This window comes from Sorangium sp. So ce362 (assembly GCF_051519845.1).
GTDB lineage: Bacteria > Myxococcota_A > Polyangia > Polyangiales > Polyangiaceae > Sorangium.
In genome coordinates, this window is the sequence record NZ_CP150332.1 from 4,498,399 (window position 1) to 4,555,369 (window position 56,971).

49 protein-coding genes and 1 pseudogene (2 of these 50 running past the window's edge) are annotated in these 56,971 nt (G+C 70.1%); 30 read left to right on the plus strand and 20 right to left on the minus strand.

The window, feature by feature from the left end; genetic code table 11:
- Together WMF17_RS17415 and WMF17_RS17420 are read left to right on the plus strand one after the other, a co-directional pair.
- On the plus strand, positions 1-520 hold the 3' portion of the coding sequence (locus WMF17_RS17415; RefSeq protein ID WP_437603200.1) for a DinB family protein. 44 nt of this gene lie to the left of the window's left edge; only the last 520 of its 564 coding nucleotides appear in the window; the start codon falls outside the window, past its left edge; it ends in the stop codon at positions 518-520.
- A 370-nt stretch (positions 521-890) separates the two neighbouring features.
- Complete coding sequence (locus WMF17_RS17420) at positions 891-2,066, plus strand: endo-1,4-beta-xylanase (RefSeq protein ID WP_437650514.1); 1,176 nt, start codon at positions 891-893, stop codon at positions 2,064-2,066.
- A gap of 372 nt (positions 2,067-2,438) precedes the next feature.
- On the opposite strand, the gene WMF17_RS17425 is transcribed toward WMF17_RS17420, so the two are convergent.
- Positions 2,439-3,983, minus strand: a complete 1,545-nt coding sequence (locus tag WMF17_RS17425; protein WP_437650515.1) for a hypothetical protein — start codon at positions 3,981-3,983, stop codon at positions 2,439-2,441.
- Entirely contained in the window at positions 3,955-4,155 is a 201-nt protein-coding gene (locus WMF17_RS17430) for a hypothetical protein (RefSeq protein ID WP_437650516.1), read from the minus strand. Before WMF17_RS17430 ends, WMF17_RS17425 begins: the two co-directional genes overlap by 29 nt.
- Positions 4,156-4,243: 88 nt before the next feature.
- On the opposite strand from WMF17_RS17430, the gene WMF17_RS17435 reads away from it, so the two are divergent.
- From WMF17_RS17435 to WMF17_RS17465, 7 genes and pseudogenes are all read left to right on the plus strand, one after another.
- Entirely contained in the window at positions 4,244-4,912 is a 669-nt protein-coding gene (locus WMF17_RS17435) for a hypothetical protein (RefSeq protein ID WP_437650517.1), read from the plus strand.
- Positions 4,913-5,248: 336 nt separating this feature from the next.
- The gene (locus WMF17_RS17440; RefSeq protein ID WP_437650518.1) at positions 5,249-6,169 is read left to right on the plus strand and encodes a transposase; all 921 of its coding nucleotides are present in this window, start codon (positions 5,249-5,251) and stop codon (positions 6,167-6,169) included.
- 491 nt (positions 6,170-6,660) lie between these two features.
- A pseudogene (locus tag WMF17_RS17445) lies at positions 6,661-7,057 on the plus strand (OsmC family protein).
- 16 nt (positions 7,058-7,073) lie between these two features.
- Positions 7,074-7,994, plus strand: a complete 921-nt coding sequence (locus tag WMF17_RS17450; protein ID WP_437603206.1) for a pirin family protein — start codon at positions 7,074-7,076, stop codon at positions 7,992-7,994.
- Positions 7,995-8,134: 140 nt separating this feature from the next.
- Positions 8,135-9,001, plus strand: a complete 867-nt coding sequence (locus WMF17_RS17455) for a helix-turn-helix domain-containing protein (RefSeq protein WP_437603207.1) — start codon at positions 8,135-8,137, stop codon at positions 8,999-9,001.
- A gap of 256 nt (positions 9,002-9,257) precedes the next feature.
- Positions 9,258-9,851: a DUF1349 domain-containing protein gene (locus WMF17_RS17460; protein ID WP_437603208.1), complete on the plus strand. Its 594-nt coding sequence runs from the start codon at positions 9,258-9,260 to the stop codon at positions 9,849-9,851.
- 422 nt (positions 9,852-10,273) lie between these two features.
- Positions 10,274-11,752, plus strand: coding sequence for a serine/threonine-protein kinase (locus tag WMF17_RS17465; protein ID WP_437650519.1), 1,479 nt, complete (start codon positions 10,274-10,276; stop codon positions 11,750-11,752).
- A 296-nt stretch (positions 11,753-12,048) separates the two neighbouring features.
- Here the strand turns inward: WMF17_RS17465 and WMF17_RS17470 are convergent, their stop codons facing one another.
- A complete protein-coding gene (locus tag WMF17_RS17470; RefSeq protein WP_437650520.1) occupies positions 12,049-13,323 on the minus strand; it encodes a glutathionylspermidine synthase family protein in 1,275 nt (424 codons plus the stop codon).
- On the minus strand, positions 13,320-14,171 hold the full coding sequence (locus WMF17_RS17475) for a DUF350 domain-containing protein (RefSeq protein WP_437603211.1): 852 nt from the start codon (positions 14,169-14,171) through the stop codon (positions 13,320-13,322). Before WMF17_RS17475 ends, WMF17_RS17470 begins: the two co-directional genes overlap by 4 nt.
- A 163-nt stretch (positions 14,172-14,334) precedes the next feature.
- Between WMF17_RS17475 and WMF17_RS17480 the strand changes: the two genes are divergently transcribed.
- The 3 genes from WMF17_RS17480 to WMF17_RS17490 are packed head-to-tail and all read left to right on the plus strand — an operon-like array spanning position 14,335 to position 17,212.
- Positions 14,335-15,282: a hypothetical protein gene (locus tag WMF17_RS17480; RefSeq protein ID WP_437650521.1), complete on the plus strand. Its 948-nt coding sequence runs from the start codon at positions 14,335-14,337 to the stop codon at positions 15,280-15,282.
- Complete coding sequence (locus tag WMF17_RS17485) at positions 15,279-16,637, plus strand: hypothetical protein (protein ID WP_437603213.1); 1,359 nt, start codon at positions 15,279-15,281, stop codon at positions 16,635-16,637. The genes WMF17_RS17480 and WMF17_RS17485 overlap by 4 nt, the downstream gene beginning before the upstream one ends.
- Before the next feature lie 2 nt (positions 16,638-16,639).
- On the plus strand, positions 16,640-17,212 hold the full coding sequence (locus WMF17_RS17490; protein ID WP_437603214.1) for a hypothetical protein: 573 nt from the start codon (positions 16,640-16,642) through the stop codon (positions 17,210-17,212).
- Between the two features lie 144 nt (positions 17,213-17,356).
- Here WMF17_RS17490 and WMF17_RS17495 read toward each other — a convergent pair whose 3' ends face one another.
- Positions 17,357-18,139, minus strand: coding sequence for a hypothetical protein (locus WMF17_RS17495; protein WP_437650522.1), 783 nt, complete (start codon positions 18,137-18,139; stop codon positions 17,357-17,359).
- Between the two features lie 173 nt (positions 18,140-18,312).
- Here WMF17_RS17495 and minC point away from each other — a divergent pair, with 173 nt between their 5' ends.
- The 3 genes from minC (at position 18,313) to WMF17_RS17510 (ending at position 22,120) form a co-directional block, all read left to right on the plus strand.
- Positions 18,313-19,131, plus strand: a complete 819-nt coding sequence (gene minC, locus WMF17_RS17500; RefSeq protein WP_437650523.1) for a septum site-determining protein MinC — start codon at positions 18,313-18,315, stop codon at positions 19,129-19,131.
- A 619-nt stretch (positions 19,132-19,750) separates the two neighbouring features.
- On the plus strand, positions 19,751-20,305 hold the full coding sequence (locus tag WMF17_RS17505; protein WP_437603217.1) for a hypothetical protein: 555 nt from the start codon (positions 19,751-19,753) through the stop codon (positions 20,303-20,305).
- A 225-nt stretch (positions 20,306-20,530) separates the two neighbouring features.
- Positions 20,531-22,120 carry an MSCRAMM family protein gene (locus WMF17_RS17510; RefSeq protein ID WP_437603218.1) on the plus strand — a complete coding sequence of 530 codons (1,590 nt, stop codon included), beginning with the start codon at positions 20,531-20,533 and terminating at the stop codon, positions 22,118-22,120.
- Positions 22,121-22,148: 28 nt separating this feature from the next.
- On the opposite strand, the gene WMF17_RS17515 is transcribed toward WMF17_RS17510, so the two are convergent.
- Positions 22,149-23,876: an ABC transporter substrate-binding protein gene (locus WMF17_RS17515; RefSeq protein ID WP_437603219.1), complete on the minus strand. Its 1,728-nt coding sequence runs from the start codon at positions 23,874-23,876 to the stop codon at positions 22,149-22,151.
- A 485-nt stretch (positions 23,877-24,361) separates the two neighbouring features.
- Positions 24,362-25,327 carry a DUF4423 domain-containing protein gene (locus WMF17_RS17520; RefSeq protein WP_437650524.1) on the minus strand — a complete coding sequence of 322 codons (966 nt, stop codon included), beginning with the start codon at positions 25,325-25,327 and terminating at the stop codon, positions 24,362-24,364.
- Between the two features lie 109 nt (positions 25,328-25,436).
- On the opposite strand from WMF17_RS17520, the gene WMF17_RS17525 reads away from it, so the two are divergent.
- On the plus strand, positions 25,437-26,126 hold the full coding sequence (locus tag WMF17_RS17525) for a hypothetical protein (RefSeq protein ID WP_437650525.1): 690 nt from the start codon (positions 25,437-25,439) through the stop codon (positions 26,124-26,126).
- Positions 26,127-26,152: 26 nt separating this feature from the next.
- Here WMF17_RS17525 and WMF17_RS17530 read toward each other — a convergent pair whose 3' ends face one another.
- A complete protein-coding gene (locus WMF17_RS17530) occupies positions 26,153-26,596 on the minus strand; it encodes an NADAR family protein (protein ID WP_437603223.1) in 444 nt (147 codons plus the stop codon).
- On the opposite strand from WMF17_RS17530, the gene WMF17_RS17535 reads away from it, so the two are divergent.
- Entirely contained in the window at positions 26,595-26,759 is a 165-nt protein-coding gene (locus WMF17_RS17535) for a hypothetical protein (protein ID WP_437603224.1), read from the plus strand. The two genes, WMF17_RS17530 and WMF17_RS17535, sit on opposite strands and share 2 nt — an antisense overlap.
- A gap of 37 nt (positions 26,760-26,796) precedes the next feature.
- Here the strand turns inward: WMF17_RS17535 and WMF17_RS17540 are convergent, their stop codons facing one another.
- Positions 26,797-27,927: a sugar ABC transporter substrate-binding protein gene (locus WMF17_RS17540; RefSeq protein ID WP_437650526.1), complete on the minus strand. Its 1,131-nt coding sequence runs from the start codon at positions 27,925-27,927 to the stop codon at positions 26,797-26,799.
- A gap of 338 nt (positions 27,928-28,265) precedes the next feature.
- Positions 28,266-29,084, minus strand: a complete 819-nt coding sequence (locus WMF17_RS17545; RefSeq protein WP_437650527.1) for a D-arabinono-1,4-lactone oxidase — start codon at positions 29,082-29,084, stop codon at positions 28,266-28,268.
- A gap of 772 nt (positions 29,085-29,856) precedes the next feature.
- On the opposite strand from WMF17_RS17545, the gene WMF17_RS17550 reads away from it, so the two are divergent.
- From WMF17_RS17550 to minE, 5 genes are all read left to right on the plus strand, one after another.
- The gene (locus WMF17_RS17550; RefSeq protein ID WP_437650528.1) at positions 29,857-30,339 is read left to right on the plus strand and encodes a hypothetical protein; all 483 of its coding nucleotides are present in this window, start codon (positions 29,857-29,859) and stop codon (positions 30,337-30,339) included.
- Positions 30,336-32,486: an ATPase domain-containing protein gene (locus WMF17_RS17555; protein WP_437603229.1), complete on the plus strand. Its 2,151-nt coding sequence runs from the start codon at positions 30,336-30,338 to the stop codon at positions 32,484-32,486. Before WMF17_RS17550 ends, WMF17_RS17555 begins: the two co-directional genes overlap by 4 nt.
- A 10-nt stretch (positions 32,487-32,496) precedes the next feature.
- Positions 32,497-35,262: a sensor histidine kinase gene (locus tag WMF17_RS17560; RefSeq protein ID WP_437650529.1), complete on the plus strand. Its 2,766-nt coding sequence runs from the start codon at positions 32,497-32,499 to the stop codon at positions 35,260-35,262.
- A gap of 238 nt (positions 35,263-35,500) precedes the next feature.
- Positions 35,501-36,328 (plus strand): septum site-determining protein MinD, encoded by an 828-nt coding sequence (gene minD / locus WMF17_RS17565; protein WP_437650530.1) that lies wholly within the window; start codon positions 35,501-35,503, stop codon positions 36,326-36,328.
- Positions 36,329-36,339: 11 nt separating this feature from the next.
- Positions 36,340-36,654, plus strand: coding sequence for a cell division topological specificity factor MinE (minE, locus tag WMF17_RS17570; RefSeq protein ID WP_437603232.1), 315 nt, complete (start codon positions 36,340-36,342; stop codon positions 36,652-36,654).
- Positions 36,655-36,721: 67 nt separating this feature from the next.
- Here the strand turns inward: minE and WMF17_RS17575 are convergent, their stop codons facing one another.
- The 3 genes from WMF17_RS17575 to WMF17_RS17585 all read right to left on the minus strand — a co-directional run bounded on the left by WMF17_RS17575 (position 36,722) and on the right by WMF17_RS17585 (position 41,316).
- Entirely contained in the window at positions 36,722-37,159 is a 438-nt protein-coding gene (locus tag WMF17_RS17575) for a glucuronyl esterase domain-containing protein (RefSeq protein ID WP_437650531.1), read from the minus strand.
- Between the two features lie 63 nt (positions 37,160-37,222).
- On the minus strand, positions 37,223-38,140 hold the full coding sequence (locus WMF17_RS17580; RefSeq protein WP_437650532.1) for an SWIM zinc finger family protein: 918 nt from the start codon (positions 38,138-38,140) through the stop codon (positions 37,223-37,225).
- Positions 38,137-41,316: an SNF2-related protein gene (locus WMF17_RS17585; protein ID WP_437650533.1), complete on the minus strand. Its 3,180-nt coding sequence runs from the start codon at positions 41,314-41,316 to the stop codon at positions 38,137-38,139. Before WMF17_RS17585 ends, WMF17_RS17580 begins: the two co-directional genes overlap by 4 nt.
- Positions 41,317-41,941: 625 nt before the next feature.
- Here WMF17_RS17585 and WMF17_RS17590 point away from each other — a divergent pair.
- From WMF17_RS17590 to WMF17_RS17610, 5 genes are all read left to right on the plus strand, one after another.
- Complete coding sequence (locus WMF17_RS17590) at positions 41,942-43,072, plus strand: hypothetical protein (protein WP_437650534.1); 1,131 nt, start codon at positions 41,942-41,944, stop codon at positions 43,070-43,072.
- Between the two features lie 275 nt (positions 43,073-43,347).
- On the plus strand, positions 43,348-43,977 hold the full coding sequence (locus WMF17_RS17595; RefSeq protein ID WP_437650535.1) for a hypothetical protein: 630 nt from the start codon (positions 43,348-43,350) through the stop codon (positions 43,975-43,977).
- Positions 43,974-44,549, plus strand: coding sequence for a hypothetical protein (locus WMF17_RS17600; protein WP_437603238.1), 576 nt, complete (start codon positions 43,974-43,976; stop codon positions 44,547-44,549). The genes WMF17_RS17595 and WMF17_RS17600 overlap by 4 nt, the downstream gene beginning before the upstream one ends.
- A gap of 633 nt (positions 44,550-45,182) precedes the next feature.
- Entirely contained in the window at positions 45,183-47,330 is a 2,148-nt protein-coding gene (locus tag WMF17_RS17605; protein WP_437650536.1) for a cytochrome c peroxidase, read from the plus strand.
- A gap of 69 nt (positions 47,331-47,399) precedes the next feature.
- Positions 47,400-47,609, plus strand: a complete 210-nt coding sequence (locus WMF17_RS17610) for a hypothetical protein (protein ID WP_437650537.1) — start codon at positions 47,400-47,402, stop codon at positions 47,607-47,609.
- Between the two features lie 75 nt (positions 47,610-47,684).
- Here the strand turns inward: WMF17_RS17610 and WMF17_RS17615 are convergent, their stop codons facing one another.
- Positions 47,685-48,122: an OsmC family protein gene (locus WMF17_RS17615; protein WP_437603240.1), complete on the minus strand. Its 438-nt coding sequence runs from the start codon at positions 48,120-48,122 to the stop codon at positions 47,685-47,687.
- Positions 48,123-48,530: 408 nt separating this feature from the next.
- Here WMF17_RS17615 and WMF17_RS17620 point away from each other — a divergent pair, with 408 nt between their 5' ends.
- Entirely contained in the window at positions 48,531-48,833 is a 303-nt protein-coding gene (locus tag WMF17_RS17620) for a DsrE family protein (RefSeq protein WP_437603241.1), read from the plus strand.
- Between the two features lie 69 nt (positions 48,834-48,902).
- On the opposite strand, the gene WMF17_RS17625 is transcribed toward WMF17_RS17620, so the two are convergent.
- The 5 genes from WMF17_RS17625 to WMF17_RS17645 form a co-directional block, all read right to left on the minus strand.
- The gene (locus tag WMF17_RS17625) at positions 48,903-49,358 is read right to left on the minus strand and encodes a nucleoside deaminase (protein WP_437603242.1); all 456 of its coding nucleotides are present in this window, start codon (positions 49,356-49,358) and stop codon (positions 48,903-48,905) included.
- A complete protein-coding gene (locus tag WMF17_RS17630) occupies positions 49,355-50,365 on the minus strand; it encodes an ABC transporter substrate-binding protein (RefSeq protein WP_437650538.1) in 1,011 nt (336 codons plus the stop codon). The genes WMF17_RS17625 and WMF17_RS17630 overlap by 4 nt, the downstream gene beginning before the upstream one ends.
- A gap of 56 nt (positions 50,366-50,421) precedes the next feature.
- Positions 50,422-51,276 carry an ABC transporter ATP-binding protein gene (locus WMF17_RS17635; protein WP_437650539.1) on the minus strand — a complete coding sequence of 285 codons (855 nt, stop codon included), beginning with the start codon at positions 51,274-51,276 and terminating at the stop codon, positions 50,422-50,424.
- Positions 51,273-52,157, minus strand: a complete 885-nt coding sequence (locus tag WMF17_RS17640; protein ID WP_437603245.1) for an ABC transporter permease — start codon at positions 52,155-52,157, stop codon at positions 51,273-51,275. Before WMF17_RS17640 ends, WMF17_RS17635 begins: the two co-directional genes overlap by 4 nt.
- Positions 52,158-52,509: 352 nt before the next feature.
- Entirely contained in the window at positions 52,510-53,496 is a 987-nt protein-coding gene (locus tag WMF17_RS17645) for a PAS domain-containing protein (protein ID WP_437603246.1), read from the minus strand.
- Between the two features lie 430 nt (positions 53,497-53,926).
- On the opposite strand from WMF17_RS17645, the gene WMF17_RS17650 reads away from it, so the two are divergent.
- Positions 53,927-55,219 (plus strand): serine hydrolase domain-containing protein, encoded by a 1,293-nt coding sequence (locus WMF17_RS17650; RefSeq protein ID WP_437650540.1) that lies wholly within the window; start codon positions 53,927-53,929, stop codon positions 55,217-55,219.
- 122 nt (positions 55,220-55,341) lie between these two features.
- On the opposite strand, the gene WMF17_RS17655 is transcribed toward WMF17_RS17650, so the two are convergent.
- Positions 55,342-56,469: a pirin family protein gene (locus WMF17_RS17655; protein WP_437650541.1), complete on the minus strand. Its 1,128-nt coding sequence runs from the start codon at positions 56,467-56,469 to the stop codon at positions 55,342-55,344.
- A 168-nt stretch (positions 56,470-56,637) separates the two neighbouring features.
- On the opposite strand from WMF17_RS17655, the gene WMF17_RS17660 reads away from it, so the two are divergent.
- Positions 56,638-56,971 carry the 5' portion of an MFS transporter gene (locus tag WMF17_RS17660; RefSeq protein WP_437603249.1) on the plus strand. Its footprint extends 884 nt past the window's final position, so only the first 334 of its 1,218 coding nucleotides appear in the window; the start codon lies at positions 56,638-56,640; its stop codon lies beyond the right edge, outside the window.

Sequence of the window (56,971 nt, forward strand, 5' to 3'; positions counted from 1 at the left end):
CGAGGCCTGTGGCTACTTGATCCGGCAGTTCGAGATAGCGTGGCAGCTCACCAGCTTCCACCTCGACGGGCTCGCCACCGAAGAGTGCCTGTGGCGCCCTGCTGACGAGGGATTGCACGTCCGTCAAACCCCCGATGGCCAGTGGCGCGCCGACTGGCCGGAGCACGAGGGATACGACCTCGGCCCGGCGAGCATCGCGTGGCTGACGTGGCATCTCGGCTTCTGGTGGTCCATGGTGCTCGACCACTCCTTCGGCGGCGGAGCTCTCGCTCGCGAGAGCGTGACGTGGCCTGGCAGCGCCGACGACGTGCGCGCGTGGCTCAGCGCGCTTCAGGAACGGTGGCGAGCGGCGCTCGAGCAGGCCACCGACGACGACCTGCGCTCGACGCGGCGGACGCGATGGCCGTTCCAGGACCGTCCGTTCGGTGACGTCGTCGCGTGGGCCAACGTCGAGCTCACGAAGAACGCCGCCGAGATCGGCTACGCCCGCTTCCTCTACGCGCGAAGGCCGCGCAGGTAGGGGGCAAACCTGCGCGTCTCCGCCAGGGGGCGACCGGGCTGCTTCACGGTGGTGTGGCCTACCTGGGCGTGTCGGTGCAACCTGGGTTGGGTCGCGCCTCGCGGCCACCCGACCCACGATGTTCGGCTTCGGGTGGAAATTTGACTCACGGCTGCAAATAGTGTGGCGCAGCGCGGGATCCTCAACCCGGGTCGGGTCGCCCGACTTCGAGCGCGTATCGTGATCACTTCCAGGCCTGGCGGGAATTGTGGGGGCCGAGCTGCCGGCGTGCGTATCTCTGAGCGTGTGCGCTCCGGCTCGTGCCGCTGCCCATCGGCTCTCCCGCTTCGAGAGTCACAAACTCCAATCGCTCAACTCGCGGAAGTCCTATATGAACAAGAACCGTTCTTCTCGATGGCTGTGCGGCACGACGTGGATGGCGCTCGGGCTCGCGACTCTCTTCGGATGCTCCGATGGGGGTGATGCAGGCGACGGTGGCGCCGGCGGTGCGGGGGGAGCGGGCGGCACCAGCGTCAGCGGCAGCGGCAGCGGCAGCACTGGGACGACGGCTACCAGCGGAACTACCACCAGTGGCACCGGAGGCCCGGGGACGACCAGCTCCTCGACGACCGGCGGTTCGGGCGAAGGCGGCGCCGGGTCGGGTGGTTCGGCCAGCGGAACCGGCGGAGGCGACGACCCCCCCACCGGGAAGTTCGTCGGCAACATCACGACGAACCGCGCTGTGCGCGAAGGCTTCGCGAAGCACTGGAACCAGATCACGCCCGAGAACGAGGGCAAGTGGGGAGAGGTCGAGTCGTCCCGCGGCAACCGGGACTGGAGCAAGCTCGACGCGATCTACAAGTACGCGAAGGACAACAACATCATCTTCAAGCACCACGTCTTCGTGTGGGGCAGCCAGCAACCCGGCTGGATCGCGAACCTCTCGGGGATGGATCAGCAGGCGGCCGTGAAAGACTGGATGCGGGCGTTCTGCGAGCGTTACCCCGACACGAAGTACATCGACGTCGTCAACGAGCCGCCGCCCCACACCACGCCCTCCTACAAGAACGGTATCGGCGGCGACGGCGCCAGCGGCTGGGACTGGATCGTCAACTCCTTCAAGTGGGCTCGCGAGTACTGCCCGAAAGCGGTCTTGATCCTCAACGACTACAACAACATCGAGTACACGAACGATCACAACAACTTCATGAGGATCGCGAAGGCGGTGATCGACGCGGGCGCCCCGGTCGACGCCCTCGGCGCGCAGGCCCACGACGCGTTCAAGATCAACACCAGCACCGTCAAGGGCTACATCGACGCGATGGCCAAGCTGGGCAAGCCCGTGTACATCACCGAGTACGACATCGGCATCGCGGACGACAACCAGCAGAAGAAGGTGATGGAGGAACAGTTCACGATGTTCTGGAATCACCCCTCAGTCCCCGGTATCACCTTGTGGGGTTACATCGTCGGCGCCACCTGGAGGGATAACACCGGCATCCAGCATTCGGACGGCAGGATGCGGCCGGCCATGAGCTGGCTGATGGAGTTCCTGGATCGTAATTGATGTCACGCTGACGCGGTGAACCCGAGCGAGCTCCCTCCGCAGAGGGAGCTCGCTCGCTCGCAGCTCGGCGCTTCGATGAACACGATGGGACGTCGATCTCGTCCTCGCAGGTGAAGTCGACGCCCAGAGACACCTCGACCTCGGACTGCACCACGGCGCACGTGTCATCACAAAGCACGATCGCGGTCGGGTTCGCGGGGTCGTCGTAGCGCCATGTGCCCGCCGCCGCACATGCCTGGTCATAGACGGTCGGGGCACGCGACAGCGAGACAGAGGGGCCGGCGCCGAGGTCGGCGCGCCGTCGTGGGCGTGCGCGCTTGCGTACTGGCAGGCGAGCCCGGATCGGCCGGCCGGCCCGGGCTGCGTTGGGGGCTAATCGCAGGTGTTGGCGCGCGTGTTCACCAGCGTGAGATTGCTGAAGGTGCTGTTCGCGGCGCAGGGATTTTCGTTGACGGCGGTGTTCGTGAGCGTGAGGTTCTGAATCGTGATGTCGGAGGAGTTCGCGAACTCATCGCGTGCGGCGAGCCGGATGTCGCCGCCGCCGGTGACGGTCCCGGATTCCGCGGCGACGTTCACGTTGTGACAGTTCTCGATCAGGATCGAGTTGCTGCCCGTGTCGGCGACGTCGATGCGGTCGATCGTGAAGCCTCCGCTCTCGGACACGCAGAAGATCCCGCGCCCGCCGCCGCGGGCGATGACCTCGCCGACGCGGATGTTGGTGGGGTAGCTGCTGCCGATGCGTCCTGCGCGGTTGGCGAGGCGGAAGGCCGCGTAGCCGGTGCCCGTGCCCGCGTTCACGGCGTCGACCGTCCCGATCTCGGCGTTGACCGTGTCGTTCAGGAGGAGACCACATTCCCCGGTGTCGCGCGCGATGACGGTGCCGATGCGGAGGCCGTCGACGCCGTAGGTCTCCACGCCGTGTGAGCTGGTCCCCTCGGCGTACACATGGTCGATGTCGATGTTCGTCACCTTGTCGGCGCGGTTCGAGCGACCATGATTGTCGATCCGGATCCCGAGGCCGCTCGAGACGCGCAGCTCGACGTGGCCGAGGCGCAGGTTCTCGACGTCGCGGAAGAACATGGCGTAGAGCGGGGTGCCGCTGATCGTGACGTTCGGGATCTCGATGTCGGTCCGGCCGCGCGCATAGAGGGGCGCCATGTCGCCGGACCCGCTGCCGGTGACGTCGATCGTGCCGCAGATGTTGAGCACGGTGTAGCTGGGGACGCTCAGCCGCGAGCTCGCGCTCATGGTTCCCGAGCCCTGAACCAGGACGCTCTCCTTGCTGGCACGGCCGGAGCTGAGGCTATCGAGCGCCGCCTGGATCGCGGATCGCATGTCATCACCGCTGTAGATGTTGCGGCTGCCGTTCTGCGCGACCCAGGTGGATCCCGATCTTGTCACCACGGCGTCGTAGTCGCTCGCGTCCCCGTCGCAGGGATACGCCGCATCGCCACCGCCGCTGCCGCCGGCTCCCGCTCCACCGGTGCCCGTTTCGCCAGCCCCCGCTCCACCGGTGCCCGTTTCGCCAGCTTCCGACCCTTCGGTGCCCGCCCCGCCCGAGCCGTCGAATCCGCCCGAACCAGGCGCGCCAGCTCCCGATGTGCCGCCCGTCGTGACTCCACCGCTCGCGCCCGAGCCCCCGCCCGAGGTCGCGCCCGTCGAGGCCGAGCTGCCATCGTCTCCCTCGGGGTCGCTGCCAGCGCCCGATCCGCAGCTTGCTGCCACGAGCAGCCCGACGAGGGTTGACATCACCGAAATTGCGCGTGTTCGAGTGTTCATCATCGGCTCCGAACGGTGAGAGGGACACGCGGTCCCCTGGTCGACGCTCGCGCTGGGGCTTGACGCCCGGGCCCCTGATGGGCAGCGCTGAGCGACTATAGACCTACGGTCATAACGCGCCGTCGGTGAAGGCGACAATGTCGTCCGTCCACCCCTTCAAGAACACCGACCACTCCAGCCTCTCGGCTGCGGGCACGAGATAGCTGAACGCGCTGCTGCGCACCTCCCAGGCGTGGCAGTACCGACACTGGAAGATGCTCCGGCCCCAGAGCTCACGGTACCCCGGAAGGGAGGGGAGCTCGTCGACCATTGCGTAGCTTCCGACGCCCGCCCTCGTAAGAGGCGGTCTTTCGGCGGGATGGGCGGTTCTTTCCGTGCGCGTCCGGACGTTGTTCGAGATGACGCGCGACGGTGGCCCCTTTCGGTTGCGCTGGAGCATCACGGATCGCGACCCGACCGCCAGGCACATCTGGGCCGCGTGGAGGCAGAAGCCTCCGCTGGCGTCGTCAGATGCACCCTCGGCGACCGCGGAGTGCGACGAGCTCTCTGCGCTCTTCGCGGGGCTCGCGCGCCGGCTCGACGTCCGAGGCGTCGGCCTTTTCTGGCCGACGAGCAATCACACGATCGCCGCGTGGGACGTGACGCCGGCAGTGCGCGTGCTGGTACCGACGTCGCAGATCTTTCTCGGGTGCGACGCGACGTTCGATCAAACCACGTTCTTGCCGTCGAAGCAGCGTGTCGTCTACGAGCTCCGCGCGACCGACGTGCCCGACGCTGTCCCCGTACCGCGAGCGTTGGCGACGTTCCTGCTCGATCAGATCGAGCACTACGCGGGCGCGTCGCTCGACATGCTCGCGATGCTCCGGACGCACCGGGCGCTGCGCTTCGACTCGAGCCTACCCGCAGCGTGCGGCGCCTACGCCGCCGCGGCGGCGAAGTCTCTTCGCGCGCGGCCGCTCTCCCCGCCAGACCGCCGGGCGCTCATGCGCTACGGGTCGACGGAGCTCGGGCTCGCCGGGCTCGCCGCACCATCGGTCGAGGAGACGCTCGAGCGGCTCGCGCGGTAGCACCTCGGACGGGTGCCGCGAACCCAACCTCGGTCGGTGCCGCGCAACCTCGCGCGAACCCAACCTCGGTTGCCCCCGAACGCAACCTCGGTCGGTGCCGCGCAACCTCGGTCGGTGCCCGGTGCCGCGGCGCGGCGAACTCAACCTCGGTCGGCGGAGTATACGTGCCCAGGTTGGCAGCGCAGCGCCGCAGGGCGGGTCGGGGCAGCACCGGGCACATAGGACGAGAGTGGCGGGCACTGGCGGAAATCGGCCGCCGCCACCCGCCGCGCGGGGCAAGTCCTTGAAATGACTTCCACTGATTCGCGGCACGGAGCTTGTTTCTGCGCTCCGGCCATGAGCCAGCCTCGTGAGATCGCTCCCGGCGCGACGTACCTGCTGACCCGTCGGGTCCTTCGGCGGCACTTTCTGTTGCGGCCCGATGTGGCCATCAACCAGCTGTTGATCTACGCCCTCGCAGTCTCGGCCCGCCGCTACGGCGTCGAAGTTCACGCGCTTTGCGCGATGTCGACGCATCTGCACCTCGTGGTAACCGATGTGCAGGGCGTGCTGCCGCGCTTCCTGCAGTTCTTTCATCGCCTGGTCGCGCTGGGCACGAAGGTGCTGCGCAAGTGGGAAGGGCCAGTATGGGACCACGAGGCCACGAGCGTGGTACGGCTCGCGACGCCGGCGGCGGTGGTGGAGAAGATGGCCTACGTGCTCGCGAACCCAGTGGCCGCTGGCCTGGTCCGGTATGCGAGGGAATGGCCGGGCGTCAAGGTGGACGTGGGGGAGCTCGGCCGTGGGGCGCTGCACGCGAGGCGTCCCTCGGCGTATCTCGACCCGGAGAATCCGCAGTGGGTCGAGGAAGCGACGCTGCCGCTGTCGCTGCCGCCAGGCATCGAACAGGAGAGCGCGGAGGGCTTTCGGCAGCAGGTCGCTGCCGAGCTCGAGCGTCAGGAAGCGCAGGCCCGTGCGGAGGTGGAGCGGCGAGGGCTCCGCGTCTTGGGCGCCGAGCGGGTCAGCAAGGTCTCTCCCTACGACCGAGCGAAGAGCTCCGAGGGACTGCGCGAGCGCAATCCGACATTCGCCGTCGGCCATGAGCAGGGTGAGGCATGGCGAACCGCTGCGGCCGCTGTGCGAGCGTTTCGCGCGTCGTACCGCGCTGCGCTCGGACGATGGTGCGCCGGCGTGCGCAGCGTCCTTTTCCCGGCGGGGACGTGGTGGATGCGCACGTTTCATGGCGCCAGCGTGACCGATGTGGCGCTCGCAGCGTAGAGCGGTCCACGGGAGCGCGACAGCGAGGCGGACGGGAGCAGGCCACGGCTTCGACGCGTCGTTGGGAGGGAATGTGCGTTTGGATGTGGCGGAGCGAGCGGCGCATCCTTGCGGCAGGATGCGAGAATGAATGCGCATCCGTCGTGCCGCGCCGGGAGCGCATGAAGCGGCGCCAACGTAAGGCCGTCGGAGGCGCTGCTGACCCGACTTGGCCGGATAGAATTGTTCCGTGTCGGATGACGGACGTGGATTGATGGGTCAGCCCGGATTCGGCGATCGGTCAACCGGGCGACCGGCCGATCGGTCAACCGGGCGACCGGCCAACCCGGGTTCGTTAATCTACCCGGGTTCGTTAATCTTGCTTTTTCAGATAAAACGGAGCATATTCCTGGGGCTACGGGCCGACGCCAAGGCTCTCCCACTACGGCGCGGCAGCCGGTCGGTTCTCGAACCAGCCACAAGCGGCCGCACGCGGTGGAGCGGAGATTCCGATGACGATCCATTGCGAGATAGAGAATCCAGGCGAGCTCGTCCAGCTCCTTCGCGTCCGCGGGCACACCTCTCGTGCAGATGTCCCGGAGGCGGCCGGGGGGCGCGACTTTGCGCCGGGACCGCACGACTGCTTCGACGCGGCGCTCGCCGCGTGCAAGGCGCTGACGGCGACGTTGTACGCGGAGCAGAAGGGGATAGCGATGGCGCCGTGGGAAGTATGTGCTCAAGATGCGCCTCGCGTTTCACGGCCCGCTGACGGAGGCGGATCGCTCGCGGCTCCACACCGTGGTCGCTCGCTGTCCGATCCACAAGCTGATGACAACGGCCGACGTGGCGATCGTGACCGCACCCATCAAGGGCTCCTCTGGAGTCAACGTTGACTCGGACGAGCCGTGAGAACCAGGAGATCTCGATGAGCCGATACCCCGACAAAGAGCCGGAGTGCCTGTACGCAGACAGCTCGGTCATCGAGCTCGTGATCGAGTCGCGCCCGCGGGATCTGGGCGGCTTCGCGGTGCGACGCACGCTCCCATCGACGCAGCGAAGGCAGCTCGGGCCGTTTCTTTTCTTCGATCACATGGGGCCGGTCGATTTCGCGCCAGGTCAGGGGATCGACGTTCGACCGCACCCGCACATCGCGCTCGCGACCATCACCTATCTCCTTGACGGGGAGTTCGTGCATCGCGACAGCGTCGGCTCGAAGCAGCCGATCCGGCCGGGCGACGTGAACTGGATGGTCGCGGGACGCGGCGTGGTCCACTCGGAGCGGACGGCGCCCGAGATGCGGGCGCGCGGCGCACGGTTGCACGGGATCCAGACGTGGGTCGCGCTCCCGCAGCGTGACGAGGAGATCGAGCCGCGCTTCGAACATCACCCGCGCCTGACGATGCCCGTCGTGAGCCGCCACGGCGCGGAGCTGCACGTCATCGCCGGGACCGCGTACGGCGCGGAGGCGCCCACAGGGGTCCTGTCGCCGACGCTCTACGTGCATGCGCAGCTCGACGCCAGCGCGACGCTGCCGATCGACGACGAGCACGAGGAGCGCGCCATCTACGTGATTGACGGGAGCATCGACTGCGACGGCAAGCGCTTCGGCGAGGGCGCGATGGTCGTGATCCGTCCGCGCGCGCACGTCGCCGTGCAGGCCATCAGCAAGACGAACCTCATGCTCATCGGCGGCGCGCCGCTCGACGGACCGCGCCACATCTACTGGAATTTTGTGGCGAGCTCCAAGGAGCGCATCGAGCGAGCGAAGGCCGACTGGCGCGAGGGCCGTTTCCCCAAGATCCCCGGCGATGACACCGAGTTCATCCCCCTCCCGGAGGGCGGCTGACGTGGGCATGCGGCCGGCTCCGGGATCACGGGGATACGAGCTGGTGGCGTCCTTGGCCGCCTTTTCGATGGCCTTGGCCTCGTTTCGGTCGCCGCATCACTCGCGCAGCCAGGCCCACGAAGAGGTGGTACGCTCTGCCGATGAGCCACGACGATCTCGGCCCCATGCCGATCCGGTTCATGCGGCATGCGGGCTCCGGCGACGCCATGCGACCGATGCGGAGCCCAGCGGTTCACACCTACGTCGCCCTCGCCCTGCACGTCGGAGGCCGTATGCGGGTCGAGCATCGCGGCGAATTCGAGCTGCGGGCCGGGCATCTCCACCTCATTCCCGCAGGCGACGCGCACCGCGTCCTGTCGGCGAGCCGCCCGGATGTGTGGGGGATCGGCTTCTGCCGGACGTGTCTCGACCCGGCGCGCTACGGCGACCTGCTCGCCCCGCTCGACCGCGTCCGCCACGGGGCATCTCCTGTGGTCGAGTTGCCGGGGGCGCGGCAGGCGTATGTGCTCGATCTGCTCAGGGAGCTCGAGCGCGAGCAGCAAGCTGTGGGCGTGCTGCCGGTCGTCGCCGAGAGCCTGCTCGCCCTGGTGCTCGCGGAGGTCGTGCGCGCGAGCGGCACTGCCCGGGCCGCCCCGATGCCGCGTCCTTCGATCGTGGGCGAGGCTCTGGCCGTGATCGAGGCCCGGTGCCTCGGGCCGCTCTCCTTGAAGGAGGTCGCGGCGGCGGTGCGCCGGACGCCTGCCCACGTCACGACCGCGGTCAAGCAGGCCACTGGGCGCACGGTGGTCGCGTGGATCGTGGAGGGACGTCTGGCCGAGGCGCGGCGCAGGCTCCTCGCGACCGACGAGTATGTCGACGTGATCTCCGAGCGCGTCGGCTATGCCGACCCGAGCCACTTCGTGCGGCTGTTCCGGCGCCACCACGGCGTCACCCCCGCCGCCTGGCGTGCCCAGCACCGCCGATCTCAGCTGACCCGGGTTGAGCGAGCCAGCGACGCACCCGGGTAGCAATCCGACCCAGGTTCGGGTTGCTCCCAACCTCGGGTTGCTCCCAACCTCGGTCGGAGCAATCCGACCCAGGTTCGGGTTGCTCCCAACCTCGGTCGGCAGGGTCCCCAACCTGGGTCGGGTCGCACCAACCTGGGTCGGGTCGCACCAACCTGGGTCGGGTCGGCGCCAGAGCGGGTCGGCGCAGAGCGAGGTGGACGCAGATCCTGGTAACATCTGCTCAATGCAAGAAGAGAGAAAGGAAGCAGGTGAGCCCATGCATCTCGCGCCTTTGCCGATGTCGCTCCTCTGGGAGCCGCCGCCGAAGAGCTGCAGCGCCGGGGACGGATCGAGCCTGACGATCACGGCAGGCAGCAAGACCGACCTGTTCATCGATCCGGAAGGCACGGCCGAGGCGCTGACCGCGCCGCGCTTGCTCGGCACCCCGCAGGGGGACTTCATCGTCAGCGCGCGGGTGACCGTCGGCTTTTCGGCGGTCTACGACGCCGGCGTGCTGCTCCTCTGGGTGCACGAGCGCGCGTGGGCCAAGCTCTGCTTCGAGCTCTCGCCGCAGCGCGAGCCGACGATCGTCTCCGTCGTCACACGCGGCCTGTCGGACGACTGCAACGCGTTCGTCGTCGACAGCGACCACGTCTGGTTGCGCGTGGCGCGGCTCGGTCGAGCCTACGCGTTTCACGCCTCCGTCGACGGGACGGCGTGGCGGCTCATCCGCTATTTCGCCTTCGACAGCGCCGGGGACGCCGCTGTCGGCTTCTCGGCGCAGTCACCGACGGGCGATGAATGTACGGCGGTCTTCGAGGATATCCGCTTCGCGCCGCGGAGGCTCGGCGATCTCCGCAGCGGAGAGTGATGCCGGGAGCGCCGGCGCCATGGCCGCTGGTCAGTCCGCCGTCGATCGGCTTTCGCATGCCGCTCGCGCACAGGTCGTCAGCGGCGCACCACGCGCTGGCGCGCGCGGCTTCCCCACATCCGCGGAGGACCGGGGCGCAAGAGGGAGGGGTACCGCGTCGTCGGCGCAGCGCGCGGCGGCCCTCACCGGGCCGTGAGCGCCAGCCATCGGCAGCCATCGGCGCGTGCTGCAAACGTGCACCTCGCGACGCTGTACGCGTGGGCTTGCAGGTACGCATGCGCGGCGGAGCCCGGGTGTTCGCGATTCAAAGGCCACCGCGTTCGCGATACGCTGCGGACATGTCCCGGCCTCTCGCCTCAGGTCGTCCCCCTTTGGGCACACTCACCGGTCTGGGACACGGGGGCGGTACGAAGGTCACGGGCGTGCTGCAGCCGCCCGCTCTGGGTCAACAGCCCGATGCCCCGGCGAAGGACGTCGCGCGCGACGCTGACACGCTCAGTGAGCAGGCGGTGCCGTCGTCGCAGCTGCGCCCCGCCGCTCCGCGCGGCGCCGGACAGGACGAGATCCGAGCGGCGCTCCTGCCAGACCGCATCGTCGCCGGACGGTACAGGCTCGTGCATCCGCTCGGCCACGGCGCCATGGGCGAGGTCTGGCGCGCACACGACCGCGTCCGACGCTTCGATGTCGCGCTCAAATTCCTCGTGCTTCCTCGCCAGAACCAGGCCATCGACTTCATGGAGCGCTTCCGCTTCGAGGCGCAGGTCGCGGCGCAGCTCGGGCGGAAGACCGACCTCATTGTCACCGTGCACGACGCCGGCGAGGATCCTGAGACAGGCCCGTATCTCGTCATGGAGTACGTGCGCGGCCGGTCCCTCCGGCAGCTGATCCGGGAGCGAGGGCCGGTGCCGGCGGTCGAGCTCGCTGCGCTCCTTTGCCAGATCGGAGAGGCCCTCTCGGTGGCGCACGGCCTCGGGATCGTGCATCGCGACATCAAGCCGTCGAACATCCTGCTCCGCGACGGACGCGACGGCCGCCTGCGGGCCAAGGTCGCCGACTTCGGGATCGCCAAGTGGATCCGCCAGGATCTGGCGGCCGACTTCCCCCGCCAGACCGCGGAGGGCGTGGTGCTGGGCACGCCGGCCTACCTCAGCCCCGAGCACACGTGCGACGGGCACGCGGATCCGCAGCTCGACATGTGGGCCCTCGCGGTTGTCGCGCACGTGGCGCTCACCGGTCAGCAGCCCTTCGCTGGCCGCAACATCGCCGATGTGCTCGCTTCCATCCTCTCCAGCGGGCGACCCCCACTGTCGACGCTGTCCCCGGGGGCGCCGCCGGAGCTGGAGAGCTGGTTCGCGCGCGCCTTCGCCCTGGATCCTGCAGAGCGATTCCCGTGCATCAAGCCGATGATCGCCGCCTTCGTGGCCGCGGTCGGGGCGCCGGACGCGCCCGGCACGCCGGCGCTTGCTGCGTCGACGCTCGCTGCGCCGCCGCGGCGGACCAAGGTGCACCTCGCGGCGGCTGGCCTCTTCGTGGCGCTCGGGCTGGGGATGGCGATCGCGGCCGCGCTGCCCCGGCACCGGCCAGAGGGCACCTCCGCCGCGCTGCGGGCGATCGGCGACGAGGTGCGCGCCGTGGTCCGCCACGCTGCCGCGGCGCAGACGCCGAGGGCGCTCCAGGCGAGCGTGCGCTCGACGGTCCCGACGGCCGGACCCACGGCAGCGCCGCTCGTGACGGCGGCGCCCCTGACAGCACCGCTCCCCGCCACGACGCCGCTGGAGCCTGCGCCGCGACCTGCCGCGGCGCGCCCCGTCCGCGCGTCCGAGGCGCCGCGGAGCACGGGGGGAGCGCCTCCGCGACAGCGCTCGACCGACGCAGGTGTGCGGAAGAGCGCGATCTTCTGAGCAGCGACGGCGAGCCATCCCGCTCGTCGACCTGAAGTCGAGCGCGCCCGAGGTGCTGGTATCGACGTGCTCGAAAGATACGTTCCTGCCGCACAACATGCCGCAAAAGATACGTTCCTGCCGCACAACATGCCGACAACATGCCGCAACCCGGGTCGGGTCATCGCCAACCTGGGTCGGGTCATCCGGGGTCGGGCCGTCCCCAACCTGGGTCGGCTGTCCACCCCGCTCAACCTGGGTCGGCTGTCCACCCCGTTCCCCGCTCAACCTGGGTCGGCTATCCCACGTTGGGTCGGCTATCCCACGTTGGGGCCGGCCACGGTTTGGCCCACGACGAGCGCCGGTGCGCTCAGCGCGGCCGCGTCCGTCATGCCGGCCTGGACGCGCGCGTAGATGCCGCACGCCTCGCCGGCGACGACGTAGACGCCGTAATTGACCGACTCCCGCCGCCCGTTCTCCAGGGCCGCGAAATACCGCTGCGCGATCCACCGGCCCTCGCGGGCCTTGGCCAGAGAAGCACGCCAGACGTCGTCGGACGTGTGGCGCCCGAGGATCACCTCTTCCCCCTCGGCGCCGTAATCGCTCTTCAGGACCCAGTCCTCGCGCTGCGCGCGGAGCAGCTCGGGGTGCACCGTCTCCAGCCGCGACGTCACCGGCACGTGGCGCTGGATCACCGACTGCGCCTGCGGCGAGAAGCGGTGGAGGTGCTCCCACATGAACGCCATCGACCGCTTGTTCTGCGGCAGCACCGCGCCGAGCGGGTTCAGGATCGCGGCGCGCCCGTCGGCCGCCGCCGAGAGCACGGCGCCGAGCGGGCCGGCGAGCGGCTCGGCGTCGGGGATCTGCTCGTCGGTCCACACGCTCGAGCGCTCCCCCCACCAGTCCGTCTTGTAATGGCGGAGCAGGATCGAGAACGGGACGTCGAACAGGGACAGGCCCCGATCGTCGTGACCGAGGTTGTACGGCGAGCCGAGGAACACCGCGTAACCGCGCTCCTCGAGCCAGCGCCGGTAAAGGCGGATCACCGCGAGATCCTCGGTGAACTCCGTGGGATAGACGAAGCCGAGGCGCCGCGTCGCGGCCTCGCCGAGGAGCGCGCGGGCGACCTCGTCCACCATCGCGCAGAACCGGGCGCCGAGCTCGCGGTTGGGGTCGAGCGCGCCCGGGTGGTCCGCCGCCGCGAGCGCGCTCAGCACGACCGCCTCCGCCTCGCCCGTCGGCGTGTCGCAGTTCAGCTCGGCGATCGCGGGGCCCTCGTCCGTCAGGAAGACGTCGGCGCGCGCGATGCCGTGCCACAGCGGCTGCGACGAGAGCCACATCGCCTTCTGGCAGGGCGTCAGACAGAAGAAGTCGTCGAGCAGCGACGGCTCGTCCGCGACGAGCAGGCACAGCTCGTCGTACACCGCCGCGACCTCCTCGGCGGTGCGGTACAGGGCGCGCTGCTCCGCCGCCGTGACGAGCACCGGCTCCTCGCGGAAGCGCGGCGCGCCGTCGATCCAGGGGTCGGTGATGAGGCCCGTCTCGACGATCCTGGCGGCGAAGGCGTCGTAAGCCCGGACAGCGTCGCTCATAGGAGGCGCGCGATGGCGATAGAGGTCGCCAGGTAGGTCGCCGCCTCGAGGGCGCCCATGCCCTCGTTGCGGTCGGCCGCGATGCCCGCGTCGAGGCGGCCGCCGCGCAGCGCGAGCGGCGCGCCGAGCAGCAGGCTCTGCACGAGGAGCTGCCGGACAGGGTAGAGCGCGAACAGATAGAGCAGCACGCCGCCATAGCCCTTCAACGAGACGAAGAGCCCCTCGAAGTCGCCCTCGAGCGCCCGCGCGATGATGATCGCCACGGCGATCGAGGCGCCGGCGTAGCTCAGCGCGGCGGCGAGGTTCTCGCCCTGGATCTGCTCGGCGTCGTCGTAGGTGGTGAGCGCCCGGAAGAGCGTGATGAACACGTGCAGCGTGATCTGCGCGAGCAGGAAGAAGCCGAGGGAGATCGCGAGATCGCCGAGATCCTTGCCCGCGATCGCGCGCGAGGTGATGAGCCCGGTCGCCACGTAATGCGCGCCCGCCGCGAGCCCCGCCGCCGCGTTGCCGCGCTCGATCTCGGCCGGGAGCCGCGCATTGAGCAGGAGCCGGATCCCGAGCTGGCCGGTCGCGATCACGAGGAGCAGGCCCACGACCGCGAACGCGCTCACCCAGAGCAGATCGCGCGCGAAGCCCGACCCGTCGAGGCAGTTCTTGACGGCGCTCGCGGCGACGAGGAACACCGCGAGGACCTGGCCCACCGTGAGCAGCCGGCGCGCGACGTTGCTCTCCGTGAGATCGCGGGCGACCGTGTGCGCCGGCGAGAAGATCCTCTGCCCGATGCGCAGGAGGGCGAGCAGAGCGAGCGTCGTGCCCAGCCCGAACCCCATCACGTAGGACAGATCCATGGGACGCACGCTACAGAACGCGCAGCGCCGTCACAAGCCCCAGCGCGCGCCGCGAAAGGCCCGCGCGCGGCGCGTTCCGGCTCGTGGGTTTGCGGGGCGAGCCGCCCTTTGTGATATGGGTAAGGTCCACCGGCCGGCGACGGCCCGGCCTCCGCGACGGACCATGGTCGAACCTCCTTGCGACTCCGGCACTCAGGGCATCCAGGGCATCTTCGCGCGGCCCTATATCGACCTCGAGCCGTACCTCGATCTCGCGCCGCTCGGCGAGATCCACGAGGAGATCTGCCTCGGGCTCACGCAGGTGCCGATCGATTACACAGGCGGCAGCCACCGCACGATGGGCATCATGCCGCCGTCGCGCCTCGGCGAGGCGCTCGGGGACTACGGCGAGGTGATCCGCGGCCTCGAGGACGAGGAGTTCGCCACGTTCCAGCGCCTCTCGGACGACCCCTCGGCGATCGACCGCTCGGCGCGCGACGCGCTCGAGTTCGGCGAGGAGCGCGACATCCCGCTCTCGCGGCGGCAGATGCTCTGGCTCAAGTTCCGCCATGGGGTCTACTTCCCCTGGAAGGTCTATGTCGAGCTGATCCCGAACCGCTTCTGGAGCGACAAGAGCCGGAGCGAAGGCAAGGACTTCACCCGGCTCGCGCGGTCGTTCTTCCCGAAAACGATCGACTACGTGAAGCGCTTGCCCTTCTCGTCGATCGGGCGCTGCAACATCATGGGTCTCGAGGCGAACGATCACGGCACGGTCCACCGCGACGGAGACGGCGTGGCAGGGGAGGGGGCGGCAGGGGAGGGGGTGAGAAGCATCGAGCGCGAGCCCGATCACTTCATCACCCTCTGTCCCGCGGGCAACAAGCGCCTGTTCCTGTGGAACGAGCGGGCGCGGCGGAGGACGCCTGTCGTCGGCCGGGCTTACTGGTTCAACGATCACGATTACCACGGTGTCGAGGCGGATCCGTTCTTCAGGTACTCGGTGCGCATCGACGGCACGTTCACCCCGGAGCTCATCGAGGCGCTCCGGCGCGACAACGGCCGGGCGACGGGGGCCGCCGCGCGGGCGGCTGACGCGGGCGCGCCTCGCGACGCCGGGGAGGCCACCGCGTGAGCCGGCTGGACGAGCCGTTCGAGCGGGCCGAGGTGCTCGACAAGCCGGGGATCGTCGGCGCGCGCTGGTGGCACAAGGGCCTCACCGAGGCGCCGAAGGACGCCTCGCGGCGGAGCGCCATCATGGTCGCGCTCGGCGCGGTCGGGCTCGCCGGGTTCGCGGCGGCGATCGCCGTGGCCGCCGACGGGTGCTCCGACGACGAGCACGAGGTCCAGAGGAAGCGGGCGCTCGACATGCAGCGGACCTTCGGCTGGAGCTTCGGCGCCGCGCAGGAGAGCGTGACGTTCGACGGCGAGTCGAAGAAGCCGTTCGACAAGGCGGCGATCGCGAGGATGGCGACGGACCTCAGGCCCGGAGACGAGGCCCTGCGCGCCTATTACGTGCCCGCGCTGTTCGAGTCGCCCTCCGCCGTGCCCACGCTCGTCGCCCAGGGGGATCCGGCGCCCATCGCGCCGCTCGGCAACGTGCTCCGGCCGATCTTCACGTCGGCGATGGAGCGCGCCTACCGGAGCGGCAAGGCGCTCGCGTCGCTGCTCCTCGCCGCCCGGACGGCCAGCGGCCTGCGCCGGGACATCGCGGTCATCGCGGATCTGGACGGCCCCGAGTCGGTGGCCTTCGCCGCCGGCGCGGCGGAGGCGTTCGATCCGGTGTTCACCTTCGACAACTGGCCGCACCCGCGCGGCGTCGTCAAGGCGCACCAGACGCTCGCCGCGGCGGCGTACTATCAGCCGCTCTTCGCCCGCCCGCACCCCGGCCCGCGCGCGACGATGTTCGTCCTCGATCGCCAGCGGCTCTCGCCGTACTCGGACGACGCGACGCAGTTCGACAACCGGCATGTCGCGCGGCTGCCGTCCGCCGACGCGCTCTGGGACCGCGGGGTCCGACATGTGCTGTACGTCGTGCCCACGGAGGCGAATACGACCGAGTCCGACGATCTCAACGACGATCTCGTGGCCTACCGGATGCGCCAGCTCCGCGTGGGCATGATGGCCGCGAGCGTCTTCGCGCCTGACCTGACGGAGGCGAAGCCCGCGGACGCCACCGAGGACTGGCCTCCGTATTACTACGGTGGCAGCGCAACGTCGCACGGCTGGTTCTGGGTGGACTATCCGTGGGGGCCGCCCCCCAAGCCGGCGCCGGTCGAGCCCGCCGTGCGGCGGCCGGGCAGGAGCTATGCCCCGGCGGCGCGCGCGACGCCGTTCTCGACCAGCAGCGCCGCAGGCGCGACGCCGCCGAGCCCGGCCGGCTTCGGGACGGTGCCCGTCGTCGTGGCGCTCGGCACCGGCGCGATCCTCGGGGCGGCGCTCAGCCGGAGCGGCTCGTGGAACCGGGCCTCGGGCGGGTACGGAGGCTAGGCGTGGAGCACGCGATCTTCGCGATGGAGGTGTGCGCGCGCCTGGACCCCGGGAGCGCCCTGCAGCGCACGCTGCACGAGTCCATCCAGGGCCATTGCGAGACGATGAGCCTGAACCAGAAGTGGCACCAGTACCGCCGCGCGCAGGTGGCGCTGCTGTCCAACCTGCCTGTCCTCGAGAAGGGGTGCTGGGACTATTTCGACGACGACTCCCGCGCGCTCAACGACTACGGCATGTGGGCCCGCGGCATGATCACCGAGGAGGGGGCGCGCAAGGGGCCGTCGGGGACGGCGGACCCGTACCGCGGCCAGCCGCGCTACCTGACCTTCACGATGGCGTTCCTCCTGCTCCACGGCTCGCCCACCGATCGGATGATCCGCACCGTCTGCGACGTCCCCAAGGACCGCCTCTGGCGCCGCGACGTGTTCGGCCACATCCTCCGGAGCCTCGGGCACGTGAGCTTCGCCAGCGTCAAGTCGGACGTCATCTACCTGATCCCGCGCGACGAGGGCTGGGGGCTCACCGCCGAGGATCTGACCGATCCCAAGTTCCACTACCTGCGGAAGATCGTATAGAGCGGCGCTCGCCCGCGCCTGGCGGATAAGAAGACCGCCAAGGACGCCGAGGACGCCGGGGATGCGAGGGGGGCAGAGGACAGAGGATCTTATCCTGGCGTCTTGCTTTTTATATAAATTTATACATCGCGGTGGAGCGGCGCCTCAAAACCACGTTTCCCACCGGTCGCGGTCGATCTCTGCGGCATGCACCGTCGCGGAGATGCGGTCTCGGTCGCCGGGAAACGGCTGTATCTGGTGCAGGCGATAGCTGTCGATGACGAGCGCGCCGCCGGGGCTGTAGCCGGCGATGAGGGGCCGCGCGGAGCGCGCCTCGTCGCCCGGGTCGTCCCGCCCGTCGTAGAGGACGTCCCACAGCTTGAGCCCGCCGTCCGCGTCGGGGAGATCCAGCATCACGACCACGGTGATCGCGCGGAGCCGCCGGGAAAGGTGGTAGTCGGAGAGCCCCTCGGTGTCGAAGTGGACGACGCCGCCCTCGCGCGCGACCTTCTCCCCCGCGGGGAAGATGTGCACCCCGGGCCCGCAGAAGCCGCGCCGGGGCTGCGCGAGCCCGCCCGTGAGCGCCGCGACGAGCTCGCGCATCCGGCGCTGGAGCCCGGGGAGGCGGCGCTCGACGCGGGCGTCGGAGGCGGCCGCGTCGGCGAAGTACAGCCGGGAGCGCCCCTGCTCCAGGTGCGTGTAGAAGGCGCGCCCCAGCGAGAACTGCTCGCCGTCGAAGTCGGCAGTCCACTCGTCGCGGGCGGCGTGGACCCCCGCGACGAGCGCCGCGCGCTCCGCCTCGGAGAACACCCGGGGTAGCTCCAGGGCGAAGTGGCGCTCGAGGGCGTCGACGGGCGGATCCCCCGCGCGCGGGTAGGAGGAGGACGAGGCCGGCGAGCCGAGATGAGGATCGAGCCGCCGTACGGAGGCGCGGCGCGCGGTGGGCATGGCCAAACCACCGTTAGCATCGTCCGCGGCGACCAGCCAACCGCCGGCCCGCCGGCCCGCCGGCCGTGACGCCGGACTGACGGCCGGAGCGCTCGCCGGTTTTTCCGGCGCGCGCCGCCGGATCCGGGGTACAGTGCCGCGGCGGAAGCACCTTTTTGCGAGCGAGGACAGCGATGGTGTCGGGCAGGCGAGGGGAGAAGCGGCAGGAGCAGCAGGCATTCGCGCTCAAGGGCACGATGCCCGCGATGACGATGCTCTGTCTGCGGACGGCGGATGTCTCGGCCATCGAGCGTCAACTGGCCGACCACATCTCGCAGATGCCGCACTTCTTCCTGCACCTGCCGATCCTGCTCGACCTCGACGCCCTCGGCGACGAGCCCGTCGACCTCGGGGCCCTCGCCGGGCTGCTGCGCAAGCACAACCTCGTGCCCATCGCCGTGCGCAACCCGACGGACGCCCAGCGCGAGCGGGCCGTCGCCGCCGGCCTCGGCGTGCTGCGGACGCCGCTCACGCGCTCGCCGCGAAGGGATGCAGCGGGCGAGGGGAACACCCCCACGCCGGGGCCCGTGGCGGTAGGGCCTGCGGGGGCGGACCGCGGCGCGGCTGGGCCCGCCCGGCGCCCGAGGGACGCCGCGCCGGCGCCGGACGTGGCCGGCGAGCCGCCGCCCGCGGGCCTCACCGTGCGGCAGCCGGTGCGCAGCGGGCAGGTCATCTATGTCCCCCACGGCGATCTCGTGGTCCTCTCGCCGGTCAGCTCGGGCGCGGAGCTCATCGCCAACGACAACATCCACGTCTACGCGCCGCTCCGCGGCCGCGCCATGGCCGGCGCCCACAACAACGCGGACGCGAGCATCTTCTGCATGAGCCTCGAGGCGGAGTTCGTCTCGATCGCCGGCCGCTACCTCATGGCCGACGAGATCCCCGACGAGCACCGCGGCAAGCCCGCACGCATCTCGGTGCAGAACGACGGGCTCGTGATCACGCGGCTCTAGCGCTCAGGCGCCCTCCGGCGGGGATCCCAGCGCCGACGGCGTTCCGTCGAGCCCGTCGAGCCGTTCGGGACGCCCCGGCTGGCCACCCGGGGCGAACTGCCCGCCGGGGGCCTCGCCGTCATGGGCTCCCGAGCCTCCTCCACGGAGGACCACCCGGGACGAGCGCGTTCGTACTGGCAGCTTTCGCCGCAGATCCGCCGCTCACGCATGGCAGCTGACGTTCGGCTCGAACGCCCTCTGCCGGACCAGAGACGGTCGACATCTCGCGTCCGGACCACCGCGGAGACACCGGTGACAGATCTGGACAGGCGTGATGGTGCGAGGACGAACCCCGTGTTCCCGCAAGCTGGCGACGCTGGAAGAAACAGTTATCGTCCAGCGCGACTACCCTGAAACAAAACCACCAGCTGAAAAAGCTCTTGCACCGGCGCAGTCGTGGAATAGCTTACCGCTCGCTGTCACGCAGAGCTCGACGGAGCGCGTGACCGCCTTCGGGCCCGCAAGAGGCAGGTGAGCTGGCGCCAGACGTCGCCGAACCACAGGCCGATGCGGAGCTGTGCGCCGGGAGCGATGTCCCGGCGTGGGATAATTGATCTGTGGTCATAATGGGAGGGTTTCCATGAAGAAGTCGCTTATCTCGCTCGTTGTCCTTTCCGCCGCGACGCTCTCCACCAGCGCGATGGCGATCGATATCGACAAGGAACTGAAGATCGAAATCGACTTTGCCTTCGGCGTCTCCGCTGCAAACACGGCGAAGTGCGATCCTTCTTTTCTCCAGGACGACGATGAAGGGAGAATCCTCGGTTACCCGGCGGAGTTCTGTGCGCACTCCTGCAAGGTGAAGTTCACCGGGGATTTGCTGGACAGCACCAACTTCTACCTCTTCGAGAAGATGACGACCGGCCACTACGATTGTGAGCAGTTCGACGAGGATCCGGTCGTTACCTTCGTCACCATCGATCCCGACAGGGTGAGCAAGCTCTTCTTCAAGAATGCGAAGCGGAAGCTGCGGGCGTTTTCGGGTGGCGAGGACGCCATGGGCAACCTCTGGGGCGCGTGCAGCTTCAAGGAGCTCGGCTTCGTCAACTACAGCTGCAATTTTCTGAGCCAGGACGATGACGCGACGGAGGTGGAGCCGGAGGAGGAAGTGGAGGAGGGGACCGGCGAGGAGTAGCCGACGGACGGCTGATCCTCGACGCACGATCCGGAGGGCCGCAGATCGGCGGCCGGCCGGAGCTCCCGGGGTGCACACGGGAGCTCCGGTGACCGACGACAGCGCGCGCTCCGGTCTCTGACGGGAAGGGAGTCGCCGGCTTTCGCCGGCGGCTCTCCCTTTTTGTGCAAGGCGTCTGCCGCACGGTCGCGCGCTCGCCGGGGTACGCCACATGGAGACACGACGATGCAACAGCACAGCTCGCGAACAAGCACACTTCACCGGTTCTCTGGCAGGCTCCTCCTGCTCGCCCTGCTCGCCATCGCGATCGCGGCCGCGGTGCTGTTGCTCGCGCGCCCCTGGGCCGAAGAGACCCTCTCTGCGAGCAGCGAGGAGGCCGGAGGCGAGACACGGAGGAGGCCGCCCACCTACAGGAACCGGGCCATCCTGAGATCCCCCGCGCCGTCCCAGCCGCGCGAGCCCGAGAGCCCGCGGATCGTCGGCGACGTCTATGACACGGACGGCAACACGCTCGCGGGCGCGACCGTCGCCGCGACGACCTTCGAAGTCGCGGGCAACATCCCCTCGACCGCGCGCGCCGTGAAGAGCGATGAGCGCGGGCGCTTCGAGCTCATCCTGCCGGACGGGACGTACCAGCTCAAGGTCGATCTGGCCGGCTACGGCCCCACCACCGCGGTCGCGCACAGCGGCGACACCGTGAGCCTCGTGCTCCCGCGGAGCGGCGTCATCACCGGGCGCGTCCTCGACGAGCGCAAGGAGCCGGTGCGCCGCTTCACCATCGATGTCCTCTCCGCCGTTCCCGAGGACGTGCCGGCCCCGCCGCCGATGTATTCGAGGACGTTCGACAGCCCCGATGGGACCTTCCGCATCGACCAGATTCCCGCCTGGGACGTGATCCTCAAGGCCACGGCCGAGGAGCACGCGCCGGCGTTCTCCGACTCGCTCTCCGTGGAGCGCGGCGACACGGGCACGGTGGAGCTCGCGCTCTCCCGCGGGTGCGCCCTCTCGGGGAGGGTGGAGGACCCGCAGGGCACGCCGCTGCCCGGCGTGTTCGTCGACGCCGAGTCGCGCCTCGGCACCGGCTCCCTGAGCGAGCAGACCCTCCGGTCCTCGGCCGACGTGCAGCAGACGCAGACCGAGGACGACGGCACCTTCCGGCTCGACCATGTGCCCACGGGGGAGGTCCACGTGCGCGCCTACGACGGGAGCCACGCGGTGACCCTGCTGGCCATGAGCATCGCCGACTGTGGCAAGGTGGAGCCGGTCAAGGTGGTCATGTCCCCCGGCGGGAGCATCCGCGGCGTGGCGCGCCGGGAAGACGGCTCGCCGATCCCCCACGCAAAGCTCACGCTCCTCGCCCGCTCGGTCGGCTTCGTGAGCGTGTTGGCCGATGAAGAGGGGCGCTATCGCATCGGCGACCTGCCCGCCGGGAGGGTGCGTGTCGAGCTGCGCGAGGGGAGCCGGGCGACCATGGTGTCCGTGAACGTTACGGAGGGGAAGACGGTGAAGCGCGATATCTCCCTCTTCGGCGAGGGGACCGGGGAGCTCCGCGGACGCGTCACCGCCGGCGACAAGCCCCTCGCCGGGATCCGCCTCCTCATCGCCGCGAACCGCGGCCGCAAGCCGGGCTTCGAGCGCCACACGCCGGTGACCGACAAGGACGGCACCTTCCGTGTGCCCTCCCTCGCCGCGGGGAACTATGTGATCACCGTCATGACCACCCCGGTGGGCCAGGGCATCCGCGTCGAGGAGGGCGGCGTCACCACCGTGAACCTCGACGTGACCCCGAGGCCCGCCGCCGAGGACACGAACTGAGCCGCCGCCCCCGGCCCGGCCGGGGCCTTCACCTCGGCCGGAGCTCGGTCAGGACGAGCAGGTACTCCGGCGGGTTGTTCGGCGTCAGCTTGGCGTACGGGTTCTCCGTGGTGGGAAAGCCGGTGAACCGCTTCGTGCTGTACTCGCCCCAGGACGGGTTCTTGAAGAGCGGGATCACCGGCGCGGCCTGCACGAAGATCATCTGCAGCGCGTCCAGGATGCGCTTCTGGTCGGCAGGGTCCGTCGCGTACTCGAACGCATGGAAGAGCCCGTCAGCCTCCCTGGCGCCGAACCGGTGCCAGTTGCGCGCCGAGATCTCGCCGACCGGCTTCACGAGCTCCGCGCTCATCAGGTCGCGGTAGAAGTTGTACGGCGTCGGCTCGACCGTTGTCCACCCCATCGACATGTCGAACATGCCCTTCTGCAGCGCCGCGAAGAACGCGCTGAAGTCGAGCGTCTTCATCGACGCCTCGATACCTAGGCTCTGCAGGTTCTGCGTGATGATCTGCACCGCGCGGACCCAGTCCGACCAGCCGCTGACCACGTTGATCTCGAAGCGCAGCGGCTTGCCGTTCCTCGTCCGGATCCCGTCGGCGCCCCGCGGGTAGCCCGCCTCGTCGAGGATCTGGTTCGCCCGCTGCGGGTCGAGCTTCACCCAGTCGCCCGCCGCCACCGCCTTCTCGTTCCGGAACCGCTCGTACGAGTCGTCGAGCCCCGTCGCGTCCGCGCCGTGCGTGTAGTTGTCAGCCGCGAGCTTGACGATCTGGTCCCGGTCGATGGCCATGCTGATCGCCTTGCGCACGCGCACGTCGTCGAACGGCTTCCTCGTCGCGTTCGGGTACAGCGTGGCCGTGCCGCCGACGAGCGGGAACCAGTAATGATGGTGCGCCGGATCCTTGGCGACGAAGACCCGCTCGATGTCGGGCACGAACGCGCCCGCCCAGTCGATCTCGCCGTTGACGAGCGCCAGGGTGACCTGATCGTTGCCCGGGTACGCCGGGAAGCGCAGCCCGTCGACCGCCGGCTTGCCCTCCTGCCAGTAGTGCGGGTTCTTGCCGAGCTCGTACACCTGGTTCTGGAAGACCTTCACCTCGGTGAAGGGCCCTGTCGCCACGGGGCTCTCGTTCGCGAACGTGACCGGGTCGGCGACGTCCTTCCAGATGTGCTCCGGCACGATCGGCTGGTGGCCGATGTAGCTGAGCCCGGGGACATACGACCGCCTCAGGACGAACTCGACGGTGGTCTCGTCCTCCGCGGTCACCGCGCCGAGGAACCTCCATACACCCGAGAGATCGAGCGCCGGATGCTTCTTGATCAGCGCGAACGTGAACGAGACGTCCTTCGCCGAGAAGGGCTTTCCGTCCGACCACTTGACGCCGGAGCGGGTCGTGAACGTGAGCTTCCTGTTCCCGTCGCTCCACGCATACCTGGTCGCGAGCCACGGCGTGTAGTCGGTCCTCATCGTGTTGTAGACGAGCAGCGGCTCGTAGATGCCGGCGACCGTCGGAAAGCGCACGTTCCCCTCGGCGAGCAGGGGGTTGAAGTTGCGCACCCAGGTGGCCTGCTGCTCCCGCGCGATCGTGACCATCGCCGCGCCCTTCGCGGGCTTCGGCGTGGGCGCCGCCGGCGCCGACGCCGGCGTCGCCGCCTGCTCCGGAGCGGCGGAGGTGTTCTGCGTTCCTCCCTTGGAGCGACAGCCCGCCGTGGCACCACCCGACAGGACCAGCGCCGACAGGATGAAAGCATGGCGCGGCATGGCTCGACTCATCCCAGGCATCAAGTTCTCCACGCGGGCGACCTCGGTCTCCCTGCGACGCTCCATTTCAATGACAGCACCCGATCCCGCGCCCGATGAGGCGCCGCGACATCACGCTCGCCCGAGGACCCCCGGGGCAGTGCGCGACGTCCCGGTGGTCACACTCTATCGGTGCGTGTGGGCACGCGTCAACTTACCGGCCTTGCCTGATTTCTGGATCTCCTCGCGTCCTTTCGCGAAACTGGCGGCGGCTCGGGGACCCGACCGGGCGGACAGGAGGCTCCGTACGCGTGGAGGCCCTTCCAAGGAGCGGACCGTGACCACCCCCGCCTCGCGACTCCTCGTCGACCTGAGCCACGCCGTCGAGCACGGAGGGGCTCGATCTCGCCGGGAAGGCCGTCCTCGTGCGCACGGGGTGGAGCGCCCACTGCCTGCGGCCGACTGCGACGGACGCACGGCGCGCCGCGGAGGCGGCCGTGAGCGGCTCAGTCGCCGTCGAGCGGGAAGAGCTGCAGGTTCACGACGACCACGCGCTCGGGCGGCCGTGACTCGGCGATCACCGCGCGCATGTTCTGGAAATAGCTCACGTGGAGCTCGGAGAGCTTCACGAGGTCGGCCGCGGAGACGGTGAAGACGTTGAACGAGAAGCGCCCCTCGGCCTTGCGCGTGAGCCGCGAGAGCCCGACGCCGGCCCAGAAGGACTTGAGCCGGTGCTCTGCGTCCGGGTCGGGGCGCGTGTCCACCGTCCGGATCGGCGCGACGGTCCACCGCCCGCGGCTCTTCCGGATCTGGCCGGCCTCGGCGAGCCGTTCGAGGCAGCGCGCCTCGTCCTCGACGGGGAACCCGAGCCGCCGCGCGATCCAGCCCGGCTCGTGGCGCGGCAGCGCGCGGTACGACGGCATCTCCAGGGCGAGCAGAACGGCGGGGAGCAGCGGCTCCTCGTAGACGGCGCGGCGCTGGGCCTCGAGCGTGCGCCACGCCGCGCTCGCGGCCGGGAGCGCCGCCGGATCGGCGAAGAGCGCCACGAAGTCGAGCAGGCGCAGCGAGCAGGCCTCGATCATCCGCAGGAAGTCCGGGAGCCGCGGCTCGGCCTCGCCCGAGAGCCAGCGCGCGACCGCATAGCGGCTCCTGTCGGCGCGCCGCGCCACGTCGACGATGGGCGACATCGAGCGCATCTCCGAGAGGAGCGCCGCGACGCCCTCGGCGGACGCCGGGTCGGTGTGCGCGAGCCAGGCGGGCGTCGAGGGAAAGAAGCGCCCCACCGCCCCCGCGACGTCGAGGCCCGCGCGCCGCGCCGCCACGAGGAACGTGGCCGCGGTCGGCCAGCGCCTGCCGGACTCCCACGTGTAGACGACGTTGGTGCGGAAGCCGAGCCGGCGGCTGAAGGCGGGCTGCGAGCGCCGTCCGCGGAGCGCGCGGATCAGCTCTTTTGCGAGGGATTCATGGTCCACATAGCGCAGATTCGCACATCTGAAGGCCTGTTTGCGGTATGAAATGTGCGAAGCTGAGCTGGCGTCTCCTCGAGAGCGAACGCAAGGTAGACCGCAGGAGGTCATGAACATGAGCGAGCGGCGTTGGCTTTCTTTGGCTCTTGCGGCGGCGACGGGCGTCGGGCTCCTCGGGTGCGTCGACGGCGCGGGCGGCGGCCCCCAGGGCGGCCAGATCGGCGGAGTCCAGGTCGAGGAGGGCGGGTGTGACGAGGAGAAGGAGGACATCGGCGCAGACGACGTCTCCCCGCTGGGCTTCTCGGCGCGAGAGGCGCTGTCGGCCATCTCCGGAGAGCGCTCCGCCCCGCTCACGTGGGCGAAGGGCGGAAGCACGACGGCGACCGTCTCCGTGGGCGAGCTCGCCGCCTCGCGCTTCGTGCGATCCACGCTGGCGGACAGCGAACCGGGCGGCGCCGAGCCGGCGCTCGCCGTGGACTGCTCGGATCACCTGCAGATCGATGTCCCGCTGGCCTTCTCGACCGAGGACGGCGCGTTCGACGAGTCGTTCGCGGTCACGCTCAGGATCTCGCAGATCGACGACGTCAGCTTCTATCACAAGATCGATCTGGCCGCGCTCCAGGGCTCGTACGAGGTCACCGAGGTCGATCCCGCGGAGTTCAGGGAGGTCGTCGTGTACCTGAGCGGCACGCTGAGCAGCAGCGCCGTCTCCGGCATGATCAGCGGGCTCGCCGAGAGCCACCCGACCGGGAGCGGACCGGACTCGACGATCTCGGCGCGGCCGTTCAGCGTGGCGGAGTTCTGAGCGCCGCGCCGCGCCCGGGCCCCGCGTCAGGCGGAGCGGCGCAGCTGCTCGCGGATCTCCATCAGGATCTTTCCCAGCATGTTCCGCCCGCTCCCGTCGCCGCCGTCGGCCCAGTAGGCGTCGTTCTTCGTGTGCTCGACCAGCTCGGCGTCCCCGGTGTCGAGCAGGGCGCGCCGGAGATCCTCGTGCTGGGTGAACTTCGCCAGCACCACCTCGCGCATGATATCATCCTTCACCTGCTCCCAGTCGGGGCGCAGCGGGCGGCTCCGCTGGCGGCCCATGCGGGCGGCCTCGCCGGGGCCGGGGGCGTTGCGGATCACCTCCTCGTGGTCCGTGCCGGCGAACTTCTGGGCCTGGAAGTAGTGCTCGGTCGTGGGCCACACCTTGCCTTGCAGCGAGACCGGGTGGCGCGAGAAGTTGGAGAAGGCCCCGTGGGCGTCGCCGGCGCGATAGAAGCGGATGACCGTCATGGCCCCAGTCTATCCCACGGCGCCCGCGACGCCGGGCGGGAACCGCGCGGGGCGGCTCCTGCCCGGCGGGCTGCGCGAGCCGCCCGCGGGTCGCGAGGTCGCCCCCTGCGCCACCTCGGCGCTGCCGGGTCGGACCCAGGATCCTCGGGCTTCGAGCTGCTGACGGCGCCGCACGAGGCCTTTCGCGCGCTGCGACCCCGCTACTGAATCACGCCAATCGTGTGGAGGAAGTCGTTGTAGGCGTCGATCTTGTCCGACGGGACCACGTCGAAGCCGATGTTGACTTTATTCCCGTCGACCATCAGCGGCGAGAGGATCTCCTTGGTGGCGTCGAGGCCGATGGTCTTGATGCCGTAGAGGATATAGGGCACGAGGTAACCCTCGTAGTACTGCCGCTGGGCGTGTGTGGCCCTGATGCGCTTCTGGCGCATGTAGTCGACGGTCTTCGGGTCGTAGTCGAACGCGACGATGGGGACACCCGGTATGCCCGCGGCGTCCGCGGCCAGCACGCACCGGTACGAGATGTTGAACAGGCCGAGGAGCCCGATGACGGGCGGATCCGCGGTCTCGATCCGGGACTTCATCCCGTCAACGTCGAAGGCCTCGTTGTCGGCGCCGAAGCTGGCCTGGCTCACGACGAACGTGTAGCCGGCATCCCCGATCACCTCCTGCGCCGACAGCGTCCGTTCGTATCCGTCGATCCAATCCGTGCCGGTGCTGCCGTGGATCAACACCGTGCCTGGAGGCTCGGGCAGCATCGTGAGCAGGGTCGTCGCGGCCATGGCGCCGGCAGACTTGTTGAGCGAGCCGACGTAGAGCGAGCGCTTCGAGGCGGCCATATCGGTGTCGAGCGTCACCACGTGGACCCCGTTCGCGACCGCCTTGTCGATGGCGGCTGCGTTGATGTCGCCGAAGGGCGAGACGGCGATCCCCCCGGCGCCGTCCGCCACCGCCAGCTCGATCTGCTGGTTCTGGAGGTCCTGCGTTGTCGTAGCATCGTCCGACTGGTCAATGGGCGCGAGCACATTCCCTGTGACCTCGAGCTCCCCCATGGCTCGGTTCGCCCCCGTGGCGATCGGCTCGAAGAAGTCGGAGAGGCTCTTCAGCAGGACCACCATCTGCATCGGCTCGAGCGAGCTCTTATTGAGCTCGGCGATGAGGCTGTCGACGGTCGCCTCGAGCTCCACGGGAGTGAACTCGTTGTCTGGCGTCTGCGCTCGGGTGATGGGCGTGGTGTCCGTGCCCTGGTCGGCGAGATCGCTCGAACCGCACGCCGCCGTGGTCAGCGTCAACCCGAAAGCCGCCATCCAGCATCGTCCAATCGTCGTCATGAGATCCCTCCTCCTCGTCCGTGGGCTCGCTCGGTCGCGGGCGGTGTCCCAGCGTGCCTGCTCGATCTTTCTTGCTACGACGTCTGGGAACGGGCCGTCAAGTGGCATGAAACCGATCGGCGAGGAATGGGATGGGGATCGCAGTCAAGCTCAAGCCATTGATGTAGTCCGGAGCACGATGGCCGGCGTCCATCCTCGGAAATCGCGCTCATGTCGCGCTCATGTCGCGCTCATATTGCGCTCATTGTCCGTGGATCGCGGTTGTTAGGCCGAAATGTGAGCATTGGCGCGAGAGGAGAGGGGCCCCTGGTTGCCGGTCGCGACGCAGCTCACGCAGCTCACTGCTGCTGCTGCTCCGTCCTGGCAGGGATCCCGAGGTTCGCGCGCCAGTAGTCGTTGACGAAGATCTGCTGCGGATCGAGCTTCGCGCGTAGCGCCAGGAAATCGTCGAAGCGCGGGAAGTTCTGGCGATAGTAGTCGCCCCAGTCCCCCGAGCTCGGCGGCGGCGCGAATTTGCCCCAGTGCGGGCGGAAGCCGAATGGCTTCAGGATATCCCAGAAGGGCCCATAGAAATCGTTCAGGTTCCCGCCGTTGAGCGCGAACCAGAACACATCGACGCGGAACACATCGGCGCCGTAAGAGGGGCTCATCCAGAATTCGCTCTTCCTCGCGGCGTAGAGCTCGCACGAGAACGAGCCGGTGTGCTGGTACGCCGTCGCTGCGTCGCCGCCCCCGTCATACCACGTCTTGAGCGCTCGCATCACCTCCGCCGTCTTCTCCACGGGGATCCAGAGCTCCGTGAACCACGTGGGCCAGAGCTGGTCGTCCATCTGGTTGTCCATCGGCAGGCCGCACATCCACGTATCCCAGAACTCTTGCGTCCCGATCGGGACGAATGCGCTCAGGATGTCCTTGATGAGATACGGCATCTCCCGCTCGAGGAAGCTCGCGAGGATCTGCGCCTGCTGCGAGCCGAGCGCCCCGTTCAGCAGCAGCGCCACGAGCTCCGTGATGATGCCGGCGATGACGTCATGAAGCAGGCCCCCTTCCTTGCGCTCGACCGTGCCGAGCAGCGCGCGCGTGTGCTCCTGGCCCTCCAGCGACCTGGACCGCTTGGCGAGCGCATCCCTGAGAACGCCGCCGAGATAGCCGAGCACCTCCGCCTGCGTGATCTTGCGGGTGTGCGTCTTCTCGGGCGTGGGCCCTGTCGAGCATCACGTCCATGGTGCCGTCTGAAAGGATTGCTGCCGCCACGAAAATGATGCCTTTTCTCATGATAAGCTCCGCTTGGTTGTTGAGCTGGGCGAGAGGGGTCCGGGAATGGGCGTGAGCTGCCCCGAGAGCTCCCCGAGGACCGTAATATGACGCTCCCCCGGCAATCACGGCGGCCTCGGTTCTCGAGGCTCGGCTGGATCCTGCGCCGCCGCTCGATCGTTACCTGGTGGATGCCGGCGACCGCGGTCGTCCTTCGCTCGAATCGCACAGACGGTTTTTCTCTGCGGTGCGCATCACGACGATCCTATCGATCGGAAGCGCGGGGCGCCCGGGATGCACGATTGCACGATGACGGAGGTCGCCCCGCGCGACGGCGCGGCTCAGCGGGACGGCTGCGCGCCCTGCTCCCCCAGCCACGCGCGGGCGAGCGCGAGCGTGCGGGCGTTCTCGGGCCCGTTCGCGGGCGTCGCGAGCACGCAGGGCGCCAGCGGGGGACCGCGCTCTGGCACGGCGAGACGCGAGGCGGACGCGTGCACAGAGGCCTCGCGACACCGCCGTGGACGGACGCACGCGGAGCCGGGCCATCATCGAGCAGACGAGCACCTTACGAGCGGCCACATGCGACGGTGACCTTGACGCTCGTCGCGAAGCACGCTCATACTCGGCCGTGCTTCGCTCCGGTGCTCAGCGATCCCCAGACGCGATGTAGCGCCCATGCGTGACGCGAACGAGCACAGCGCCTGCGTCGATGCATGGATGCAGCGGACCACCGAGGGCTTACCAGCCGAGCGCCTCGTCCAGGTCTTCGAACGCGCCTTCGCCTCCCTGTGGCGGCGCGCCCTGGTCACCCTCGGAGAGGTCACGCTCGGCGCCATCCTGAGTCGCGTGCTCCACAACGCCTCCGAGCGATACACGATGCTCTCGTCCCTCCGTGTGGAGTCGACCGGGCTCTGCTGCGAGAAGCTCCACGATCGCGCGGGCGGCCTGCGCCGCGACCAGCTCGCGGAGGGGATCCGGTTCATCATGATCGAGTTCCTCGTCGTCCTCGGAATCCTGACGGCGGAGATCCTCACGCCGGCGCTTCACGCGGAGCTCTCGAATTTCGCGCGGCAGGAGGAGGCGGGCGGGACCGAGCGAGGCACGGCGAGCGCGCCCGGGTCCCACGAGGGCGAGGACGGCGAGGGAGCTGAGTCATGACGAAGAAGACGGCCATCGCGCGCATCGAGACGGGGGTGCGAAATCTGGATGCGCTGCTTGACGGTGGGCTGCCGAAGGGCTCGGTCATCGTGATCGCCGGCCCGCCGGGCGCGGGCAAGACGATCCTCACCCAGCAGATCTGCTTCCACAACGCCTCGGCCACGGCGCGGGTCCTCTACTTCAACACGCTCTCGGAGCCCACCGCGAAGACGCTGCGCTTCCTGAGCCAGTTCGACTTCTTCGACGCCAAGCAGCTCGACGAGGCCATCCAGTTCGTGGACCTCGGCGCCATCTTTCGGACGAAGGGCCTCGACGGGACCTCGGCGCTCATTATGGAGCACGTCAAGAAGGTCAAGCCGGCCATGGTCGTCATCGACAGCTTCAAGGTCTTCGACGATCTCGCGGGGTCGAAGGAAGAGCTCCGGAAGTTCGGCTACGAGCTCGCGATCAGCCTCATGGCGTGGGAGACCACCACGTTCCTCCTCGGAGAGTTCGGGCAGAGCGAGATCGAGACGAACCCCCTGTTCTCGATCGTCGACGGGCTGATCCTGGCCCGCCAGCGCGAGGAGTCCGGCGAGCAGCGGCGGGTCCTCCAGATCGTCAAGATGCGCGGCACCGACCACAGCCGTGACGAGCACGCGTTCATCATCACGCAGGCCGGCATCGACGTGTTCGCGCCTCGCCTCACCATCCACCGGGAGGACGTCGGGGGCAACGAGCCGCGCCTCAAGACCGGCATCTCGCGGCTCGACGACCTCCTCGGAGACGGGATCCCGCGCGGCTCCAGCCTCCTCATCGCCGGCGTGGCGGGGACCGGCAAGACGGTGCTCTCGCTCGAGTTCATCTACAGGGGCGCGAAGGCCGGCGAGAGAGGGATCTACTTCTCCTTCGAGGAGAGCGAGGCGCGGCTGCTCGCGACCGCCCGCGGCCTCGGCTGGGACATCGACGCCGAGATCGAGCGCGGGATGATCGAGATCGTGTTCATCCCGCAGCCCAACATCATGGTGGAGGGGCACCTGCTCATGATGAACGAGCGGATCCTCGGTATGAAGGCGAGGCGCGTGGCGGTCGATTCGGTCTCGGTCTTCCTGCACAAGGTCAAGGACCCGCAGATCGACCGGGAGAAGATCTTCCAGCTCGCGAGCGTCGTCCACAACGCGCAGGCGGTCGGCTTCTTCGCCACCGACATCCCCTACGGCGCCAACCAGATCAGCCGCTTCGGCGTCGAGGAGACCGTGGTCGACGGGGTCGTCCTCCTCTCCTCGACGGAGGAAGGGCTCGAGCGCCAGCGCTACATCGAGATTTACAAGCTGAGGAACACCGCCCACCTCAAGGGTCGACACAGCATCATGATCGGCCCGACCGGGATCATCATTTATCCCCGATACAGCGCGGATGCGGCGTTCGCCGAGCCGCCGCTACCCCTGGAGACGGAGCTGCGCCTGCCCTCCGGGGTACCCGGGTTCGACGCGCTGCTCGGCGGAGGGCTGCTCGCGCGCAGCGTCACCCTCCTCTCCGGGAGCGCGGGCATCGGGAAGAGCACCCTGTCGCTGCAGTTCATCCTCGAAGGCTGCAAGCGCGGGGAGCCGGGGCTCTACGTGGCGCTCGAGGAGGGGCCCGCACAGATCATCCGTGCCGCGGGCGCCCTGGGGCTGCCCCTCCAGGAGGCGACCGAGCAGGGGCTCGCCGAGGTCATCTATCTCTCGCGGGAGCGTGTCCGCCCGAGTCAGCTCCTCTCGCTCCTGACCGACAAGATCCGCGCGCAGAAGACGCGTAGGTTCGTCCTCGACAGCGTGAGCCAGCTCGAGACCGAGGGCATCGCGGAGGATGAGCTGCGGCAACTCCTCTACGCGCTGGTCACGCGGTTCAAGGCGCTCGACGTGACCAGCCTGCTCACGCTCGAGTCGAGCGCGATGTACTCCAGCGAGACCGTCACCGACCGCCAGTTCTCTCCGGTGGCCGACAATCTCGTCGTGCTCCGGTATACGCGCCTGCCAGGAGAGATCCGGCCGACCCTGGTGGTCGTGAAGACGCGCGGCAGCGAGCACGACTTCGGCGCCTACTACTTCTCCGTCGGGAAGGGAGGCGTCCGGATCGGAGAGCGCGCCGGCGAGTCCTCCCTTTTGCCCGCGAAGAACAAGGCCTAGGGGGGCGGGGATGAGCGCCGAGCGTCGGACGAACGAGCCGCCAAGTTCTCCCCAGGAGGAGCCGAGGCGCGGCGACCAGCGCACGGAGGAGCAGCCGGAGCGGCGCGGCGACGACAGCTCGGCCTCCGGAGGTCTCGAGCGCGCGTATCTTCGCGTCCAGTACCTCTACGAGATCAGCAAGCAGCTCACGCAATTCGAAGGCGTCCGACGGACCGTCCCGGCGATCCTCGCGATCGTCGCGCGGGCGCTCCCCCTCCGCACCGCGCTCCTCATCCTGGAGATCCCAGGCCGCCTTCAGCCAGAGACCATCGTCTGGAACGCCGAAGAGGTCAGCGCCGATCGACTCGACGCCGCGAGGTCTCATGCCAGGACCTCGTACGCCTATCTCGCCGGATCGGACGCCGCGCGGTCGGCCGACCTGGAGGGCGAGCCGACCACGACGACCGTGCCTTCCGGAGAGCCTGCCAGGGGCCAGCGGGCGGAGGCAGAGGCGCGCGGGTACTTCGTCCTCCTCCCTCTCGTCGTCGAGCGGCGGCCGATCTTCGGCGCTCTCCAAGTCGAGGGAGCTGCCCGTCTGGAGGAGCCAGATCTCGTGTTCGTGAACGCGGTGGTCAACCAGCTCGCGATCGCGCTCGATCGCCAGGCGGCCATCGACGCCAAGCAGGCGGCCGCGGAGGCGGGGCGCGAGCTCGCCCAGCGGAGACAGGCCGAGTCCGACAGGCACCGGGCCGCCGCCGAGGCGTTGCGGCAGCGCTACGAGGCGCTGGTGGACAACCTCGATCGCTCGTTCGTGTGGGAGGCCGACGCGCGCACGTTTCAGCTCTCCTATGTGAGCGCGCGGGCCGAGGAGCTCCTCGGCTATCCGCGCGGGCGGTGGCTCGCGGAGCCCGACTTCTGGAGCCGCTGCGTCCACCCGGACGATCGCGGCGCGCTCGAGCAGACGTTTCGAAGGACGCTGGCCTCCGAGCAGGATCAGCGCTGCGACCATCGCTGTCGGACGGCGGACAGCGGCGTGCTCTGGCTCCACACCCGCGTGCACATGGAGAAGGACGGCGCCGGCGGGCCTCGGCTTCAAGGCGTCTCGATGGATGTCACCGCCGCGAGGGTGGCGGAGGAGCGGGTCCGTGACCAGCTCGAGTTCACGCGCGCGGTGACCGGCAGCATCGGCGAGGGCGTGCTCGCGATCGATCTCGAAGGGCGGATCACCTTCTTCAACCCCGCCGCCGAGCGCCTGCTCGGCTGGACAGCGGAGGAGGTCCTGGGGCGAGGCGTTCAGGAGGTCATCCGGATTCAACACGCGACCGGGACGTCCATACCTGACGAAGAGCACCCCGCGCTGCGAGCGATCCGGACGGGCGAGCCGGCCCGGGACGACGATGACCTGTTCGTACGCCGGGCTCGAGCGGCCTTCCACGTCAGCTGCACGTTCGCCCCTCTGAAGCGAGAAGGGCAGGTGTCGGGGGCGGTGCTCGTCTTCCAGAACATCATGGAGGTGAGGCGCGCCGAGAAGGCGCAGCGATTGTTCGCGGAGGTCAGCTCGGTCCTCGCCTCGTCGCTCGACTACGCAGAGACGGTCGCCGCGATATCGCGTCTGTTCGTGCCCGCCCTCTCCGATCTCTACTTCGTCGATCTGATCGAGGAGGACGGCCGCGTCGAGCGCCTCCAGCAGACCTCCGTCGATCCCGCGAAGCAGGGGATGACCGAACGGATGGAGCAGATCGCCGGACGGCCGGGCCGGGAGACGCCGCAGGCAAGGGTGCTGCGGACGGGCGAGCCGCTCCTCATCCTCTCCGCGAGCACCGAGTTCGCCCTGAAGCGCATCGCCGACGACCAGGGCCATCAGGAGGCCCTGCACGCAGGAAGCTCGGGAACCGTCATGGTGGTGCCGCTCCTGGCCCGCGGGCGGACCATCGGCGCGCTCACGTTCGTGGGGACGGAGACGGGCCGCCGCTACTCCATCGCCGATCTGGCGGTGGCCGAAGAGGTGGCGCGCCGGACCGCCGTGGCCCTGGAGAACGCGCGCCTGTACCAGCAGGCGCGGCGGGCCATTCGCACGCGGAACGATCTCCTCGCCATCGTCTCTCACGACCTGAGAAACCCGTTGAGCACCGTCCTGGTGGCCTCGGCTCTCCTCATGCAGACGTTGCCAGCCGGCGAGTCGGGAGCGCAAGGCAGGAAGAAGGCCGAGATCATTCGCGCCGCTGCGCAGCACATGCTCCGGCTGATCGGCGACCTGCTCGACGTCGCCGCCATCGAGGCGGGTCGGCTGTCGATGGTGACGCAGAGGCACGCGACGGACGCTCTCGTCCACGACGCTCTCGCGATGCAGCAGACGCTGGCGACGGAGAAGCACGTGGTGCTCGAGGGCGAGCTCCCGGGCGGGGGCAGCTTCGAGGTGCTGTGCGATCGCGAGAGGGTCCTCCAGGTCCTGGCGAACCTGATCGGCAATGCGATCAAGTTCACGAGGGCGGGAGGGATCATCACCGTTCGAGCGGAGCCACGCGGTAACGAGGCGCTCTTCGCCGTGGCGGACACAGGGTCGGGGATTCCTCCGGATCAGCTCCTTCACGTCTTCGACGAGTTCTGGCAGGCGAAGGAGACGGCGCGTCTGGGGACCGGGCTGGGGCTCACGATCGCGAAGGGCTTCGTGGAGGCCCACGGCGGGAGGATCTGGGCGGAGAGTCGGCCCGGAGTTGGCACCACGTTCTTCTTCACGCTCCCGCTCGCCCCGCCGGAGGGAGCAGATCCGCGGGATTTATCGCGTGCCTACATGTAGGGAATTTGGATCCAGGTTGCCGGTCGGGGTACGCTGCAAGTTTCGCCGCAAAAAAGTTGTTCGTTCGGCGCGCCATGACGTACCCAGTCGAGCGCGCCCCCGGCCTCCATGGAATCGGGTGGGCGTCGAGCTCTCACCACGTCGACGGCGCCTCCTCAGCGCCGGAGAGATGGGCATCCGAGCGGGCTCGGCCGTCGGACAGCCACGTCTCTCGAACTATTTTTCAAGGAGGTTTCTTGTGTCAAAGGTAGTCGTCGTCACCTCGGGCAAGGGCGGAGTCGGCAAGACCACCACGACCGCAAACCTCGCGTCCGGTATCGCGGCTCTCGGTTACAAGACGATTGCCATCGATTTCGATGTGGGGTTGCGCAACCTCGACCTCGTGATGGGGTGCGAGCGCCGCGTGGTCTACGATTTCGTCAACGCGATCCGCGGCGAGGCGACGCTCCGCCAGGCCGTGATCAAGGACAAGCGGATCGAGACCCTCTACGTGCTCCCCGCCTCGCAGACGCGGGACAAGGACGCCCTCACGCTCGACGGCGTCGGGCGCATCCTGGACGAGCTGCGCGCCGCGGGCTTCGAGTACATCTTCTGCGACTCGCCGGCGGGCATCGAGTGGGGCGCCCAGATGGCGATGTATTTCGCCGACGAGGCGATCGTGGTGACGAACCCCGAGGTCTCCTCGGTGCGCGACTCGGACCGCGTGCTCGGCCTGCTCGACGCGAAGACGCGCAGGGCGGAGCTCGGCGAGGAGGCGATCAAGACGCACCTCCTGCTCACGCGGTACGCGCCGGAGCGCGTCGCCAAGGGCGAGATGCTGGCGCACCAGGACGTGATGGAGCTCCTCGGCATCCCGCTGCTCGGCGTGATCCCGGAGTCGACGGCGGTGCTCCAGGCGTCGAACGCCGGGACGCCCGTGGTGCTCGATCCGACGAGCGACGCGGCGCAGGCCTACCTCGACGTGGTCCAGCGCTTCCTCGGCGAGGAGCGCCCGCACCGCTTCCTGGAGCCGGCCAAGAAGGGGTTCTTCAGCCGAATTTTCGGCGGCCAGGCGGCGACCGCCTAGGGGGATCTACCATGTCGATCATGGATTATTTCCGGAGGACGCAGCCGAAGTCGGCGACCCTGGCGAAGGAACGTCTGCAGATCATCGTGGCGCGCGAGCGCGTGCGCACGACAGGCGAGCCGGACTACCTGCCACGGCTCAAGCAGGAGCTGCTCCAGGTCATCTCGAAGTACGAGCGGATCGATCTGGATCAGGTGAGCGTGAACGTGGAGCGGAGCGGTGATTGCGACGTGCTCGAGCTGAACGTCGTGCTCTCCGAGTCGGAGCGGGCCGCCGTGCGCGCCGCAGCGTCCCGCGGGGGCGCCCCCGCCTCGCGGAACTGCTGACGCGAGGCGCGCGAGGCGCGCCTCGATCCGGCTCCGGCGCTCCACGAAGGATCGGCGAATAGCGCCATCATTTCAGCGTCGGAGCTTCCCAGTCTACCCAGTCCGACATGCTGAGCGAGCCGCCCGAGCCCACGACGAGCTCTCCGGGGGCCTCGCCCTCGTGCTTCAGGAACTTTGCGATATTACGGACGAGCAGGCCGCGCGGCGCGATCATGGCGATCAGCGCATGCGTGTCGATGGGGAGCTTGACGGCGTTCGAGACGTTGTTCTTGAAGACAAATGGATCGAAGTCGTTGCTGAGCCAGTTTAGCCCGTAGTCGTTGTGGTCCGTCCGCTCCCTACCCAGCACGTCGGCGATGCGGTAGGCCGGAACCCCGGCGGTGCTCGTCTCGTGGGGGATCGTCAGGGCGATTCGATCGTCGAGGACGCCTATGGCAAATGCGCCCTTGCCGTTGCGCGAGCATCCCGTGACAGTCGTGCGGTGCCTGTCGTGGGGGGACGCCATGGCGACGGACGCGGCGACGACAGTGGCGAACGAGGCGCCGCAGCAGACGTGGGTACGCCCGGATCACTCGGTGATTTCTCTGCCCTCCGCCATCGCGATCTCCCGCGCCCGCTCGGACGCCGCCCGGATCAGCGGGCCGAGGAGCTCCGCCGGCGATCGCTCCTCGGTCCAGCCCGGCGGCGCGCCGAGCTGGGTCAGGAGCGCCGCATGCGCGGAAGGCGGCGCGAGCGTCACGTCAAGCGCCGGCGGCGCCTCGCGCCAGGCGTCGAAGTCTTTCGCCTCCATGGGGCCGAGCGTCACCGTCGCCACGGGCGGCGCCTCGGCGGCGCAGGGAGCGCCCTTTCGGCCCCCACGCGCTCTTTTGCCGCCCGGCGCGCTGCCCCGCGCGGCGCGGAGCGCCTCGATCACCTGCTCGCGCGTGCGCCCGCGGAGCTCGAACAACAGGAACGGGTCCCTGTCGAGGGCCTCCCCGAGCACGTAGTGGGTCGCGGCGACGTGCTTGCAGGGGTTCGCCCAGTCGGGGCACGAGCAGGCGGTGGTGAGGTCCTCGGGTCGCTCCGGGAACAGGCTCGCCCCGGCGCTCCGGAACGCCTCGTCGATCTCCTCCGGCATCCGGCCCGCGAGCAGGTCCGCCGCGAACTTCGCCCGCTCGGCCATGGCGTCGATCGCCTTCGCCCACGTGGCGTCGTCGAGCCGCGCGAGCGTGAGGATCACCTTGTACGGCTGCGGCCGCGAGCCGGTCACGCGCGCGGTCACGAGGCCCGGCTTCACCGTGAGGTCGTGCGTCCGCCCGGCGCGCGCGTACGTGCGCCCGCGCGCGAGGCGGGCCGCGTCGTCCGGCGACATCCGCTCGAGCGCCTCGACCCAGCGCTTGCCCCACCAGGTCGCGCCGGCCCGCTTCATCCGGATGCCCCGCGCAGGCGGCGGCGGCTTCGGGCCGGCCTCGCGATGGAACGGCACCCAGCGCGCCGGCGGGCTCATGTCTGCGCTTCTCCTCGCGCGCGCGGCGCGCGGCGCCCGGCACCCCGCCCCCGGGCGCCGCGTGGCCCGCGCCGCTGCTCCGGCTCGCCGCCCGGGGTATCGTCGTCGCCTCGCTCGCCTCGCTCGCCCCGCTCGCCCTCCGGCTCGTCGCGGTCGTCCAGCTCGCCCGCGATCGCCACGGCGTCCCGCGACAGCGCGAACAGCTCGCGCAGCGACGCGTTGTCGAGCTCGGTGATCCACGCCTCGCCCTGGCCCACGACCTGCGCCGCCAGATCGCGCTTCTGCTCCAGCATCCGGTCGACCTTCTCCTCCACGGTGCCCGCGCACACGAGCTTGTGGACCTGCACCGCGCTCCGCTGCCCGATCCGGTGCGCGCGATCCGTCGCCTGGTCCTCCACCGCGGGGTTCCACCAGCGATCGAAGTGGAACACGTGGCTCGCCGCCGTCAGGTTGAGCCCCGTGCCGCCGGCCTTGACCGAGAGGACGAAGACGCGCGGCCCCCGCGGATCGCCCTGGAACCGCCGCACCATCTCGTCGCGCGCGAGCCTCGGCGTGCCGCCGTGCAGGAAGAGGACCTCCGTGTCGAGCGACGACGCGAGGTGCCGGACCAGCCGGTCGCCCATCTCGCGGAACTGCGTGAACACGAGCGCGCGATCCCCTCCCGCGAGCGCCTCCTCGAGCATCTCCGTGAGGCGCGCGAGCTTGCCCGACCGGCCCGCGAGCGGCCCCGCTTCCCCGAGGCACTGCGCGGGGTGGTTGCAGATCTGCTTGAGCATCGTCAGGAGCGCGAGCACGAGCCCGCGCCGGGCGATGCCCTCGGCCTCCTCGATGCGGCGCATCGCCTCGTCGAGCGCCGCCTGGTAGAGGGTCACCTGCTCGCGCGTGAGCGTGCAGAAGACCCGCGCCTCGATCTTCGGCGGGAGGTCCGGAACCACGGCCGGATCGCTCTTGACGCGTCGCAGCAAGAACGGTCCGACGATGCGCCGGAGCCGCTCTGCGGCCTCCCGGTTGCCGTAGCGCTCGATGGGCACCGCGTAGGTGCGCCGGAACGCCTCGAGCGGGCCGAGCAGGCCGGGGTTCGCGAACTCGAGGATCGACCAGAGCTCGGCGAGGCGGTTCTCGACGGGCGTGCCGGTCAGCGCGACGCGGTGCGGGGCGCGGAGCGCGCGCGCGGCGCGGGCCGTGCGCGAGGCGGCGTTCTTGATGTTCTGCGCCTCGTCCAGCACGACCGCGGCCCAGTCCACGCCGGCGAGCATCGCGGCGTCCCTGCGGAGGAGGCCGTACGTGGTCACGACGAGCCCGCCGTCCGTGTTGCGGGCGCCCTGAGCGCCGCCCGCGCGCTGCGCGCCATCTGCCCCGGAGGCCCGCGCCGCGAGCTCCTCGGCGGAGCGGGCGCGCCCCTCGCCGTAGTGGCGCACGAGGGGCAGGGCAGGGGCGAAGCGCGCCGCCTCCCGCTCCCAGTTGCCGACCACCGACGTCGGCGCGACGAGCAGCGTCGGGCGCGCGTCCTCCGGCGCCGCCGCCCGCCGGCCCGCCAGGAACGCGAGCAGCTGGACCGTCTTGCCGAGGCCCATGTCGTCGGCCAGGCAGGCGCCCAGGCCGAGGCTCGCCATCGTCTGCAGCCAGGCGACGCCGCGCGCCTGGTACGGGCGCAGCGTCCCCGCGAACCCCTCCGGCGGCGCGGCGGCGCGCTCCGCGCCCGAGCGCAGCCGCGCGATCGCCCGCGCGAGCGCCCCCTCGGCGACCACGGACACCGAGAGGCCGTCGACCTGGGCCTCGCCCGCGAGCGCGACCTCGAGCGCCTCGCGCGTCGAGAGGCGCCCGCCGCCGGCCTCGAGGCGCCGCTTGATCTCGGCGAGCTCCTCGGGCACCACGACGACCCAGGCCCCGCGATGCCGGACGAGCGGCGACTTCTGCCGCGCGAGCGCGGCGAGCTCGCGCGCCGAGAGCGGCTCGTCGCCGAGCGCCGCCTCCCACGCGAAAGCGAGCGCCTCGTCGAGGCCGAGCCCGGCGCTGCCCGCGACCACGCCGGCCGTGCGGCCCGTCGCGCCGACGCGCATGCGGAGGCGTAGGCGGCGCTGCCCCGAGGCGAGGAGCTCGCCCGGCACGACCACGCCGAAGCCGGCCTCGCCCAGCGCCGGGGCGGCCTGCGCGAGGAACGCCCATGCCTCCGCGGGATCGAGGGCCACGCGCACCGGCCGCGCCTCGCCGAGGGCCCGCGCGATCGGCGCGAACAGCCGCGCTGCGGCGCCGAGCGCGCCGAGGAGCGCCTCCTGCGGATCGGAGAACGCGCGCCCGAGCGCCTTCAGCGTGCGCCCCCGGGCCTTCCACACGTCGGCGGCGGGGACGAGCAGGCTCGGATCGTCGGTGGCCTGCAGCAGGAAGCGGAGCAGGAAGCCGCGGTCGCCCTCGGGCAGCTCCAGCCGGAAGCAGGCGCGCAGCGCGTCGCAGGCCCCGAGCGCGGGCCGGACCCAGGCGTCGAGGTCGGCGACGAGCGCGCGCTCGGCGAGCCCCTCCGTGGCGAGGGCGGGCTGCGCGCCCGTCAGGGCGAGGACCAGCCGGTGCTCCCAGGGCGCGTGCGCCCGCCGCGGCGGCGCCTTCGGGCGGTTCGTCGCGCTGCCGCGCGCGAGCGCGTCCGCCACGGCGTCAAGGAAGGCGCGCAGCAGCGCCTCGGCGGACCAGACCTCCGCGGCGGCGGCCGCGCGGGGGCGCCCGCGGCCTTGGCGAGCGACCGCGGCCTGCGCGCCCGCCGGCACCGCGTGCGCCGCCGGCGGCATGGCGCGGGCGAGCGCCGCGACGCGCGCGGCGTCCTCCGGGGCCGCGAGCGACGCCGCCCAGCGGGCCTCCGCGCTGCCGCCGGTGGCGCCGGAGGGCGTGACGCGGGGCACGACCCGCTCGCGCACCACGAGGTCGAGCGCGAGCTTGCTCGCCAGGCTCCACGCGGCGACGGACGGCGGCGCTCGGCCGAGGTCGTCCTGGGCCATGCGGGCGAGGGCGGACACGCCGTCGAGGAGCGGCGCGGCCTCTCCGGCCTTCCTCACGGCGCGGCCCGCCTCGGAGACCACGGCCGCCTCCGCCGGGGTCGTCGCGCCGAGCGACCGGGCCGCGAGCCGCTCAGGGGCCGTGTCGTCCCACAGGAAGAAGCGGAGATCGTCGGGCAGAAAGACGAGCGGCATCGACGCGCAGATTCATTGCACAACCGGGCAGGACGAAAAGGGCCTTCGCGCGTCGCGAGGTGAAAAAAGCGGCTGGCCGGGCGGGAGCGCACCCGCTGAAGCACGGGTAGCGACCACTCCGTCGTGAGCCAGTGAATTGCCAGAATTTGTTTGGAGCCTCCGATTCGCGGGATCGGAGAGCCCATCATGGAAAAGATCATGCCTTGATGGAATGAGCGCCGCGGCGCGCCCGGGTGGATGCATGACGAGCTCGATCGGCTGGCAGGCGAGGCGCGCGGCGTCACGCGGCTCGCAGCCGGCGCCCGCGCCCCCGGCCGTTCCTCTCGCGCCGACTTCTTTCACCCACACCATACGTGTGCGTCTCTGCGCCCAGGGCGCCGCGCGGGCCGAGCGCCATGCTCGTGGCGCTGCCTACGCATGTCTGGCCAGTAGAGGATGGGGCGGCGCTCACGCCGGAGCTGTCGCGCCCGGGGGGGGGCGCGGCGGGGATCGAGGAGCCCGTGGCGCCTGCGGCCTGTAGCGCCTGCGGCCTGTAGCGCCTGCGGCCTGTAGCGCCTGCGGGTGGAGAGCTTCCTCAGCATTTTAGACCTCGAACGAGGCGCGGGGAGTGATAGTCTCATGGATCATGACAAGACATCATTTCGCGACTCGCTTCTGCGCTGTGCTCGCATCCTTCTGGCTGCCCGTCATCGCTTGTTCGGCGAGCGGCGGTGGCGGCGAGGGCAACACCGCGGGGAATGGCGCGGGCGGCCAGAGCACGAGCGGCGCCGGCAGCAGCAGCACCGGCAGCGACGATTTCGACGACGATTTCGGCGGCGATTTCGGGCTGACGACCTCGGGCTCCGGCGGCCCGTCACAGGCTGATGCCGGTCACCAGACGACCTGCGATGACGCAGGCAACTGCACCTGCATCAACATCGCGTCGATCGGTCACGAAGGTGTCTGGGGTCCGTGCAGCAGTGACAGCACCACGGCGCTTCAGAACTGGTTGAACACGCAGAGCACGGCCCAGGTCGACAACTACAACATGGAGAAGCCCACGCTCACGCCGGAGTTCCTCGCCAAGTACGACGTGATACTCCTTCAGTGGATGGTGACGAAGGGCGTACAGAACGACGACGGGGCGCCCTGGCAGTTCACGGCTGACGAGGTGAACGCGCTCAAGGACTGGGTCAACAACGGCGGTGGTCTCATCGCGCTGAGCGGTTATCAGTGCAATGGACAGGGATGCACCGTCCACGACGTCACGGCGACAAACCAGCTCCTCTCGTTCACGGACATCCAGTTCAACGCCGACGGCGTGCTAGATCCTGCGCAGAACGGCTGCCCGGACTGCAACTGCTGGGGCGGCCCGGTGCCGGTCGGCGGCCCGCTCCCCGGGAGCGTGGGCACCTGGAACCAGGACACACCGATCGGCAAGGACATCCAGAGCGTGGGCGCGTACGTCGCGCGCTCGATCAAGTCGACGACCGCGATCGTCGATTGCACCGACGGCAGGAACAACTTCGCGGTGCACGAGGAGGTCGGCAAGGGCCGTGTCGTCGCGTATGGCGACGAGTGGGTGACCTATTCGGGCCAATGGCTCGGGACGGCGTCGTGCCTCAACCCCCAGATGTTCACGGACCCGAACAGCCCCTGCTATCAGAGATCAGCGGCGCAGGTCTTTCAGATCCCGCAGTTCTGGTACAACGCGGTAAAATACGCGGCGTCGTCGGTCGAGTGTTTCACGATCGAGGACCCGGCCATCGTCAAGTAATCTATCAGCGAGAGTCGTCTCGCCTGCGGCTTCGCCTCCCAACTCCATGGGGCAGGGCATGAAGAACGCCGCGGAGGACAGGAGACGCCAGGGCTCTCGCTCCTGTCAAGCATGGCCTGCCCGTGGGACCTCGGGGCGACTGCCCCCGGGCGATGGAATTCGAGGCCAGGGCGCCCTTCGACGGCTATCGCGCCGCAGGCGGCAACAGAATCCTGGTGCATGGGGGTCCCAAATCTCTTGCGTCGCGCGTGGCTCGCCTCTACGCAGGCGCGACTTTGGGTGCTCTCCGCGGCAAGCTCACCTTCTCCCGGTTCTTCGTGCTCGGCGATCCGCCCGACAATCTCGCCGGCACGTCGATGAAGCGCGTCCGCGCCGCCGCCTCGCAGCCGCTCGTCCCGGAGGAGGACGAGAGCGAGCGCTACGGGTGGTGCTCGATCGAGGACCCGATGGATGTGGACCTCGACCACGAGAAGGTCTTCTTCAACGAGTACGTCTGCCTCGGCCTGCGCGTCGACCGCTGGGTCGTGCCCAAGCCGCTGCTGCAGGCCCACCTCCGGGACGCGGAGGCGGCGCTGCTCGAGAGAAAGGGCCTGGAGCGGCTCGGGAAGAAGGCGCGCGCCGATCTCAAGCTCTTCGTGCTGAAGAAGCTCCGGCGGCAGCTCATCCCGGTCACCAGGAGCACCGACCTCGTCTGGAACACGGGGACCGGCATGGCGCGCTTCTTCAGCCAGTCGCCGCGCGTGCACCTCCTCGTCCAGGAGCTCTTCGAGAAGACGTTCCGCCTCAAGCTGGTCCCGGAGAGCCCCGGCACCGCGGCGGAACGGCGCCAGCTGGACGCGCGCGCGGAGAAGCTCTGGGAGGCGCTCGAGCCGACCTCGCTCGCGCGGCCCGGAGACGCGGCGTGACGGATCTCGTCGAGCGCATCGAGCGCAATCGCTTCGTCGGGCGCGAGTTCCTGCTCTGGCTCTGGTTCGAGAGCATGCTCTTCGAGACGAACCTCGCTCCGACGGGCGAGCCAGCGTGCGCGCTCTGGCTGGAGGCGCGCCTCACGCTCGCCTTCGAGAAGGATGAGAGCGTGCTCAAGACCGCGGCGCCGGGCGCGGCGCCCGAGGCGAAGGAGGCGCTGCGCCAGGGCAAGCTCCCGCGCGAGGCGCGCCTGCGGCTGGTGTCCGGCGAGCGCGAGTATGCGTGGCTCTTCAAGGGGGACACGCTCGGTCTCGCGAACCTGTCGATCCCGGCGGAGCTCACGAAGAAGGACGACGAGGTCCACGAGGTGCTCTACGAGCGGATGCGCCTGGTCGAGGCGCTCGAGGCGACGCTCGACGCGCTCTTCAGCGACTTCCTCGCGCTCCGCCTCGCGGGGGCGTGGGAGGCCGCGGTCGTGCCCGCGCTGGTCCGCTTCGCGCACGACGAGGCGGTCGACGAGGCGTCGTACCTGAAGGCGAAGCAGCGCGCGCTCGGGAAGCGCTCGCGCTGATCGAGCGCGCGGTCTGGCTGGCCCCAACCTGGGTCGCTGGCCCCAACCCGGGACGGGTAGCGCCGTCGCGAATGTAGGCGGCGGCGCTCCTTCCGCATTCTTCCCGTTCCTTCAAGGCTTTCTCGAAGAGCCCAGTCCAGCCATCTCGCCTTGCCCTCGATCGCCAGGCGCTCCGCGCTCGGGTCGCTCCTGCCTGCGATGCGGCATCGACTACATTGCCGCGCGCCGGTGGATGGGTCAGGGTTTCGGCGGCGCGCGTGGCTGACCCTGCTCGGCGCGGCGCCGGCACGATGAGGGGATACGTGCTGCCCCCTTGTCCCTCCTCGCCCGGTCCTCGACAGAGGCTGTCCTGTCCCTCGAATCCATCGCGCGGGCTGGTGCGCTCGCGACGAGAGGAGATCGCCGTGACGAGAGGAGACGTAGATGCGCGCCCTGGACACGCGGTGTCTTTCTGAGGCTCGGATGGACTGAAGAAGCTCGAACGACGGGGGCGGAGCGTCGCCGACACGTTGGCGCTCGCGAGATCCGGTCGTCGCAGGACGGACGAACAGGCCCGCGACTCGCGCTGTCCCGCGAGGGGGCCGGTTCGCGCCGCCTGTCATTCACTCGCGCAGCAGCGAAGGAGGTTTCCTCGTGATCGCTAGAGATTTTCCTGGCGGCCCGCGCTCATGCGGGCTCGGGGCGGTGATCGCCGGCGTCCTTGTAGGCCTGTCGGCGACCGCCGGCTGCTCGGACGGGGAATACGGGCCTCAGGGCTCGGGTGGACACGAGCCGCTGGGCTCTGGAGGTGCAGATCCCGGACCGGGGTCGTCGCTCGCGGCGGGCGGATCATCGCCTGTCGCGCCCGGGGGCAGCGAGCCGCCGACGTCGTATTCGCCGGACGACGGCGCGACGCCCGCACCGGGCGATCCGCCGCCGACCATCGGCTCGCTCCGGGGCGTCCGGGTCCCGGAGCCGGACAACCTGTCTCGGTACGTCAAGAGCAGGGAGAAGGCCGTCGCGCTCGGGAAGGCGTTGTTCTGGGACATGCAGGCGGGCAGCGACGGCGTGGCCTGCGCGACATGCCACTTCCACGCCGGCGCCGACCATCGCAAGAGAAACCAGCTCAGCCCCGGGCTCAGCAACCAGGACCCCGAGCGGCGCGAGCGGTTCGACCCCACGGGGGCGGGCGCGAGAGGCGGACCGAACCACGCGCTCCAGGCGAGCAACTGGCCGCTCTTTCGCCTCGCCGACCCGGGTGACCGCGCGTCGGACATCCTCTTCGAGACCGACGATATCGTCTCCTCGCAAGGGGTGTTCCACGCCCGTTTCAACGCCATCGTGCCCGGGAGCGAGAAGGACGACTGCACGCTGCTGCCGGACATCTTCCAGGTGCAAGGGGCGAACGTGCGGCGCGTCGAGCCGCGGCACACGCCCACCGTCATCAACGCGGCGTTCAACTTCCGCAATTTCTGGGACGGGCGCGCGAACAACCATTTCAACGGAGTGAACCCCTTCGGCAGGCGCGACCCGGACGCCGCCGTCCACGCCGTGCGCGACGGCGCGCTGGTCCGCGAGCAGGTCGACCTGGACAACTCGAGCCTCGCGTCGCAGGCGGTCGGCCCGCCGCTCAGCCCCTTCGAGATGTCGTGCGAGGGCAGGACGTTCCCAGACATCGGCAGGAAGCTCCTGAAGCTGAGTCCGCTCGCAGGCCAGGGCGTGGACCCGACCGACAGCGTGCTCGGCGCGCTCCGCCATCCGAGCGGACAGGGGCTCGCGCCGTCGTATCGGGACCTCATCGAGGGGGCCTTCGAGGACCCGTACTGGCGCTCGGACCAGCGCGTCGACGACCGGCCCCTCGTGGAGGCGAACTTCTCGCTGTTCTGGGGCATCGCCATCCAGCTCTACGAGGCCACGCTCGTGTCCGACGACACCCCGTTTGATCGCTTCGCCGAAGGGGACAGCGCCGCGCTGAGCGACAAGGAGCGCGCGGGGCTCGCGATCTTCGAGGGCAAGGGCAAGTGCATCAACTGCCATCGTGGCCCCGAGCTCACGGGCGCCGCCACCCACCTGCAGGACGAGGCCGAGGAAGGCGGGCTGATCGAGCGGATGCTGATGGGGGACGGCCGCCCCGCGCTCTACGACAACGGCTTCTACAACATCGGCGTCCGGCCGACCGAGGAGGACGTGGGCGCCGGAGGCCTCGACCCCTTCGGCAATCCGCTCTCGTTCACGCGGCAAGGGGGGCTCCTCGCCGCAGGCCAGGACGTCCCGGATCCCCTCCGCATCGACCCGGCGTCGTTCGAGGTCCATCCGGGAACGCCGATCGATCCGCGCGAGCGCGACGCGGTCGACGGCGCCTTCAAGGTCCCGACCCTCCGGAACATCGCGCTCACAGGCCCCTATTTCCACAACGGCGGCGCGCTGACGCTCGCGCAGGTTGTTGAATTTTACAACCGAGGCGGCAACCGGCGCGACAGGGAGGACGGCGACACGACGGGGTTCGGGCCGAATCGGACGAACCTCGATCCGGACATCGAGCCGCTCGGGCTGACGGACGGCGAGAAGGAGGCGCTGGTGGCGTTCCTGGAGGCGCTCACGGACGAGCGGGTCCGGTTCGAGCAGGCGCCGTTCGATCACCCGCAGCTCTTCGTCGCCGACGGCCACTACTGGAACGAGTGGACAGCGATCGACGACGGCACCGGCCGTGCGCGCGAGAAGATCAAGGAGATCCCGGCGATCGGCGCCGAGGGGCGCAGGGCGAAGGATCTGCCCCCGCTCGAGCCGTTCAACCCGCTCTGAGCACCGCGCACGCCCGCGGTCGACGCGCCAGCGCGCGCGGCGTCGCTTCCGTCGCCGTCTACAGGGGAGATGCGCGGGCGGCGCGCGTACAGGGCCAACGTTGGCCCGGAGAACGGCAACGGCGCGCCGCGCGGGGCCAACTCCGGTAGCCGTGCGGGCGCGCCGTTGACGTTCGGCAGGCACGATCTCCGCACCTGCTACATGGGATCGCTGGCGATGCCGCGGCTCCTCACGTTCCGCGCGCCCGTCGCGGGGCTCCCGCTCGCGCACCTGCGGTGATCCCCCCCGACGTGATCTGGATGCGCCCGCTCGACCTCAGGATGCCGAGCGCGAAGACCGATGGAGGAGGAGGAATCACGGCTCAGCCGTGACCTCCGCGGTCAGCGTCGGGCGGAGCGCCAGCGAATTGGTGACCAGGCACGCCGCCTCGGCCTTTTCGAGGAGGCGCCGCGCACGGTCCGCATCCTCGGCGGTGGGCAGCACGAGGCGGGCGCGCAGGTGCAGCGCGGTGAACCGGACGACCCCCTCGGCGCGATCCAGAATGCCTTCGGCGTCACAGTCGAGGCGTCGCCAGGCCAGCTTCGACGCCGCCGCGATCGCTCGGAAGGTGAGGACGAAGCAGTCGGCCGCGGCCGCCACGAGCAGGGTCTCTGGGGACCACTGGTCTCCTGGGCCTCCGAACTGCGGCGGCGGCGCCGTCGGGAGTGCCGGGAGGCCATCGGAGTGGATGAGGACGCTCCCCGCGGTCTCCCCTGCGGCGCGGACGGCATAATGATGCGGATACGCTTGCACGGCTGCTCCCTCCTCTGGGCGGGCGTTACGCGAGATATCCCGTCCACAATGTCGCCGGCGATGTCTCCGCGCAAGCGGCGGGTTCGCGCGCTACGGCCCTGCGCGGAAATGCCGTGGCACAGACGATGCCGTTCACCGTTCGTCAACCGGGGAGGAAGGAATGTCGTGCACATCGCCGGAGACGGCGACGAGTGGCCCGCGCCGTCCACTCGGGGACCAAGGAGGAGCACGATGTCGATTCGAACGACTCTTCGCGGTTGGACGGCGGGCGTCATGGTCTCCGCCGCGGCTGTGGCCGGCGTGGGCTGTGCGTCGGCTCCGGAGCGAACCGCGAGCGCAACGGAGAGCCCGAAACCGGGCCTCCTCATCAACCTGACGAGCGGAAAAGAAGATCCCCACGCTGCCACCATGGCGCTCATGCTCGCGACCCGATCGCAGCAGGCCGGTCGGCCGGCCGTCCTCTTCCTCAACGTCCACGCACCTCCGCTCGCGGCGCGAGACCTTCCCGACGCCGTGGCACTTCCGGGCGAGGCGCCCGTGAAGAAGCTGCTCGCCGACTTCATCCGTTCGGGTGGCCGGGTGGTCGTCTGCTCGCACTGCCTCGCTGTGGCCGGCCTGAAGAGCGAAGACCTCGTCGCCGGAGCGCAGCCGATCGACGGTGAACGGCTCCTTGAGCAGCTCGATCGCGGCACGATCGCGCTGTCCTATTGACCGCGCGCCGCGATAGACCGCCATGGGGCCGCCTTTCGCCGTGGGGCGAGCCCGCCGCTAGAGGGCGCGCTACGCTCGGCCGAACAGCGCGAGGCACTGATCGTCGAGGACGCCGCCGACCAGATCGACGGGCGCGCCGGAGTTCTCGTTCATCCAGCGCGCCGGGACGGCCAGCTCGCGCTGCGCGCCGCCGGTCGCCTCCGTGACCTCCCGCATCGTGCAGCCGAAGACGACGCGGCTGATCCGGGCGAGCCAGGCCGCGGTGAAGCACATCGGGCAGGGCTCCACGGTCGTGTACAGCGTGTATCCCTGCAAGTCCGGCCCGACGGCCGCGCACGCGCGGCGAACGGCGCCCACCTCGGCGTGGTACGTGAGGTCGCGCTGGCCGTTCACCTCGTCGGTCGCCTCCGCCACGATCGTGCCGTCCGGGGCGACCACCAGGGCGCCGAACGGCGGCTCGCCCGCGCGCTGCGCGCCGCGCGCGAGCTCCAGCGCCCGCGCCATGAGCTCCTCGTCGCGGCTCATCGGACGAGCCTCGGGTCGAGCAGCGACTCCGGCGCCGGCGCCTTCTTGACGAGCTTGGACTGGACGGTGAAGTCGACAACGGACTTCACCGATGCATAGACGGGGCCGGCCTTGTCCGCGGTGCCGAAGAGCTGCTTGTTGTCGGCCAGGTCGTAGATCTTGTCGCCGCTCAGCATGCCCTTCACGTCCTCGGGCGGGGCGTTCAAGTACTTGCCGATGATGGGATATGCCTTGTCGGGCTCGCTCCGCAGCGCCCGGACCCCCTGATCGATGGCGCCGAGCAGCCGGGTGTAGGCCTCGCTCCCCGACGCGAGCTTGGACCTCTGCACGGCCACAGAGTTCGTGATCGTGTCGGGCATGCTGGCGCTCGTGAAGATCACGTGACCTCCGTTCTTGGTCGCCTTGGTGATCCACGGCTCCCAGGTGACCGCGGCGTCGACCTTCCCGGCGACGAACGCGGCGCCGGCGTCGTCGGCGCTCATGCTCGTGATCTTCACGTCGCCGGGGCCGATCCCGCTCTTCTCGAGGCCGAAGAGGAACAGCATGTGGTTGACCTCGCCGAGCGTGAGGGCGACCGTCTTGCCCTTGAGATCGGCCATGGTCGCGATGCCCTCCTTCGCCACCACGGCGTCCGCGCCGTTCGAGCTGTCGACCAGGGCGATGGCCACGACGTCGGTCTCGCTGTTGCCGTTGAGCACCGCGAGGTTCTGCAGGGTGGTGAGGCCGACGTCGAGCTGGCCCGAGGCCAGCGCCGCGAGCGTGTCGCCGGGGTTCGAGAACGGCTTGAGCTCGACGCTCAACCCGGCCTTCTTGAAGAGCTCGAGCTCGTTCGCGAGGAAGACGCCCGAGTAGCCGATCCACAGGTCGTGACCGACGGTGAGCTTGATCGGCGTGGGAGGCGGCGTGGGAGGCGGCGCGGGAGGCGGCGCGGCGGCCCCGGCGCGCGCGCTCGACCCGGCGGCGGCGCCCGGGTCGCTCGGCGCCGCGTCCTTGTTCGAGCAGCCCACGGACAGGACGAAGCAGGCCAGCGCTGCCCCGAGCTCTTGTAAAACGGTCCTTCGTTTCATGATCCCCCTTCTCCCTGTTCCAGTTGCGTGTTGGTGAGCCCGAACAGCAGGCGGTCGCGCTGTGTCTCGGATCGAGGGCGCCCGCGCAGCAACGACATGATCTCCCGCTTCTGGTGCAGGAAGGCCTCGTCGAGCTTGAGCTCCGACGAGCGGGCCGCGCGCGCGAAGGTCACGTCGAGCGTGGCCAGGACGCGGCCTGGCCGCTCGGAGAAGACGACGACGCGATCGGCGAGGAGCAGGGCCTCGTCCACGTCGTGCGTGACGAACAGCGTCGTGATGCGGTGGTGCTGGATGAGGTGGAGCAAGAGCTCCTGCATCTGCTCGCGCGTCTGGGCGTCGAGCGCGCCGAACGGCTCGTCCATCAGCAGCACCTCGGGCTGCACGACGAGCGCCCGCGCGAGGGCGGCGCGCTGCTGCATGCCGCCGCTCAGCTCCGTGGGGTAGCCGTCGCGGAAGTCCCAGAGCCCCACCAGGCGCAGCAGGCTCTCGACCCGGGCCGCCTGCCGATCGCGAGCGCCCGCAACCGCGCGCGCGCGGTTGCGGGCGAGGGTCAGGGGAAAGCGGACGTTCTCCCGCACGCTCAGCCAGGGGAACAGCGTCTGCTGCTGGAACATGAGGCCGATCTCGGCGCCGGGGCCGAGGACGCGCTCGCCGTCGAGCTCGACGGCGCCGGCGGTCGCCGGCTCGAGCCCGGCGACGATGTGCAGGAGCGTCGATTTGCCGCACCCGGAGGGGCCCACCAGGCTGATGAACTCGCCCTCGCGGACGTCCATGTCGAGCGGCGCGAGGGCGTTCGTCGCGCCGCGGCGACCGGAGTACGATTTGCCGACGCCGCGCAGCGACAGCTTCATGCCCCGCCTCCCGTCGTCCAGCGGAAGAGACGGCGCGAGGTCGCGCGGAACACCCAGTCGAGCCCGAGGCCGAGGAGCCCCAGCACCAGCAGGTAGGCGTAGATGCCCGGCGTCTGAAGGAAGCGATAGAAGCGCAGGATGCGAAAGCCGAGGCCCTCGGTCGCCGCCACGAGCTCGGCGACGACGACGTAGCTCCACGCCCAGCCGTTGCACATGCGCAGCGCGCTCCAGATCCCGGGGAGGGCGGCCGGGGTCAGGACGCGCCAGACGATCTCGCGCCGGCTCGCTCCCAGGCTCCGGCTGACGTGGAGCAGGGGCGCCGGGACCCGCCGCACCTCGTCGGCGGTCATGAGCAGCAGCTGAAAGAAGGTGCCCAGAAACACAAGGAGGACCTTCGCGCCCTCGCCGATGCCCGCCACGATCATGACCAGCGGGATCAGCGCCGGCACCGGGACGTAGCGGAGAAACTCGGTCGGCGGCTCGAGCAGCGCGGCGATCGACCGGAACGCGCCGGCGAGCACGCCGAGGGGGACCGCGAGGATCGCGGCGGCGGCGAACCCGGCCGTGACGCGCAGGAAGCTGTGCTGGACGTCGACCCAGAGCTCCTTCGTGACGAGCGCGTCGGCCGTGGCGCGCCCGATGCTCGCGAGCGTCGGCACGATGGCGGCTCTCGCCCCGTCGCGATCCGGGAGCCACGCGTAGACCGCGATCATCAGCAGAAAGCCCGCCGCACCGAGCGGCAGGCGAGCCCGGCCCGGGAGAGCGCGGCCCAGCGCGAGCCAGCGGGGCGGCGCCTGTCCGCACTGTCGCGACGGCGCGCGCAGCTTCGGGTCGACAAGCATCCTCGTGGAGGCCTCCGTGCCTCCCATCGTGACGTTCATTCGAGGCAGATCGAGCCCAGGCAAGAGGCGATTCCGCCCCGAAGACGAGCTCTGGTCCGGGCCTGTGCGCCAGGCGATCAACCGAACTTTCAACCGACCTTCGTAAGGATGATCCCGAAGCGATGTCACCAGTCCGGCGGCAGACCGTCAAGTGGTATCTGGCGCATCGACGCGTCGTTGAGCCACGCAGCCGCGCCGCGGCGTGGGCTCGCGCCCAAGGTCGCGCACGCTGGGTGGAGGTGCGAGGAAAGAGGATGAGTCCCACCGAAGGCCGCCCGACGAGCGGCGAGCGGTGAGGGAGAGCAGGTGAGCGGCGAGGGAGAGCAGGTGAGCGGGGCGGCGGGCTCGCCGTTCACCGGTGCATCATCGGAGGGTGGTGGGCCATGGCCCTCCGCCGCGCCATCGCGTAGCGCACGCCGGCCCGGAGGTCTCTCAGGAGGATGAGCTCGTCGAGCGCCTCGCCGGTCTGCACGAGCGAGCCGGCGGTGCTCGCGGACATGCCGACTACCACGCACTGCGCGCCGAGCAGGTACACGGCCTGCGCCGCGCGCAGGAGGTGATCCGCGACGTCGCTGTCGATGAGCGGAACGCCGGTGAGATCGAGGATCACGAGCTCGGCGTCATGGCGCTCCACGCCTTGCAGCAGCGCTGTCATGAGCTGGCGGCACCGCGCCCTGTCGAGGTGGCCGACGAGCGGCAGGACGAGGACACCCTCGTCGATCGGCAGGAGCGGCGTCGAGAGGGCGGCTATCGTCTCGAGGAGCCGCGACTGGCTGGCGAGGAGGTCGGACTCGATCTGCCGCAGCGCCTCTTCCGTCCTCTTTCGCGCGGTCACGTCGACCACGACCCCGACCATCCCGATCACGCGGCCGCTGGCGTCGCGGAAGGGAACGTTGTTCTCCAGCGTCCAGCCGTCGCTCCCGTCCTCGAGCTTCCACCGGAGCTCCACGTTCAGCCGCGGGACTCCGTCCGACATGATGATCTCGTCGTTCTCGCGGTAGCTGCGCGCGACCTCCGGGACGAAGATCTCCTCGTCGCGCTTCCCGACGATCTTCGCGGCCGAGAGGCGATAGTGATCGGCGTAGGCCTTGTTGACGGCGAGGTAGCGGTGCTCTCGATCCTTGAAGAACACCATCGCCGGGATCGCGTCGAGAAGCGCGGCGTGGCCGGAGCCGTCCACCGAGAAGAACTGGGCCAGCAGCCCATGCTGCTGCTCGGAAGGCCTCTGCGCGCGCGGCCGTCGCGCCTCGGCCAGCTCCTCCTCCAGCTCCGCGACGCGCCTCCGAAGCGCGGCTACCTGTTCGTCAAGCGCCGTATCGTTGTCTGGCTCGGACTGCATTCAGGGTACCACGTGCTGACCGTCACATTTAGCGCATGATTGTCTGGAGCGCAACGCCTGTCAAGCGTGGTCGATGTTCCGTGTCGGCTCTCCGTCGGCTCTTTATCATCGTCGGAGCGCATCGTCGGAGCGCATCGCCGGAGCGCATCGCCGGAGCGCATCGCCGGAGCGGGTGGGCGGAAGCTGTGGATCTCGACCAAGACGCTCCTCGCCCTCGTGGAGATCCGGCCCTCGCGGTGCGCGATGTTCAAGCTGTACCTTGAGCACGTCGACAAGCGCCGGAACCGCGGAGTACTACGGCTATCGTTTCACGGAGCCCGTGAGATCCAGAGCGGCGCTCAGAAGATAAGGAGATGAGCCACGGCGAAAGCGACGCCAACGAGAGGCGTTGGCTGGGTCAGCCCGGTGCTGGTAGCCTCACGCCCCGCTCATGCGCCGCGCCTCCGTCCTGTCGCTCCTCCTCACCTTGGCCGGCTGTGCCGCAAGGGAGCGCCCGCCCGCCGCGCCCCCGACCCCGACCCCGGGGCCGGTCCTCCATGCGGCGGCGCCGGCGGCGCCCGCGCCGGCCGACGCGCCGCTCCTCGTCGCGGAGGAGCCGCCCGCCTGGGTCGACGACCCCGAGCGCCGGACGAAGCTCCTGGCCGTCGTGCCGCAGATCGAGGCCCACCTCGTCGTCGAGCTCGATCGGCAGAGGCTCCCGGGGTTCTCGATCGGCATCGTCGTCGACGGCGACCTCGCGTACTCCCGGGGCTTCGGCCTGAGCGATCCGGCGACCTCGACGGCTCCGGATGCCGATACCGTCTACCGCGTCGGCTCGATCACCAAGACGATCACCGCGACCGCGGTGCTGCAGCTCCGGGACCAGGGCAAGCTCTCGCTCGACGACCCCGCGTCGCGCTACTTCCCGGAGCTCGCGAAGGTGGTTTATCCAACCGCCGACTCGCCGCGGATCACACTGCGGCACCTGCTCACCCATTCTTCGGGGCTGCCGCGGCTCGGTCGGTTCGATTACTCGGATTCGACGCGCGAGGTCACCGCCGCCGAGGTGTGCGCGGCGGTGCCCGGCGCGGTCCTCGAGTACGTCCCCGGGACGAAGGAGGTCTATTCGAACTTCGGGTTCTCGCTCCTCGGGCTCGTCGTCGAGCGCGCCTCCGGGCGCCGCTACCGCGATTACGTGAGCGAGAAAATCCTCGCGCCGCTCGGCATGTCGTCCTCGGTCTGGGACGAGAGCGCCGTCCCGCCGGGGCGCCTCGCGACAGGGCACGTCAGGAAGAACGGCCAGCTGAAGCCGGAGCCCCACTGGCGGTTCGGCGCGTCGGAGGCGGCCGGAGGGCTCTACGCGTCGCTGCGCGATCTGGCACGTTACGCCGCGTTCCAGCTCTCGGCCTATCCGCCGCGCAGCGGCGAGGAGACAGGGCCCCTCCGGCGGAGCTCGGTCCGCGAGGCGCACTCGGCGGCGCGGCCTGCGCACCTGTCGGTCGAGCCGGCGAGCGCCGAGGGGCGCTATGCGGTCGACGCGAGGGCGAGCTGGATCGGGCTCGCCTGGCACGCTCACGAGAGCTGCGAGGAGGACGAGGTCGTCCGGCACAGCGGGGCGGTCGACGGATACTCCGCCTGGGTGGAGCTCTACCCGCGGGCCGGTGTGGGGCTCGTGCTGCTCTCGAGCTCGAACGACACGGACAGGGAGGCGCTGCTCGACAAGGTGCGCGCGGCGCTCCCATGACGAGGGCGCGTGGTCGAGGTGCTGCCGGGCTCTGCCCTCGCGGTGAGCGCCTCGACCACGCGCGGTGCCCGCTCCGGACGGCGTTCAGGGAGCGCCGCCGGTGGGGCTCGCGCCGCGAGGGGTCATCCAGCCTTGTCGACGCGCCCGTCGGGGTACCGCGCGAACCGGCCGTCCGCGCGCGCGTGGACAGGGTCGTCGCTCGGCCACGGCCACCCGCCGAAGCCGGTCCGCCGGTAGTCGATGAAGGCCTGCTGGACCTCGGCCATCGAGGTCATCACGAAGGGGCCTTGCTGCGCGACGGGCTCGCCGATGGGTCGGCCCTGGAGGAGCAGGATCTCGGTCTCGTCGGGGCCGTTCTCGAGGAGCGCGGAGACGCCGTCGCGGAGCGTGATCCTGTGGCCCGCGGGGACGCGGCGGGCGCCGACGCGCAGCTCGGTGCCGCGGAAGAAGTAGAGCGCGCGCTTCGTGCCGGGCGAGGCGGCCGGCAGCGTGAACCGCGCGCCCGGCGCCATCGTGAGCGTCCAGATCGCGACGTCGGCGTCCGCGCGCGCCGCCCACGACCTCGGCGGCGGCGCCGGCGGGCGGAGCTCGCCGAAGTTGCCGGCGACGACGGTGATCTCGGTCGCCCTGCCCGCGGCGTCGCGCACGAGCTGCTTGGGGATCGTGTCGCCCCACATCATCACGAACTGCGGGTCGGCGAGCTTGTCGGCGCGCGGGAGGTTGAGCCAGATCTGGAAGAGCTCGAGCGGGTTGGGCCCGTCCTTCTCGACGAGCGGGAACATCTCCGCGTGGACGACGCCGCTCCCCGCCGTGAGCCACTGGACGTCGCCGCGGCCGTAGCGCGCGGCCGCGCCGAGCGAGTCCGAGTGATCGACGAGCCCGCGCCGCACGACCGTCACCGTCTCGAAGCCGCGGTGCGGGTGCTGCGGGAAGCCGGGGACCACGCCGCCGTGGTACATGCGCCAGCCGTCCTTGCCCGCGAAATCGCGGCCGATGGCGCGGCCCGCGAGCGAGGCGGCCGGCCCCATCCGCTCGTCGCCGGCCGGGTACGCGTCGTCGTGGTGGACGCAGAACAGGAACGGGTCGAGCGTCTCCCAGGGGGACTCGAGCCCGAGCGGCGCGACGTCGCGGACCGCGTCCTCCGCGGCGAGCGCGGCTTCATCGGTGCGGCTGGGCGAGGGCTCCGTGCGGGCGCACGCGGCCAGGACAGGCGTTGCGGCGAGGGCACCGAGGGCAGTGCGGCGATCCATGGGAGGCCATCGTAGAGCGCTCCACGGGGAGGGACAACGGTGCGCGCGCGCAACCTGGCGTTGCCCCGGGGGCAACCACCGGCGCCGCGCGCGCCCCGAACGATCCTGGCGCCTCGGCGGCTCGTATCCCCTCGTCCGAGCATCTCTCTGACGTTAGAGTGGCTCCTTGTGTCCACACGTCGCTCCGAGCGGAGCATCATCTTCCTTGTCGCTGCGGTCCAGTTCATCAACGTCCTCGACTTCGTGATGGTGATGCCGCTCGGGCCCGACTTCGCGGTCGCCCTCGGCATCTCGATGTCGGAGCTCGGCCTCATCGGCGGTAGCTACACGGCGGCGGCCGCGCTCTCGGGCCTCGCGGGCGCGTTCTTCCTCGACCGGTTCGACCGGCGCAGCGCGCTCGCGGTGGCGATGCTCGGCCTCGTCGTCGGCACCGCGGCCGGCGGCTTCGCGACCGGGCTGCCGAGCCTCATGGCGGCGCGCGTGCTCGCCGGGGCGTTCGGCG

Bases quoted from the DNA above. Each gene is read 5' to 3' on its own strand.
- WMF17_RS17420 (WP_437650514.1), top strand. From the start codon at position 891: ATGAACAAGAACCGTTCTTCTCGATGGCTGTGCGGCACGACGTGGATG.
- WMF17_RS17430 (WP_437650516.1), bottom strand. From the start codon at position 4,155: ATGGTCGACGAGCTCCCCTCCCTTCCGGGGTACCGTGAGCTCTGGGGC.
- WMF17_RS17435 (WP_437650517.1), top strand. From the start codon at position 4,244: ATGACGCGCGACGGTGGCCCCTTTCGGTTGCGCTGGAGCATCACGGAT.
- WMF17_RS17440 (WP_437650518.1), top strand. From the start codon at position 5,249: ATGAGCCAGCCTCGTGAGATCGCTCCCGGCGCGACGTACCTGCTGACC.
- WMF17_RS17450 (WP_437603206.1), top strand. From the start codon at position 7,074: ATGAGCCGATACCCCGACAAAGAGCCGGAGTGCCTGTACGCAGACAGC.
- WMF17_RS17455 (WP_437603207.1), top strand. From the start codon at position 8,135: ATGAGCCACGACGATCTCGGCCCCATGCCGATCCGGTTCATGCGGCAT.
- WMF17_RS17460 (WP_437603208.1), top strand. From the start codon at position 9,258: ATGCATCTCGCGCCTTTGCCGATGTCGCTCCTCTGGGAGCCGCCGCCG.
- WMF17_RS17470 (WP_437650520.1), bottom strand. From the start codon at position 13,323: ATGAGCGACGCTGTCCGGGCTTACGACGCCTTCGCCGCCAGGATCGTC.
- WMF17_RS17475 (WP_437603211.1), bottom strand. From the start codon at position 14,171: ATGGATCTGTCCTACGTGATGGGGTTCGGGCTGGGCACGACGCTCGCT.
- WMF17_RS17480 (WP_437650521.1), top strand. From the start codon at position 14,335: ATGGTCGAACCTCCTTGCGACTCCGGCACTCAGGGCATCCAGGGCATC.
- WMF17_RS17495 (WP_437650522.1), bottom strand. From the start codon at position 18,139: ATGCCCACCGCGCGCCGCGCCTCCGTACGGCGGCTCGATCCTCATCTC.
- minC (WP_437650523.1), top strand. From the start codon at position 18,313: ATGGTGTCGGGCAGGCGAGGGGAGAAGCGGCAGGAGCAGCAGGCATTC.
- WMF17_RS17505 (WP_437603217.1), top strand. From the start codon at position 19,751: ATGAAGAAGTCGCTTATCTCGCTCGTTGTCCTTTCCGCCGCGACGCTC.
- WMF17_RS17510 (WP_437603218.1), top strand. From the start codon at position 20,531: ATGCAACAGCACAGCTCGCGAACAAGCACACTTCACCGGTTCTCTGGC.
- WMF17_RS17515 (WP_437603219.1), bottom strand. From the start codon at position 23,876: ATGCCGCGCCATGCTTTCATCCTGTCGGCGCTGGTCCTGTCGGGTGGT.
- WMF17_RS17525 (WP_437650525.1), top strand. From the start codon at position 25,437: ATGAGCGAGCGGCGTTGGCTTTCTTTGGCTCTTGCGGCGGCGACGGGC.
- WMF17_RS17535 (WP_437603224.1), top strand. From the start codon at position 26,595: ATGGCCCCAGTCTATCCCACGGCGCCCGCGACGCCGGGCGGGAACCGC.
- WMF17_RS17530 (WP_437603223.1), bottom strand. From the start codon at position 26,596: ATGACGGTCATCCGCTTCTATCGCGCCGGCGACGCCCACGGGGCCTTC.
- WMF17_RS17540 (WP_437650526.1), bottom strand. From the start codon at position 27,927: ATGACGACGATTGGACGATGCTGGATGGCGGCTTTCGGGTTGACGCTG.
- WMF17_RS17550 (WP_437650528.1), top strand. From the start codon at position 29,857: ATGCGTGACGCGAACGAGCACAGCGCCTGCGTCGATGCATGGATGCAG.
- WMF17_RS17555 (WP_437603229.1), top strand. From the start codon at position 30,336: ATGACGAAGAAGACGGCCATCGCGCGCATCGAGACGGGGGTGCGAAAT.
- WMF17_RS17560 (WP_437650529.1), top strand. From the start codon at position 32,497: ATGAGCGCCGAGCGTCGGACGAACGAGCCGCCAAGTTCTCCCCAGGAG.
- minE (WP_437603232.1), top strand. From the start codon at position 36,340: ATGTCGATCATGGATTATTTCCGGAGGACGCAGCCGAAGTCGGCGACC.
- WMF17_RS17575 (WP_437650531.1), bottom strand. From the start codon at position 37,159: ATGGCGTCCCCCCACGACAGGCACCGCACGACTGTCACGGGATGCTCG.
- WMF17_RS17580 (WP_437650532.1), bottom strand. From the start codon at position 38,140: ATGAGCCCGCCGGCGCGCTGGGTGCCGTTCCATCGCGAGGCCGGCCCG.
- WMF17_RS17585 (WP_437650533.1), bottom strand. From the start codon at position 41,316: ATGCCGCTCGTCTTTCTGCCCGACGATCTCCGCTTCTTCCTGTGGGAC.
- WMF17_RS17590 (WP_437650534.1), top strand. From the start codon at position 41,942: ATGACAAGACATCATTTCGCGACTCGCTTCTGCGCTGTGCTCGCATCC.
- WMF17_RS17610 (WP_437650537.1), top strand. From the start codon at position 47,400: ATGCGCGGGCGGCGCGCGTACAGGGCCAACGTTGGCCCGGAGAACGGC.
- WMF17_RS17620 (WP_437603241.1), top strand. From the start codon at position 48,531: ATGGCGCTCATGCTCGCGACCCGATCGCAGCAGGCCGGTCGGCCGGCC.
- WMF17_RS17625 (WP_437603242.1), bottom strand. From the start codon at position 49,358: ATGAGCCGCGACGAGGAGCTCATGGCGCGGGCGCTGGAGCTCGCGCGC.
- WMF17_RS17635 (WP_437650539.1), bottom strand. From the start codon at position 51,276: ATGAAGCTGTCGCTGCGCGGCGTCGGCAAATCGTACTCCGGTCGCCGC.
- WMF17_RS17640 (WP_437603245.1), bottom strand. From the start codon at position 52,157: ATGAACGTCACGATGGGAGGCACGGAGGCCTCCACGAGGATGCTTGTC.
- WMF17_RS17645 (WP_437603246.1), bottom strand. From the start codon at position 53,496: ATGCAGTCCGAGCCAGACAACGATACGGCGCTTGACGAACAGGTAGCC.
- WMF17_RS17650 (WP_437650540.1), top strand. From the start codon at position 53,927: ATGCGCCGCGCCTCCGTCCTGTCGCTCCTCCTCACCTTGGCCGGCTGT.
- WMF17_RS17655 (WP_437650541.1), bottom strand. From the start codon at position 56,469: ATGGATCGCCGCACTGCCCTCGGTGCCCTCGCCGCAACGCCTGTCCTG.